The organism is Streptomyces sp. NPDC053750 (assembly GCF_044544295.1).
Classification (GTDB): Bacteria; Actinomycetota; Actinomycetes; order Streptomycetales; family Streptomycetaceae; genus Streptomyces.
On record NZ_JBITXB010000002.1, the window covers coordinates 113,742 to 170,942 of the forward strand.

Sequence of the window (57,201 nt, forward strand, 5' to 3'; positions counted from 1 at the left end):
AACGGCCCGGCGTTCCGTTCGCACACGGTGGCGAAGTCCTCGAACGCCGCGTCGAGGGCGGCGAACTCCGCCGAGTCGGCCGACTTGCGGCTGTCTGCCCCCGTGGGGGGCGTGGGAGCGTCGATCTCGCAGTTCACGGGGGTGCTGTACTGCACGCCGCGCGGGTCCATGGCGACCAGGTCGTACGAGGCTCGCACGGACGGGGAGAAGAGGTCGGCGCCGCCCTGCGCCAGGTAATCGATCGCGGATATCCCGGGGCCGCCGGGATTGAGGAACAGCGAGCCGATCCGTGCGCCGTCGCCGGTGGCCTGCTTCCGTGAGGCCGCCAGGAGCAGGTCGCCCGCATCCGGATGGGCGTAGTCCAACGGCACCGTCACTTCGGTGCACTGGAACGAAGGGTCCGGGCAGGGCCACCACTGGAGCTCCTGCTGGTAGTAGCGCTGCAGTTCCGGCGGGACGGCCGCGTCGGCCGCGGCGTCGTCGGCCCCGGCCGGCTGCGTCGCGGCGGGGGCGGCTCCGGGCCAGGCGGCGTACGGAGCGGTCAGCAGCAGCCCGGAGGCACCCAGCAGCGCCATCCTGCGCCGTAGCCTCCGCCTGCGTATGCGGTCACCGTCGGGTGTGCGGTCGGCGTCTCCTCGTACAGCGGTCATTGCCAAGCCTCCCTCGCGCGCCCAGGCGATCCGGGCCCGCCGGATGGGGCTTCACGACGGCCTCAGCGGGCTCGCCGACCGCGTCCATCCGGTCTGTGATCAGAGCATCACAGACTGTGTTCCAAGGGTGACTCGAGTAGACCGAACGCGTGAACCGCGTCGAATACGTGGTTGGGAAGCCTGATGACGGGAAGCATTGCGCTCCTGACCATGGTCAGGAGCGCAAAGCCGAGTGGAGTCGGGGGACTGGTGGCGTGGTGGACCGCTACTCGGCAGGGTCGGGGCAGTCAGCCCTCTCTGTCAGCAGCGGTGCAGGCGCTGGGCCCCGGGCGCCGTGTCCGGCCGGCCGGGGCCCAGTTTGGTGAACGATGGACGATCAGAAGACGCTGAAGCCGCCGAGGCCGCCGGCGCCGCCGTCACCGAAGATGCTGGTGCCGCCCGCTCCGCCCGCACCGCCGTCCCCGAAGACGGTGTTGCCGCCGTTGCCGCCGCCCCCGCCGTTGCCGAAGACGCTGCTGCCGCCGAGGCCACCCGCACCGCCGTCACCGAAGATGCTGCCGCCACCGGAGCCCCCGGTGCCGCCGTTGCCGAAGACGCTGCTGCCGCCCGCGCCGCCCGTGCCGCCGTTGCCGAAGACACTGCCGCCACCGCCGCCGCCACCGCCCCCGCCGCCGAAGACGCTGCTGCCGCCCGCGCCACCCGCGCCGCCGTTGCCGAAGACACTGCCGCCACCGGCACCGCCGGAACCGCCACCGGTGACGGCGCTGGAGACCGTGGAATGACTGGGAGCCGCCGTCGCGGCGGACGCCGGAAGGGCGACGCCCCCGGTGACCACGGCAGCCGAGGCAAAGACCATCGCGAAACGGAAACCCCGCCGCTTGGGCGTGCCGTCCTTACGGGTACGGGCGCCACGGGTGTGAACGTTGCCAATCATGGAATTTCTCCTTCTGTAAGGGGATTTTTACCGGCCCGGAATCCGGGGCCGTGAGAAAGGGAGAATTCTCTACGAGATTTTCTCTCCCTCGGTGCGTTCTCATTTCCTTTCCGGTGAGGCCGCACTTCCATTAGGCCCGCCCGGCCCAGCAGCGTCATGCTCCGAGGACTCGGGGCTTGACGGAACCGAAAACGCCGGGTAAACGCCCGATAGCCCCTCCCCGGGCAGCCTCGGCCCTGGACCCCCGTCAATTCCCGGGAGAGAGAGGCCGACGGCGTGCCGGGCTCCGTCCAAGATCTAGCATCTGGAAGTTTGTGCAGGTCAGTGGCGCGATCGGGTCGTTCAGGTCAGCCATGGGCCGCGGCTTCGGCACGCGCTCGTCCTGGGCTGTTCAGCCCATGACGCGGCGGGCGGGCCCGGCCTTCCGCCGGGCCCGCCAACCCGGCTCCCCTCGGAGCCGGACCCGTGTCATGCCGTCAGCGCTGCAGTGTCAGCAGTCCCGGACGGTAGGGCAGGAGGCCGTAGTCGCCCCCGGAGTTGGGGTTGCGTCCCTGGTAGAGCAACTGCAGATTGCAGGGATCGACGGTCATGGTCTGATCGGGGCTGGTGCGGATCAGCTCGCCGTGGCTGATGTCGTTGGTCCAGGTGGCGCCACTGTTGGCCTTGCCGGCGAAGGGATTGCTCTCGGTCGCGGCCTGGGGCGTCCACGAGCCGTTCAGACTGGTGGCCGTGAACGAGCGGAAGTACCGGCCCTGCGAGCCGATCGCCTCGACGATCATGAGGTAGCGGTTCTGGCCCTGCAGCTTGTAGACCTGCGGGGCTTCGAAGAGGTTGTTCGTCGTATCGCTCATGATCACTGTCGAGGTGGAGCCGAAGCTGCCCGGGAAGTTCCCGATCGGCATACTGGCCCGGTAGATCTTGCCGTTGTCGCCGGCGAAGAACAGGTACATGTTCGTGCCGTCACCGATGAGTGTCTGGTCGATGGGTCCCGTTCCGGAGCCGGAGATGCTTCCGGAGAAGAGCACCTGCTCGGACGACCAGCCATTCGGGTTGGTGGGGTCGCTCGACGTCCGGTAGGAGAAGGAGGTCCCGCCCCACTGGTAGGCGAGCACCCAGATGTTCTTCGGCGCGAAGTGGAAGAGCGTGGGTGCGACGGTCGAGTTGGACATCGTGTTCTGGCCGGCCGAGGCCATCTCCGACCAGTCGGTGAACGGGCCGAAGCTCATCGACCCCCACCTTGTGCCCGTGTCGTGCGTGGTCGCGTAGACGAGTTGTCTGCCGTTGTAGGGGGCGACAGTGAAATCCTTGAGCGAGACCCACCCCTGCTTGGGCTGCGCCAGCGCACCCGTCGATGTCCAGCGGTAGCTCGACGGGAGATCGCACGAGCCGGGGGTGTCGGCGCCGGCCTTGACGAGCCGCCACTGCTGGTTGGTGCCGCCCCAGTCGTCGTACTGCACGATGTTCGCGTTGTCGGCGGTGGAGGCGCCCTGCACTTCAAGGGCCTTGTTGCTGTGGCGCGAGATGAGCCTCACGTAGCCGTCCGAGCTGTCGGCCAGTCGCCACTGCTGGTTGGTGCCGTTCAGGTCGGACCACTGGACGATCGAGCCGCCGTTCGCGGTGGACCAGTTGTGGACGTCCAGAACCTTGCCCGAGTGACGGGACTTGATGCGGTAGTAGCCGTCTCCGGAATCGACGAACTGCCACTGCTGCTGGGTCTGGTCGTTCCTGGTCCACTGGGTGATGCGGGCGCCGTCGTTGGTCGCCAAATTGTAGACGTCGAGGGCTTTGCCGCTGTTGCGGTTGACCAGCACGTACGAGGCGTTGGGGTCCACGGTCGCGGCCTCGGCGGGCTGGGCACCGAGGAAGGCGGTCACCAGTAGTAAGGGCGCAAGGATGCTGAGTAAGCGTCTTGGGTGGACCGGGGACAGGTGGGGGAACCGCATCAAAGGGCCTCCTTGGGGGCGGGGGTGAGGTGCCGCCGATGAACCGCGGGGCAGCAGCCGCGCCGGGGGCGGGACGATTTCGAAAGTTTCGAAGAGATCCCGGTTATGTGACGCCACAAGCTAGGAAGGCGAGGCCGTGCGGTCAAGGTCTGTCGCTGAACTGTCCGCAAACAGTTCCTCCCTCCGGGCGTGGTGAGCCCTTGTGCCGACCATAAAACCGCAGGTGGTTTGCGATACGGCTCGCTGGTTCAGGGATCCAATCCACCTCGACGCGGCATCAAAAGTTTCGAATCGAAATCGGAAACTTCTAGTCGGGAGGGTTGACGAGTCACCGTCAACCCTCAATCATCCTGTCTGATAACACGACCGCAGTACGAGATTTCGAACCACGCTGGTCCCCGGCAGATTGTGTGCCGCACTGCAGAGCCGCACACAGCTGCACCGGATCCGCGCACTAGAGCACCGGCCACCCCTGTTTGTTCGTCCCGGTGAGGCTTGCACCGACGCATCCCGGCCCTCCGTGCAGTTGGGAGAGGTGTGCGGCGCCGTGTGACGACCTCCCGGCTGAGCCGCGATGGAGCACCCCCCGTGCCTGTGTCGGAAGGCTGCTGCCGCCCGGCGTACGTCACTCGGCGGCCGACCGGGCCCGTTCGTGCCGGTTGAGATCCTCTGGGACTCATGGGCGGTGTCCGGTGATCCCGTCATTCCTACCTTGGAGGCACAGCCATGGGCTCGTATGCCCTACCCAGACCCGTTGGCCGCCGGAAGCTCCGCGTTCTGCTGCTGGCGCTGGTCGCCGGCGTCCTCGGTGTGGTCGCCGGACTGGCCGCGCCGCCGACCGCACACGCCGCAGAGAGCACGCTCGGCGCTGCGGCGGCGCAGAGCGGCCGCTACTTCGGCACCGCCATCGCCGCGAACAGGCTGAGCGACTCGACGTACGCGACGATCGCGGCCCGTGAGTTCAACTCGGTGACGGCCGAGAACGAGATGAAGATCGACGCCACCGAACCGCAGCGGGGCCAGTTCAACTTCACCGCCGCCGACCGCGTCTACAACTGGGCGGTGCAGAACGGCAAGCAGGTGCGCGGTCACACCCTGGCCTGGCACTCCCAGCAGCCCGGATGGATGCAGAGTCTCAGCGGCAGCGCACTGCGCCAGGCGATGATCGACCACATCAACGGCGTGATGGCCCACTACAAGGGCAAGATCGCCCAGTGGGACGTCGTGAACGAGGCCTTCGCCGACGGCAGTTCGGGAGCCCGGCGCGACTCCAACCTGCAGCGCACCGGCAACGACTGGATCGAGGTCGCCTTCCGCACCGCGCGCGCCGCCGACCCGTCCGCCAAGCTCTGCTACAACGACTACAACGTCGAGGACTGGACCTGGGCCAAGACCCAGGCCATGTACGCCATGGTGCGGGACTTCAAGCAGCGCGGCGTGCCGATCGACTGCGTCGGCTTCCAGTCGCACTTCAACAGCGGCAGCCCCTACAACAGCAACTTCCGCACCACTCTGCAGAACTTCGCCGCCCTCGGCGTCGACGTGGCCATCACCGAACTCGACATCCAGGGTGCCCCGGCCTCGACCTACGCCAACGTGGTCAACGACTGCCTGGCCGTCTCGCGCTGCCTCGGCATCACCGTCTGGGGCGTGCGCGACAGCGACTCCTGGCGATCGGAGCACACGCCGCTGCTGTTCAACAATGACGGCAGCAAGAAGCCCGCCTACACCGCCGTCCTCAACGCACTCAACGGCGGCTCCACCACACCGCCCGTGGATGGCCGAACGATCAAGGGCGTCGGTTCGGGCCGTTGCCTGGACGTGCCCGGCACCAGTACCACCGACGGCACCCAGGTCCAGCTGTGGGACTGCCACAGCGGCACCAATCAGCAGTGGACGTACACCGACGCCGGTGAGCTCAGGGTCTACGGCAACAAGTGCCTGGACGCCGCCGGCACCGGCAACGGCGCCAAGGTCCAGATCTACAGCTGCTGGGGCGGCGACAACCAGAAGTGGCGTCTCGACTCCGCCGGATCCATCGTCGGCGTCCAGTCCGGCCTCTGCCTCGACGCCGTCGGGGGTGGCACCGCCAACGGCACCCTGATCCAGCTCTACTCCTGTTCGAACGGCAACAACCAACGCTGGACCCGCGCCTGACGAGGCCTGCCCGAGGACGTGAGACCTCGCTAAGATCGCGTGGGTCACCGCCGTGGCGGCGGCGACCCACGCGATCGGCACGGCCAGGTGGCTCTGAGCCACTACCTGCCTTCGTTCCGGGAGGTCGTCAGATCGCTGGACATGAAGATCTACCGGCACCGGCGTCTGTACTTCTCACGCCCGGAGGTTTCAGAGGACTTCACTCATGTCGACCGGGTCTCCTGATGGCGATCCGTAACCGGGACGGCGCCCTGGCCAAACGACTCCTCGAGTCCCACCTCATCGATGCAGTCATGGGCCTGATCATCGACAAGGAACCGGGCCACACGTTCGACTCTCTCCCGACTGCGGATCGCGGGGTCGGGATCGACGTCGAGCCGCCTGCCGGCCACCAGGCCGACCGGGGTCCGGTCGTGCCGCGCGCTGGGTGACTGCCGGCAGATCGCGGCTGAGGCGTCTCCCCAGGACGCAGCCCGAGTCGGACGTTCTCGCCGGGCGATGATTCCTTCGTCCCGCCACGCGGCGTCGTAGCGTCCCACCTTGCCGACCAGGCGGCCGCCAAGACCCTCCGGCCAAGCCGCTGCCGCACGCCGTGGTGGCGCGGGCGGGTGGAGTGTCGGGCCGGCGGGGCGATCCACGAGTGCGGCTGTATGGCGCCGGGCTCGGCGAAGTTCCCCGTCAGCAGCCAGGTCAGCTTGTTGAGGTAGGACACCGGCGTGCTGTTGGGACCCTTCCGCACGCCCAGGTTCTTGTACGTCGACACGCTGGAGGCGGTGCCGATGACGCGGGTCGTCCGGCGCAGCAGGTCCTCGTCCACGCCGCAGGTCCGCGCGCGGCGGGCGACATCCACCGTCTCCAACTGCTCGACGACGGTTTCGGCGCCGGTGGTGCGGGCGGTGAGGAAGGCGTGGTCGAGAAGGTCTTCCTGGACCAGGACGCCGAGGAGACCGGCCAGGCATCAGGCGTCGGTGCCGGGCCTGACTTGGAGGTGGGTGCCGGCGAGGTCGGCGGTCTCCGTACGGACCGGATTGACGACGATCATCGCGCGGGCGGGTCCCGGTGCGTCGTTCCCGTCCGGGACGGCGAGGCGGCAGGCGGGTCGGTGGCCGTCGTCGGGGTGTGCGCCTGAGCGCAGTTCGGCCGTGCCGTCGGGGCGAACGCCGCGCGATAGGCGGTGGGTGTCGTCCCGAGGGTGCGCCGGAAGTGCAGCCGGAGGTTCGAAGGGCTGCCCAGACCACATCGGTCGGCTATGTGGTCGACGGCGAGTCCGGTGCTCTCCAGGAGCTCCCGGGCACGGTCGAGCCGGGCGGCGAGCAGCCACCGCAGGGGAGTTGTGCCGGTCTCGGCGACGAACCGCCGGGCGAAGGTCCTCGGCGCCATGTGAGCGTGCGCGGCGAGCAGTGGGACCGTCAGCGGCTCGTGCAGACGGGTCAGGGCCCACGTCCGGGTGGGCGCGAGGGTGACGCCGTACGTGTCGGGGGCCAGCGGCCGTTTGATGTACTGCGCCTGCCCGCCGTCGCGGTGGGGAGCGGAGACCAGGGCGCGCGCCACCTTGTTCGCCGTCCGTGCGCCCAGGTCGCGTCGCACCAGGTGCAGGCACAGGTCGATGCCGGCGGCGACGCCCGCCGAGGTCAGCACCTGTCCCTCGTCCACGTAGAGCACGCGCGGGTCCACCGACACCCTCGGATACCGCGCCGCCAGTTCCTCGGAGTACTGCCAGTGGGTGGTGGCCTTGCGGCCGTCCAGGATCCCGGCTGCCGCCAGTGCGAACGCGCCGGTGCAGATGGACACCAGCCGCCGGCCCCGGGCGTGGGCCTCGGCCAGTGCGGCGAGCACGTCCTGCGGGAGCTCCCGCAGGTGCGGTGCGTAACCCGGGACCACCACGGTGTCCGCGCCGCGTACCGCTTCCAGCCCGGCCGTCACCGTCACGGCGAACCCTGCCGCCGTCGGGACCGACCCCGCTGTCCGTCCGCACAGGGTCAGCTCATAGGGGGCCCCGGGCACGGCGATGAAGACCTGGGCCGGGATGCCCAGGTCCAGGGGCAGCACGTCGTCCATGACCAGTACCGCCACTCGGTGCGGTGCGGCGGGGGTGGCAGTTTCCTCTCGCATGAAGGCAAGTCTGCCACTGTCAGCGGCAGTTGGCGCGGACGATCATCGATGTCATGACCGACGAGATGACCACCGGCGTCCCGCCGCTCCCCGACACTCTCCTCTCCCGCCGCGCGCTGGCCCTGGTACGCGAGACGGAGTCCACCGCGACCGCCAACCACAGCGTCCGCAGCGCGCTGTTCGCCCGGCTCCGCGCCGACCACGAAGGCGCGGAGCCGGGCCGTGACTACGATCCGGAGCTGCTGTTCCTGGCCTGCGTCCTGCACGACATCGGCCTGACGCAGGCCGGTGACCGCCACCAGCGGTTCGAGGTGGACGGCGCCGACACGGCCGCGGAGTTCCTCACCGCGCAGGGTCTGCCCACCGCCGACGTCGACGCCGTCTGGGAGGCCGTCGCCCTGCACACGACGCCGGGCATCGCCGAGCGCCGCGGCACCCTGTGCGCCCTGGTGCACCAGGGGACCGGCATGGACTTCGGCTGGAACGCGGACTGTGTCGACGACGCCACCGGGGCCGCGATCCACGCCGCCTATCCGCGGCTGTCCATGGCCACCACCCTCACCGACGAGATCGTCGCCCAGGCACGGCACCGCCCCGAGAAGGCCCCGCTCTTCTCCATCGCGTCCGAACTGCTGCGGGAGAGATCCATACCGCCGCACAGGACCCGGATGGAGACCATGGCCGACGCCGCACGCTGGGGCAACTGAGCATGACCACCTACGGAATCCTGCTGTTCGAATCGGCGCAGGAACTCGACTTCACCGGTCCGTGGGAAGTGTTCACCACCTCCTCCGGACTGCGTGACGGCACGGACGACGTCCTGCTCCTCGCCGAGCACTCCGCACCCGTCCGCTGCTCCCAGGGCATGCGGGTACTGCCGGATCACACACTCGGCGACCATCCGCCGCTGGACGTCGTCCTCGTACCGGGCGGTCATGGCGCCCGGGAGGTCGAGCCGTACAACGAGCGGGTCACCGACTGGCTCACCGACACCGCCGCGCGCGCGACCTGGGTGGCCGGCGTCTGCACCGGCACCTTCCTGCTGCACGCCGCCGGCCCGGCCCGGGGCCGCCGGGTCGCCACGCACTGGCAGTACGAGGAGGCGCTCGAAGGACGCGGCGACGTCACCGTCGTACGGGACGCCCGCTAAGTCATCGACGGCAATCTGCTCACCAGCCAGGGCGTCTCCGCCGGCATCGACAGCACCCTGTGGCTCGTCGGACGCCTGCACGGACGCGAGCACGCCCGCGCCGTGCGCCGCGCCCTCCAGTACGACCCGGCACCGCCGTACCTGGCGGACGAGCCCTTCCCCCACCCGTGACCGACCGAGAACGGAATACCGACCGAGATGAACCGCCGTACCCTCCTGCACGCCACCACCGCACTCGGGGCCGCGACACTGACGGCCGGCGCCGCCACCCGGGCCGACGCGGCGACCTCCGCAGCTCCCGGGCGCGACCGTCCTTTACGCGTACACGTCGTCATGTTCGACGGTGTGGAGGAACTCGACTTCACCGCCCCGTACGAGGTGTTCTCCGCCTCCGGTTACTTCGCCGACCGGGAGGTGGACGTCCGCTACGTCACGCTCGACGGCCCTCGTACCGTCGAAGCCGCCTACGGCACCAGACTGCGCGTCGACCACGGGTGGGCCCCCGAGGAGGCGGAACTCCTCGTCGTCCCCGGCGGCGGGTACGCGCGCCGCGAGGGTCCTGGAGTGTGGGCCGAGATCCGGCGCGGCTCCTTGCCTCGGGCCCTGGCCGCTGCGCCCCGTCCCGGCCTGACCGTCAGTGCGCTGTGCACGGGCGTGATGCTGCTGTCCGCCGCCGGGCTGACCTCGGGACGCCCCTGCACCACCCATCATCGAGCGCGGGCCGACCTGGAGCGGCAGGGAGGCGTGCTGAAGAACGCCCGCGTGGTCGACGACGGCGACCTGGTCACCGCCGGCGGGGTCACCTCCGGACTGGATCTCGCCCTGTGGCTGGTGCGCCGGGAACTCGGCGCGGACGCCGCGGTCGGTCTGGAGGAGATGCTCGAGTACGAGGCCCGAGGCACGGTCTGGACGGCGCGAAGCCGACGGTGAGTGGGGTTTCGGCGGCACCGTTCCGGCCTGTCCGTCACCCTGGGCGGCGTCCGCGACCGCCTGCGGACCTGCCGGGACGTGCTGTCTCCTAACACGGAACACGGAGCCGCCCCCCAACAGGACCGCGAGACACTGCCCCTTGGGCGCGCGGGGGTGTGCTCCGGCTTCCTGCGCCATGCCAAGGCGGCCCGATCACCGACGTGGCCGAGTGGATGGGGCACAAGTCGATCGAGGAGACGTACCGCACCTACCCGCACCTGATGCCGGGGAGCATCACCAAGGCGGCGCCCGTCCTGGACGCCGGCCTGTGGGACGCGGCCCTGACGACCTCTACGGACCGGTGCGCAGCACGCCGTCCGGAACTCTTCGCGGTCGACCGTCCCAGGCGGCGCGGATGGCCATGGGGCAGTACCGGGTGGGCCCTTCAGCTGCGTGGCCCTTCGGGGAGGAACGTCACCTGCGGGGCGCCCGTACGCGGATGGGTGGCGACTTCCGCCGCCACCCCGTAGACCTCGGCCAGGAGCTGCGGGGTGAGGATCTCGGCGGGCGGTCCGGAGGCGGTGACCTCACCGTCGTTCAGGACGTAGAGGCGGTCGCAGTAGTAGGAGGCCAGGTTGAGGTCGTGCAGGGCGAGCAGCACGGTGGCGGGCAGGCGGCGCAGGGTGCCGAGCACGGACAGCTGATGCCGGATGTCGAGGTGGTTGGTGGGTTCGTCGAGGACCAGGAGCGAGGGCTGCTGGGCGAGGGCGCGCGCGATGAGGACGCGCTGGCGCTCGCCGCCGGAGAGCCGGTCGAAGGGGCGGTCGGCCAGGTGGACGGCGTCGACCGCGAGGAGTGCGGAGGCGATGAGTTCGGCGTCCTCGGGGGTGTCGCCGGCGAGGAGCCGTTTGTGCGGGGTGCGGCCCATGGCGACGACCTCACGGACGGCGAGGTCGAAGTCGGCCGACGAGTCCTGGACCACCGCCGCCACGGTGCGGGCCAGTTGTCGCACCGGCAGCGCCCAGGCGTCGCCGCCGTCGACCCGGACCTGGCCGGTGTCGGGGCGCAGGACCCGGTAGACGGTGCGCAGGAGGCTGGACTTTCCGCTGCCGTTGGGACCGACGAGCCCGATGGTCTCGCCCGGGCGGGCGGTCAGGGAGACGTCGCGCACCAGGTGGCGGGCTCCGGCGGTGAGCGTGACGCCGTCGACGCTCAGTTCGGTCGCGGTCATGCCACTCCTCGGTCGGTGCCGCGTCGGGCGTCCCGGCGCATCAGCCACAGGAAGAACGGCCCGCCGCACAGGGCCGTGAGCACGCCGACGGGTATCTCCATCGGTGCGGCGACCGTCCGTGCGGCGATGTCGGCCCAGATGAGGAAGACCGCTCCGCCGAGTGCCGCCGTCGGCAGGACCCGGCGGTGGTCGCCGCCGACGAACAGGCGCACGATGTGGGGCATCATCAGGCCGACGAAGCCGATCGGTCCGGCCCCCGCGACCAGCACGCCCGTGACGAGGGAGAGCAGCACGAACAGCCGGGCACGGAACCGGGCCACGTCCAGCCCCATCGTGGTCGCCGCCTCCTCGCCGGCCAGCAGCAGGTTCAGGTTTCGGGCCTGCGCCATGAGGACGCCGACGCCGAGCAGCAGGGCCGTGCCCGGCAGCCACAGCGTGCCCCAGTTGACGCCGCCGAGGCCGCCCAGGGTCCAGGCGAGGACCGCGCGGGCCTCGTTGCCCCGGTCGGTGGTGAGCAGCAGCAGATCGAGGACCGCGGTGAGCACCGCCGCGACCGCCACCCCGGACAGCACCAGCCGCGCCGAGGTGATGCGTCCGCCGGTGCGGGCGGTGGCGTACACGAGCAGAAGCGAGCCCAGGGCGCCCACGAAGGCGGCCACCGACAGGGAGACCGGCCCGAAGAGGGTGACCCCGAACACGATCACCGAGACCGCGCCGAGGGACGCCCCCGAGGAGACACCCAGCAGATACGGCTCGGCGAGCGGGTTGCGCACCAGGGCCTGCAGCGCGGTGCCGATCACCGCCAGGCCGGCGCCGGTGACCGCACCGAGCAGCACCCGCGGCGCCCGCACGTCCACCACGATGGTCTCCCGCGCCCGCGACCAGTCCGGCTCCTGCCAGTCGGCACCCAGCGCGTGCGTCACGATGCCCCACACCTGGCCGGGCGGCACCTGGACAGAGCCGATTGCGAGGCCCGCCGTGGCGGAGACCATGAGCAAGGCGGTGAGTACGAGCAGTGTGACGGCCAGCTTTGTACGGCTCACCCCTGACTCGTCGGCCTTCCGCCGTCGAACCGTCCGCTCGGCGGACGTGTCGGTGGCGGCCTGGGTCACCGGAAGCTCTCGGGGTGCAGTCCGCGGGCCAGGTCGTCGACCGCGTAGGCCGAGCGGATGCCGACCAGGGTGGCGGTCAGCGGCAGGACGACGAACCGTTTGTTCCTGACGGCGGGTACGTCGGCGAGCGCGGGCTGGGAGAGCAGGAACTTCTTCTTCTGTTCGACGCTTCCGGCGCCCGCGTAGTCGTAGATGGCGATGACTTCCGGCTTGCGCTCGACGACCTGTTCCCAGGAGACGTCGCCGAAGACGTCGTCGAGGTCGGCGAAGACGTTCTCGCCGCCGGCCAGCCGGATGAGCTCGGTGCCCAGGCTCTTGCCGCCCGCGGTGAAGGCGCTCTTGTCGCCGCTGTCGTAGACGAAGACGGGCACCTGGGGCTCGCCCTTGACGGCGGTGGTGGCCTTGTCGACGCGCGCCTTGAGGTCGGTGACCAATTCGTCCGCCCGGTCGGGCACGCCGAAGATCTTGCCGATGGTGCGGATCTCGTCGTAGGTGTCCTTCATCGTCACCCGCCTCTCGCCGCAGTACTCGCGGTTGAGGTAGGTGTCGATGCCGGCGTCGGCGAACGCCTTCCGGGAGCGGCCCTCGTTCTCGGCGAAGGCGCTGCCGTAGCCGCCGTAGACGAAGTCGGGTTCGGCGTCCAGGATCTTCTCGAACGACGGTTCCTTCTTCGCCAGTTCGGGGATCGCCTCGTAGTCCTTCTTCAGCTCGGGCAGGACGGCGGAGTCGGGGAAGGCCGTGCCGACCATGCGGTCCTTCAGGCCGAGGGCGAGCATGAGTTCCGCCGGGTGCTGGTGGATGGTGATCACCCGCGACGGCGGCCTGTCGTACGTCGTCCTCACGCCGCAGTTGTCGATGGTGACCGGGAAGCCCACGGGCACGGCCGCGGTGGCCTTCGCGTCGCCGTTGCTCTCGTCGGACGAGCCGCAGCCGGTGGTCAGCAGCAGGGATGAAAGAGCCATGGCAGCGGCCGTGGCGCGAAGGAACCCGCGCGTGTGGGCAGGGGTGAACAAGGGGGACACGTGAAGCCTCCTGGAGTCCGCGCTCCTCGGATCGGGCCCGCGACGGACCAGTGTCCTGACTCCCGGATCGGCGTTCCCTCCGCCTTCCCGCGCGGTGCGCAGTGGCATGTCGGAGGGGCGCTCCTCGGTCACAGTGGCGGGACCGTGCCGGATTCGCACCGGCTTCCTGTCTCCCGTCGCGGCGATGACCACGTGATCCTACGTTCCCCCGAGGCGACGGCAAAAGGGCGTGCGGACCCGGCCGCACGCCCCGCGCCCCCTCACGCTTCGCGGACCGCCCGGAGGACGAGCCGCTCGGCACTCTCGTCGTAGGGGCGCCCGTCGAACCCGCCGAAGACCTCCACGCGGCCGAACCCCACCTCCTCGGCCATCCGCCGCAGCTCCACCGCGCTGTACACGAACCACGTCAAGGTGGCCCGCGTCACCCGCTCGCCCCGGACCAGCACCCACTCGCTGCGCAGCCGCGCCCACTCGTCCAGCACGGTGTCGGTCTGCACCATCACGTCGTCGCCCCGCCGCACCACCTTGGGCGGGGTGACCCTGCGGGCCAGGAGCTCCTTCCCGGCGAGGTCCAGGACGAGCGTGCCGCCGGGCGCCAGACAGGTATGCATGGTGCGCAGCACGCGCGCGTTGTCGGCGGGATCCTCGAAGTACCCGAAGGAGGTGAACATGTTGAGGACGACGTCGAAACCGCCCGGTGCCTCGTACTCGCGTGCGTCGGCCCGCACGTACGTCACCTCGACACCGGCGTCGGCCGACCGCTTGTGTGCCCGGTCCAGCATGGCCGGGCTCAGGTCCACTCCGGTCACGCGGTAGCCGCGGCGGGCGAGCGGCACGGTGAACACCCCCGGCCCGCAGCACAGGTCCAGCACGCGCGCCCCCTGCGGGAAGGCCAGCAGGGGAGAGGTGTCCAGCAGCTCCTCGGCCTGCTCGTAGCGCTGCTCGGAGAAGAGGAAGTCATGGAACTCGGTCCAGAAGTCATCGTCCTGGAATCCGCCCGTCCGTGTCATCGCGCGTCAGTGCTCCTTCATGGTCGCCGTCGGGGACAGGGGGCCGCGCCGTGCGACGGCGCAGCGTGAGCAGCAGAGGGGGAAGCAACAGACACTGGGCGGCTGCCAGCAGCCAGAACCAGCCGGTGTGCCCGGCCCGTTCACCGAGGCCGTACAACTGCCCGCCCAGCACGCCGCTCGCGCAGGCGCCCAGGCCCGCGGCCAGCCGCTGCTGGCCGAAGACCACGGCGTCGGAGCGAGGACTGCGGCGCAGCGCCTCCAGGTCGTTCTTGAGGAACAGCACGATGTCGCCCAGGGTGATCAGCGCTCCGCCCGCCAGCAGTGCCGTCCGGGTACCGGCCGCCAGCACGGCCAGGCCCGCCGCCAGGCCCGTGAAGCCGACCGCGAGGGCGAGGGCGTACGGCATGCGCCGGATCAGGTCGGAGGCGAGCGGCTGTACGACGATGACCAGCGTGAAGCAGAGCAGCAGCACCACGCTGTAGAACGCGCTGGAGGCGCGCTCGACGGCGTACACCGCCAGGAAGTGCTGGAAGTGGAAGTAGAGGTAGAACGCCAGGGCGTTGGCGACGAAGGGCAGGAGTGCCACGCTGGCCAGGAGACCCGAGGGGACCGTTTCCCTTGATCCGGTGGGGTCTTCCCCTTCTGTCCCGGGCAGCCGCGCATGTCCCACCGTGACCGCGAGGAACAGCGCCGTGACGGCCGCGAACAGCCAGCCGGGCGACGACAGGACGAACGGCCCGGCGATCAACGGGCCCACGGCCATGCCCGCGTTGAGTGCCGCGTTGCCCGCCGACAGGTACGCCGGGCGACGCTCGTCGTCGACCCCGTGCACCAGGTACGCCTTGTTCGCGGGCAGGTAGAGCGCGGCACCGCAGCACGTCAGGACCAGCGCCCAGATCGCGAGGGGTGGCCAGCGCAGGGCCAGCAGGAGCCCGGCGAAACCGGCGGTGCGTACGACGAGTGCCCACAGCATCGTGCGGCGCAGCCCGATCCGGTCCGCGAGGGCTCCGCCGACGATGCCGCCGGAGAACTGCACGAGCGATGCCACGGCCAGGACGACACCGACCGTGCCGAGCCCCATCCCGAGCCGTTCGTGCAGGAACACCGACATGAAGGGCAGGACCATGAAGCTGCCGAGCGGAATGAGGAACGAGCTGAGCAGGAGGAACCGCAGTGGGCCGGTGAGCGGGAACAGCGAGGCCCGCAGACCCGCTCCCCGGGCGGCGCGCTCACCCACCGGGCGCCTCCCGGCCGGCCTGGCCGAGGAACGGTTCGGTGAGTACGCACAGGGCGCCCGCGGCGGCCACCGCGCGGTGGGTGGCGAGTTCCGCGGTCTCCGCCTCGGCGTACACGATGCCCGCGTAGCCGCGGCTGTCGCCCAGGTGCTCGATGAGGTCGCCGGCCTGCTTGACCGGGTACCAGGCGGGCGTTCCCGGCATGCCGGTGAGGCGGTCGAGGCCGGCGACGCCGGTGAACACGCCGGGGGCGGCCGGGTATCCGAGAACGAAGGCGACGGCCGGACCGCCGGGCAGGTCCGCGTCCATCAGACCGGGACGGTGGCCGAGCGCGGCCTCGATCATCGCCTCGTACACGTTGACGCCGAGCGCCCGGCACATGCCCTCCCCGACCAGCGCGCCTCCGATCCGGGGATTGACCTCCACCAACTCCGGGCCGTCGGCGGTCAGCACGAACTCCACATGTGCGAACCGGTCGGTGTACCCGATGGCGGCAAGCACCTGATCGAGCCAACGCTCCAACGATGTCCGCTGCGGGCCCGGGAAGGCGACGGGAAAGGCGGTGATCTCCTCCCGGAAGCGCGGCTCCGGTGACATGAGCCGACTGGAGACACCCAGCAGCCTGGTGCGGCCGTCCCAGGTGAGCGTCTCGGCGCTGTACACCGGGCCGCTGAAATACGGCTCGGCGAACAACCGCCCCTTCAGGTCCCGACCGGACGCCTCTGCCAGCGCCGCGTCGAGTTCGCCCTCGTCACGGACCAGCCACACGTTCTGACTCCCGGTGCCCGCCGTGTCCTTGAGAACGAGCGGCAGTCCCGCCTCCTTGAGCAGCAGCCCGCGTGCCTCACGGTCCGGCTCGGCGACTTCGACGGCCCTTCCGCGGGTGAGGCCCGCGTCGTGCAGCCGGTTGCGTACGGCGGCCTTGTCCCGGGTCAGTCGCAGGACGGCTGGATTGAGACCGGGAAGGCCGAGGCGTTCGGCGAGGGCGGCGCCGGCCAGGGTCCAGGTGTCGGTGGAACTGATCAGGCCGCGCAGCCCCGGGACGCGCCGGAGCAGATCGGCGGTTCGTTCCACATCGAAGGTGTCGGTCACGACGACGTCGAGGGCGCCGGCGGGCAGCCGGTCCAGCTCGTAGGCGTAGTAGGCGGGGTCCCGGGTGAGGAGCAGCAGGCGCTCGCCGAGCCGGTCCGCGGCGTGGACCAGATGGCCGAGGCCGAAGGTCAGTGACTCCAGGCAGGCCACGGTCATGCCGCCCGCTCCTTCCAGTGAGCCGGGCAGGGAGTGCGCTGCCACGTCATCCTCGACCAGGGCATGGTCATCTCCTCCGGAGCGCGGATCTCGAGGGGTTTCAGCGCGGCCGGGCCCAGGGCCTCGGCGTGCCGGGCGAACACGCGCTCCACGTAGCGGTGTCCGGTGTCGGCCCCTATCACCAGGTGCAGTCGGTCGGGATGGCGGCGGGCCTCGTACGTCGCCGTCAGATAACCGGCACCGGTGGACAGCCCGGCGAACACCGCGTGCTCGCGCAGCAGGGCGACCGCACCGGCCATGGCGTGGGTGAAGTCCAGCCAGTGCACGGTGTCGTAGATGTGGTGGCGGACGTTGTCGAAGACGATCGACGAGCCGATGCCGGCGATGATCGCCTCGGGATCGTGGTGGTCCTGGCTGCCGAAGGTGACGCTGCCGAAGGGCTGGACGCCGACCAGACGCACCGAGGGGTCCGTGACGCGCAGGCGTTCCACGATGCCGCCGGTCGAGGCTCCGGAGCCCACCCCGCCGACGACGGTCAGTGGTGCGGCCGGGAACTCCGCCGCGATCCGGTCGGCGACCTCTTGGTAGCCGAGGTAGTGGACGTCGTCGTGGTACTGGCGCATCCAGTGGTGATCGGGACGCTCGGCGAGTATCTCGCGCACCCGTCGCACCCGGAGTTCCTGGTCGAGCTTGAGGTTCCGTGACGGTCTGACCTGCTCCACCGTGGTTCCGAGGATCTCCAGTTGGGCGAGGGTGGTGGCGTCGACGGTGGTGGACGCGACGATGTGGCACCGCATGCCGTACCGGTGGCAGGCCAGTGCGAGGGCGTAGGCGTAGATGCCGCTGGAGCTGTCGATCAGGGTCTGGCCCGGACGGACGGTGCCCCGTTCCAGCAGATGGCGGACGGCGGCCAGGGCCGAGTAGATCTTCATCGACTCGAACCGCAGCAGGACCAGGCCGTCGGTGAGCCGGACGAGGTCCGGGACTTTCAGGGCGTCGGCGATGTGGGGGTGGATCACCCGTAGCCTCCTTGGGCGAAGGTGCACTGGTGGCCGAGCGAGTGGAAGAACGCGGAGAGTTCGGACTTGACCTCGGCCCGTGGGCGTGAGGTGAAGAGATAGCCGGCCAGGCAGCCGGTGTGGGCGACGAAGACGCCGTCGGCGCCGAACCGCTCACGATGGGCTTGCAGGCTGCCGAAGGTCGCCTTGGGCAGTACCTCCTGGGACAACGCGGCGCTGGTCGTTGCGGCACGGGCGACGGCGGCCGGGTCACCCGAGTCGAAGCCCTTCAGCAGATCGGTCAGACACCGCTGGTACTCCTCGCCGCGGCGCCGGTAGTGGTCCAGCAGCAGGGGAGTGACGGCGGCGGTGTCCACCGTGCCGGCTTCCGTGACGTAGGCGGTGTGGAAGCCGATGTCCTGGCCCAGCCGCCGCACCACCCGGTGCCGGCCGCTGAGGTACAGGGCGAACTCGTCGAGGAAGACGCTGTCGGCGCGCTCGATGTCCGCCAGGACGCCGAGGACCACGTCCGTGTCGTACGGGAGGGAGAAGACGCGGAACAGGCAGCGCAGCGTCGCCACGATGTCCGCGGTGGAACTGGCCATCCCCACGCCCACCGGCAGTTCGGAGTGGGTGTGCCAGTCGCCCGGGGGCAGGGCGAGGCCGTAGTGGTCCAGGAAGAGCCGGGCCGCTGTTGCCGACTTCTCACCCAGTGCCAGCGGACGCGGTGGTCCGGCCGTCGTCCTCGGTGTGAAGTACACCCAGGAGTGACGGTCCACGGGAAAGGACACCACCGCGATCTCAGGATCGGTGCCTGCTCGCAGCGGTCCCTGGTACAGCTCGCCCAGGGTGCCGTGGCAGACACCGGACACCGTGCCGACAGCCACGTCCGGTTCCTGGAGGACGCCCGCGACGGGTCCGAGGCTCGTTTGTCCCGGTCCGTCGGACGACACGTCGACCCGGGGTCGGTACGGCCGACGCGAACCGGCTGGGTCCCGCACGCCATCCTCCTCCGTACCGGGCCTTGCACACCGACAGGGAAGGAGGCGCGGCCACACGCACGACGTACGACCACCCATACCGCCGACCCAGTCCACGAGGTCACGTGCACAGCCCGCGCGGGACGCGGGCGCAGTGGCAGGTCTTCGGACTCGCGGGCACGTCCGCCGAAAGGGCGGACACCTACCGGCCGTCTCTTCCCCGGCCCTGACGCGGGCCCAGTGACATCGACGGCTTTCGTTCCCACTCACCGCTGCGGGACAGTCCCGGACTCGCACCGGGTTCCCTCTTGCGTCGCACCACCGGGCGTCCGGGCGGACGGGAGGCGCGAACCGACTGCGTGTATCAGCGTAGAGGCGCTCGTATTCCTGCGACAGTGGGGCTTCGGCGGTTGTCTTGAATGTGGAGGGAAGGCGGAAACCAGGTGTGCCACGCTCAGTTCTCGTGGCGGCTCTGGCCGGATAACGCCTCTGGGGATCGCCGTCCCCTCGGCCAGACTTGTTGTCTCACGCCACATGCGCACCGCTGCTGCGATGGCCCGTGCCCGGGAGGCCCCTGATGACGTCAGACGTGAGGCCGGACGAGGACGGGGCAGTAGTCCCGCCCGGACGACGACGGCTTCCCGGTGACCGCGTGGCGCTGCGCGGCGACCTGCGGTCCGCCCTGCCCGACGCCACCGCGGCGGTGGTGGTCACAGTGCTCGTGTTCGCCCTCCTGTGGGCGCGCATGGACTCGGGCGCTTCGGACACCGTCGCGGTCATGCCGTTCATGGACGATCCCGGCACCTACTGGATGTACTTGCTCAGCCAGGCGTTCGGCTGGTCGGGGCTGCTGTGGGCGTGGGGCACGGTCATGCTCGGTCTGCTGCTGTCGGGGCCGCGCCCCGCCCGGCTGCCGGTCTCGCGGCAGGTGCTGGAGCGCTGGCACCGCACCACGAGCCTGACGACCATGGCACTGATGTTCGCCCACGCGCTGATGTTCGCGGCGGAACTCGTGCGCTACGAGACGAAGGTGGACTGGGCGGAGAGGTTGTGGGTGGCCTTCGCCGACAGCTTCGTGCCCGGTTGGTACGACTCCGGCACCGGCCGGATCGCCATCCCGCTCGGCCAGGGTGCCCTGTACCTGGCGATTCCGCTGGGGCTGTTGTTCTACGTCCGGCACCGCATCGGAGCGAACACCTGGCGCCGGCTGCACCGTTTCGTGATCGTCGTGTACGTGCTGAGCGTGTGGCACACGCTGCTGTACGGGACCAACGTCTGGTACGGGGAGTGGCCGCGCACCGTCCTGTGGCTGCTGCAGCTGCCGGTCGCGCTGCTGCTGTTGCTGCGTCTGTTGAGACCTGCCCGGCGAGCGGAAAGGCTGGGTTCACCCGGCGGGGGCGCGGCCCGTCCGGGTTGGTGGCTGAGGGTGGGGGGACGGGTCGCGGTCGGGGCCGTCGTCGTCGGGCTGGTCGTCGTGGTGGTGTCCGGCCGTGACGGCGGACGGGACCGTCCGACCCATCCGCCCGCGACGGCCCCCCACGCCCAGGAGACGGAGTGACGGCTCGGTCCGAGTAGGCGGGACGGTGTCCTGGAATGGGATGATGGCCGATGACAGGGCGACGGCGGAACGAGGAAGCCGGTGTGAATCCGGCGCGGTCCCGCCACTGTGATCGGCGAGCGAGTCCCGACAGGCCACTGCCCGGCAACGGGTGGGAAGGCCGGGACGAGCATCGACCCGAGAGCCAGGAGACTCACGCGGTCGCCTCCTCGACGGACCACCGGGGCGGATCTCCCCGGAGAGAGGGACGGCACCGCATGCCCGCAACGCCGACCGGACGAACGACGGACGACAAGGGGCCCGCGACGGCCACCGAACCCGTGCCGTGCCGCGTCGTCGTGTGCCGCGACTGCTGCTGCGGCAGCCCCAAGGTGACCGGCGTCGACCACGCGGCCCAGACCGAACGCCTGCGTGCCGCGGCACCGGTACGCGTCTCCGCCTGCCTCGACGTCTGCGAACACGCCAACGTCATCGTCGTCCAGCCCTCCGCCGAAGGCCGCGCCGCAGGCGCCCGGCCCGTCTGGCTCGGGCTGGTCAACGACCCGGACGCGACCGAGGACATCGTCGCGTGGACCCGCGCAGGCGGTCCTGGAGTGGCGCCCCGGCCGGACATCCTCGACCTGTACGCCATCACGCCGCCGCGACGGCGTACGGGCTCCTGAGCGTGTGGCCGGAGAGCCGGAAGGAGGACAGGACCGTGCACGACGCCCGTGCCTCGGCCGCGTCCGTTGCCGCCGCACTGCACGACGTGGCGGGACTCGGCGGCTTCTTCGCCCTGCACATCGGCGGACGGGACGACTGCTGGCATCCGGTCGCCCGCTCCTACGCGGCGGGTTTCACCGATCTCGCCGAAGCCGTCGCACGCCGCCACCACACTGCGGAGCCGCGCGTCGGCGTCTCCATCGCCCACCTCGGGCACGCCGCCCGCCTCTGGTCACCGGCCCTGGCTTGCGTCGTCCTGCACGGGATCGTCCCCGACCTGGAAGGGCTGGAGAGGGCCGACGACGGGCCGGCCCTCCGGGTGCCCCGGCCGGCCGGCTGGTACGCCGGCCGGTTCGACGACGGCCCCGCCCGCGCCCTGTACCAGCAGGTGACCCGTCACCTGTCGGCACTGTCCGGCGGACTGCGCGTCAAGGTCGCCCCGCGTCTTTTGGACGGCAACTCGGCGTCGGCGCTCGCCGGGGCGGCCCACGCCCTGCTGGCACTCCGTCCAGCGGTGCGCGGGCCGCTCACCGACCTCACGACCGCGCTGCTGGACACCGGACGCCTGGTCGGCACCGGAGTGCTCACCGGCCCCGATCTCGCGTTCCGTCGCCGCAGTTGCTGCCTCTACTACCGTGCGCCGGAGGGCTCGAAGTGCGGCGACTGCGGGCTGACGTGAGGTGCGCTCCCACGATCACCGCCGCGTCACGCGTCCGGGACAGCCCGGCAGGGTGACGGCCCTGGGTCAGGAGCGGGAGAGCAGGCGGGGCACCGAGGCGAGAGCGTCCGGGAGCCGGTCGCTCGGGACCCCGCCGCCCTGAGCCAGCTCGGGGGAGCCGCCGCCCCTGCCGTCGAGCAGCCGCTTCACCAGGGCCGAGGCGTCCCGCCCCGTGCTCCGGGCCGCGCCGTTCACCGCGGCCACCAGCGTCGCCCGCTCGCCGGCCGGTGAGCCGACGACCACCACACCCGGTCGGGCGGCGGGCAGCCGGTCCCGTACCGCGATGGCGAGGGCCCGGGCGTCGCCCTCCGTGGTGGCAGTGACCACCAGGGTGCCGACGACATCGGTGGCGTCGGCCGCGAGGTCGCCTGCGCGGGCCCGGTCGGCCTGCTCACGGAGGCGTCGGTTCTCACGGTCGGCGGACTTGAGCCGCTCGAGCAGCCCGGCGATGCGGTCGGGGAGTTCGGCGCGCGGGGCCTGGAGCTGCTCGGCGATACGGCTCACCAGGTCACGTTCGCGGGCCAGGTAGCCGAAGCCCTCGGCGCCGACCGCGGCCTCCAGGCGGCGCATCCCCGCGCCGACCGACGACTCGGAGGTGAGGGCGACGATGCCGATCTGTGAGGCGTGTGCGACGTGGGTGCCGCCGCACAGTTCCCGGGACCAGGCGCCGCCGATCTCCACGACGCGGACCTTCTCGCCGTAGGTCTCGTCGAACAGGGCCAGCGCCCCCAGCTCCTTGGCCTCCGGCAGCGTCATCCAGCGCACACCGACCGGCAGGTCGCGGCGCAGAGCCTGGTTCGCGGCCTCCTCGATCTCGCCGCGGACGGTGGAGGAGAGGGCGCCCCGCCAGGGGAAGTCCAGGCGGAGGTGGCCGGGGCGGTTGTACGAGCCGGACTGCAGGGCGTTCGGGCCGAGGACCTGGCGCAGGGCGGCGTGCAGGACGTGGGTACCGGAGTGGGCCTGGCGGGCGCCGAGCCGCCACTCCGGGTCGACGGCCGCGTGCACCTGGTCCCCGGTGGCCAGTTCACCGGACAGGACCCGGACCTGGTGCACGACGAGGCCCGGCAGTGGCCGCTGTACGTCGAGCACCTCCGCTTCGACCGACGGGCCGGAGAGGCGGCCGGCGTCGCTGTCCTGTCCGCCGGACTCGGCGTAGAACGGGGTGCGGTCCAGGACGACGGTGGCGATGTCGCCCTCGCGGGCCACGGGCGCTGGGCCCGTGGCGCCCAGAATCGCCAGGATCCGGGAGTCGGTGGTCAGGGTGTCCCAGACGCGCCAGTCGGTCGGGCCGTGCTCGTCCAGCACCGGGCGCAGGACGGTGAGGTCCGTACCGCCGGCCTTGCGGGCGCGGGCGTCGGCCCTGGCGCGTTCGCGCTGCTCGCGCATGAGCGCGGTGAAGCCCTCGCGGTCGACCGCCACGCCCTGCTCGGCCGCCATCTCCAGGGTGAGATCGATAGGGAAGCCGTAGGTGTCGTGCAGGAGGAACGCCTGTGCCCCGGGCAGTGCCCGGCCGCCTTCCGCCTTGACCCTGGCCACCGCCGTGTCCAGTACGGTCGTGCCCTGCCGCAGGGTGGCGCGGAAGGCGTCCTCCTCGCTCGCGGCCCGGTCGGCGATCCGGTCGTACGCCTCGGCCACCTCGGGGTAGCTGGGCGCCATGCAGTCCCGCGCGACCGACAGCAGGTCCACGAGCACCGGATCGGCGTAGCCCAGTTGACGCATCGAGCGGACCGCGCGGCGCAGGATGCGGCGCAGGACGTAACTGCGGCCCTCGTTGCCCAGACTGGTGCCGTCCGCGAGCAGCATCAGGGCGGTGCGGACATGGTCGGCGACCACGCGCAGCCGCACGTCGGCCTCCGCGTCCGCGCCGTAGCGCACCTTGGCCAGGGCGGCGGCCCGGTCCAGGACCGGGCGGGTCTCGTCGGTCTCGTAGAGGTTGTCGACGCCCTGGAGGAGGGTGGCCATGCGTTCCAGGCCCATGCCGGTGTCGATGTTGCGGCGGGGCAGCTCGCCCAGGATCGGGTAGCCGGACTTGCCGGGCCCCTCACCGCGTTCGTACTGCATGAACACCAGGTTCCAGAACTCCATGTAGCGGTCCTCGTCGACCGCCGGGCCGCCTGACCGGCCGAGGGCCGGGCCGCGGTCGTAGTACAGCTCGGAGCACGGACCGCAGGGACCCGGTACGCCCATGGACCAGAAGTTGTCCTCGTCACCGCGGGCCACGATCCGCTCGTCGGGCAGGTCGGCGATGCGCCGCCACAGAGCCCGGGACTCGTCGTCGCTGTGGTGGACGGTCACCCAGATGCGGTCGGGATCGAGGCCGTAGCCGCCGCCCGTCACCGGCGCGGTCGACAGCTCCCAGGCGTAGGCGATGGCTTCCTCCTTGAAGTAGTCGCCGAGGGAGAAATTGCCGTTCATCTGGAAGAAGGAGCCGTGCCGGGTGGTGCGGCCCACCTCCTCGATGTCCAGGGTGCGCACGCACTTCTGCACGCTGGTCGCCCGCGGCCAGGGCGCCGGCACCTCGCCCGTCAGGTAGGGCTTGAAAGGGACCATCCCCGCGTTGACGAAGAGCAGGGTCGGGTCGGGGGTGGGCAGCGGGGCGCTGGGGACGACGGTGTGGCCGCGTTCGGCGAAGAAGTCGAGGAAGCGGCGGCGGATCTCGGTGGTACGCAAGTCGGTGCTCCGGGGCTCACAGGGGAAGCGGGGCGAGGGAACGGGCGGGGTGGCGCGGGCCGAGGAAGACGGCGATGCCCCTGCCATCGGGGGACGGGTGGGTGACCTGTGTCCAGTCCTGGCGGCGGTAGAAGGCCACGGCCCGCGCGTTCCGGACGGAGGTCAACAGCCAGGCCCGGCCGTCGGGCGCCCCGGCTGTCACCGCATGCAGGAGGTCTCCGGCGAGGCCGGTGCCACGGGCGGCTGGGCGGACGGCCAGTTCGTCGACCTCCAGTGCTCCGCACAGCCAGTCCGCGGTGCGCTCAGGGCCGAGGCCGGCGGCGGCCTGGGGGTAGCAGCGGTCGGTGGGGAAAAGCGCCGGGGTGGTCCAGGCGGTGGCAAAACCGATCACGTTTCCGTCGCGCACGGCGGTCGCGGCCGTGAAGCCGGGACGTTCCACGTTCGCCGGCAGCAGGCCCGCGAACTCTGCCGCCCGTTCCTCGTCCTCGTTCCAGGGCGGGACGCAGAACGCGTCGGCGTAGACCGAGCGCAGCGCGTCGGTGTGCGCGAGCAGATCTGTGCCGGTGTGAACGCGGATGCCGGTGGCCATCAGGCGGCCACCGCCCGCCCGGCGGCGGCCGGGTGCAGGGCGGCGTACTCCAGTGGCGCCGACGGGTCGACGGACACGTCCAGCGGGGCGGGTTCGGCTCCGGCGCGTACGAGGAGGTCGCCGACGGCGGCGATCATCGCGCCGTTGTCGGTGCACAGCCGCAGCGGCGGTACCCGCAGCTCGATGCCCGCCGCCCGGCAGCGCTCCTCGGCCAGCGAGCGCACCCGTGAGTTGGCGGCGACGCCGCCGACGACCACCAGAGTGTCCACACCGTGCTCGGTGCAGGCGGCGACCGCCTTTCGGGTCAGTACGTCGGCGACGGCCTCCTGGAGCGAGGCGGCCCCGTCGGCCACCGGCAGCTCCCGCCCCGCGTGGCCCTCGGCCCAGCGGGCGGCGGCGGTCTTCAGCCCCGAGAAGGAGAAGTCGTACGAGCCGGGTAGCGGGCGCAGGAAGGGGACAGCGCGAGGATCCCCCGCTCGCGCTGTCCGGTCGATGGCCGGGCCGCCGGGATACGGCAGCCCGAAGACCCGCGCGACCTTGTCGAAGCACTCCCCGGCGGCGTCGTCCAGCGTGTCCCCGAGGTGCGTGATCCGGTCCCGGGCGAGGTCGCGGACGAGAAGGAGGGAGGTGTGGCCGCCGGAGACGATCAGCACCATGCACGGGTTCGGCAGCGGGCCGTGCTCCAGCGTGTCGGCGGCGACGTGCCCGGCCAGGTGGTGCACCCCGTACAGCGGGACACCGAGCGAGTAGGCGATGCCCTTGGCGCCCGCGAGGCCCACCTGCAATGCCCCAGAGAGGCCGGGGCCGGTGGTCACGGCGACCGCGCCGATGTCGGACAGTCGCAGCCCGGCCTCGTCCAGCGCCCGCCGGACGACCGGGCGCAGCGCGTGGAGGTGGGCACGGGAGGCGATCTCGGGCACCACCCCGCCGTAGCGGGCGTGCTCGTCCATGCTCGATGCCACCGCGTGCCCCAGCAGGCGTCCGGCACGGGCCAGGCCCGCGCCCGTCTCGTCGCAGGACGACTCGATGCCCAGCACCACCGCAGATCCCATCGCCCGACCGATCCTCTCCTGCACTACATAAGTTGTTGCAAACAGTGTGCAATAAGTTCGCCGTAGATGTGCACCAGAACGGTTTTGTGCAGGTCACCGACCCGTGGAGTACCTGCCCGACACCGGGGCGCCGGGCCGGAACGTCGCCCGATGCGCACCGATCCGCAGGGGCGATGGTTGCGGTGTTCGGTCCTTCCGGCTGGGCCGCACTGCTGGCGGACGGCGTGCGCCAGAAGTTGCTGGGCGTGGAGGGTGCGGGGTGCGCGGGAGAAGCCCGACCCGGCGACCCTGGCCGCACCTCGTCGGGCATAGGGAGGCGGAGGGCGTCCTGAGCGGTGGGCGAAGGCGGAGGGCGGTCAGTTGCCGCAGATCGCGCACAGCCCGTAGAACGACAGCGACCCCGACGTGCCCGGGTGCAGCCCGGTCAGTTGCTCGATTCTGACGACTGCGTCGGCCAGAGGGTCACAGGGCAGATCCGCGACGTGGCCGCACCGTCGACACACGACGTGGTGGTGAGGCTCGTCCGACACGCCGTATCGCGTCGGCCCCGGGCCCGGCACTGCGTGGAGCACACCAACAGCCGTGAGAGCCTCCAGCGAGCGATACACCGTGGTGGAGTGATGCCCCGAGCCCGTTCGAGCCAGCTGGTCGCAAATCTGTGTGGGGGTGAGATGGCGGCCCGAGGAGCGCAGCAGGGCAAGCAGGCGCAGGCGTCCGGCCGTACAGCGCAGCCCGTGCCGCCGCAGCAACGCGCGCGGATCCTGCGGTGGAGCCGTCTCATCAGGCACCGCACGGCTGTCCCCGCCCACACCTCAGCCTCTCGCCGACCGGAACCTTCCGACAGGTTATTGCTCATGTGTCGCAACAGCAAAAGGTAGGCAACAGTTGGCATGTTCAGGCGACACAGGTCCTAGGACCAGCGCCTGATCAACAATCGTCACTGCTGCTGTTAGCGTGCAGTTGCGCATCAGTGGCAATAACGTCGGAGGATGTTGGACATGGCGGTGTACACGCTCCCGGAGCTCCCGTACGACTACTCGGAGCTCGAGCCGGTCATCAATCCGCAGATCATCGAGCTGCACCACGACAAGCACCACGCGGCGTACGTGAAGGGCGCCAACGACACGCTGGAGCAGCTCGCCGAGGCGCGGGACAAGGAGCAGTGGGGTTCGATCAACGGGCTGGAGAAGAACCTGGCCTTCCACCTCTCCGGTCACATCCTGCACTCGATCTACTGGCACAACATGACCGGCGACGGCGGTGGCGAGCCCCTGGCCGCCGACGGTGTCGGTGACCTCGCCGACGCGATCGCCGAGTCGTTCGGCTCCTTCGCCGGTTTCAAGGCGCAGCTCACCAAGGCCGCGGCGACGACGCAGGGTTCCGGCTGGGGCGTGCTCGCCTACGAGCCGCTGAGCGGGCGACTGATCGTCGAGCAGGTCTACGACCACCAGGGCAACGTGGGCCAGGGCTCGGTGCCGATCCTGGTCTTCGATGCCTGGGAGCACGCGTTCTACCTGCAGTACAAGAACCAGAAGGTGGACTTCATCGACGCCATGTGGGCCGTCGTCAACTGGCAGGACGTGGCCAAGCGCTACGAGGCCGCCAAGGCCCGCACCGACGTGCTCCTGCTGAAGCCCTGACGCCGCCCGACCCCCGAGTCGTCCTGCCTCGTGATCGTCTTCTCACCCTTCACGGCGGCAGGCGGAATGAGGGAAGCCCCCGCGAGGACATGACTCGCGGGGGCTTCCTGTTGGCCGTCCCGTCCCGTCTCGTCCGCACCCACCGCCGGTCGCGGGCGGTGGGAGCATCCCTTCGCCGGCCCCGGTCGGGGAAAGTGACGAGGAAGGCACACGGCCAGTCAAACCGCCCTAGAATGCGAGGTGTTCGCGCTGGGGGAAGCCGGTGGGAGTCCGGCACTGACCTGCAACCGTGAGCGGCCCGGGGCCGTGAGTCGGAACACCCGGCGCGTGCCACGTGTACCGCTTCCCACTGTCACGGTCTGCAGCGCGAAGCCGAGGATCCCGAACCCGAGTCGGCGCGAGATTCCCGCGCACCGGTCCCGCGGTCGGTTCCTCCGGTGACGAGCCGTGGGCCCGTCATCCCAGGAAGGCCCAGCCTTGCAGCGCGTATCCGCACGACGCGGCACGGTCGCCACCGTCGCCCTCGGTCTCGCCCTCGCCACGGCCCCCGCCACCGCCTCCGCCCAGGACGCCCCGAACACGAACGCGCCGGTCAGGGTCACCCTGACCGTTCAGGGCCCGGACGGCCTGCTGTTCAAGGGGAAGATCAGGACCAAGGGACACGACGTGACCACCGCGACCGGTGGCACCCACAGATGCGACGGAACCAACGGCGGCGCCCATCCCTCCGCCGTCCCCACTCCGACGGCGGCCCTCGACGACGCGGCCCGCAAGAGGCACTTCACCTGGGACGGCACCTGGTACGCCTCGTTCGACGACTACTCGGTCGACACGATCAAGAACGTCAGCGGCGACGGGGTGGCGTACTGGAACATCTCCGTCAACGGCACGTCCACCCCGGTCGGCGGCTGCCAGTTCAAGCTGAACGCGGGCGACAAGGTGGCGTTCACCTGGACGGCGTTCTGACCGTTCCGCCTCACAGGCGGCGGGCCTCGGCCGGCGTGACCGGCTCACCGACCCGTACGCCGTGCAGGACGTGAGCCAGCACCTCGGCTCCACGCACCACCCGGGGTCCTGGACGGTTGAAGTAGGACGGGCCGTCCAGGACCCACACGCGGTCGGACCGCACAGCCGGCAGGTCCTGCCAGCCGGGCAAACCGGTGAGCAACTCCCGCTCACGCAAGGTGCGTTCCGGCGGGAAGCCGCAGGGCAGTACGAGCACCACGTCCGGGCGGGCGGAGCGTACCGCCTCCCACGTCATCGGTTTGGTGTGCTCCCCGGGCACGGCGAGGAGCGGCTCGCCGCCGGCCACCACGACCTGCTCGGGCACCCAGTGTCCGGCGGGCCACAAGGGATCCAGCCACTCGATCGCCACCACCCGGGGACGGTCACGGCCCGCGACCGAGGAGCGGACCCTGTCGAGGCGGCCGGAAAGCCGGGCCCGGCGCCGCTCGGCGCGGTCCCGCACGCCGAGCAGCGTTCCGACCGTGACCAGGCAGTCCAGCACGTCGTCCAGCGTGCGCGGCTCCAGGCTCAGCACGCGGGTGTCGGAGTCCAGGAGGCGCACCGTCGTGCTGACCCGCTCGTACGAGACGGCGCACACGTCGCACAGGTCCTGGGTGAGCACGACCTCGGGACGCAGCGCCGAGAGCGCCTCGGTGTCCAGGGTGTAGAGCGAGGACCCGGAGTGCGCCGATCCGCCGACGGCGTCGGAGATCTCCCGGCTGGTGAGCCGGTCCTGGTTCAGGTCGGCGCCGGTGACCACGGGGACGGAGGCGACCTCCCCGGGTGGCCAGTCGCATTCGTGGGTGCGGCCGACGAGCTGTGCGGACAGGCCGAGCTCGGCGACGATGTCGGTCGCGGCAGGCAGCAGGGAGACGATGCGCATGCCGCGACCCTACGACTCCGACAGCGGCGTCAGACGCCCCAGCGCACGGCGATCGTGTCGCCCACCCCGACGGTCGTGCCGCGAGTGGCGGTGGTGAAGGACGAGCCGTCGACGCTGACCTTCCAGGTGTTCGAACCGCTGTTGGCCTTGCCGTTGAGGGAGGTGACGGCACCCGTGCCGGAGGCCGGCGCCACCGAGGTCACACAGCCGGACGGGCTTGCGGCGGTGACGGCGGCGTCGAGGACCGCACCGAGGGTGGTCGTCGAAGCGGTCGGGGTGAGGGAGACCGAGCAGACCTTCAGGTTTCCCGCCCCGTCGTCCACCGTCAGCGCGAGCTTCGCCGCCGTACCGGCGGTGAAGGTGCCCTGGCTCACCCACTGCGGCGCACCCGGGGTGGCCGGCACGGGCGGTGCCGCCGTGAACCCGGCGCCGGCCACCGCGCGCAGCCCGTCGATGGAGGCGTACGCCGACGGGCTCGTGTCGCTCGGCAGGTACTTGAACCCGCCGCCCGGGTTGAACTGCTGCGCGATCAGGAAGTCCACCGGCGTCTTGCCCATGGAGGTGAGGAAGTCGCCGGTCTGCGGGTTGATGCCGCAGGCGTTCAGACCGGACACCGCCCACCCGTTCGAGTTGGTGTTGACGCCGAACATGGCGTTGAACGCACCACTGTTCGCCACCAGCTTGCTCTTGAGGAACGCCTTGGCCTGCACGATGTCGGTGTCGGTGTTCGGCACGCCCGACACGCACAGGGCGGCCATCGCCGCGCCGGTCATGTCGATGTCCGAGGTCTTCGCCAGTTCGGTCGCGTTGCCCTCGGCCTTGCTGAAGTTCCAGCCGCCGTCGTTGTGCTGGTTGGCCCGTATCCGGGTGACCATCGCCTCGCGCAGCTTCTGCGGGACACGGACCTGGCCCGACTGGGTCTTGGCACCGTTGAGGGCGAGGGCGGCGAAGACGGTGCCGTTGAAGTTGGCGGACGGGCCGAAGTAACCGGGCTCGGCGGTCTGCCAGTAGCGGTAGATGTCGGCTATCAGGTTGCGGGAGGCGGAGACCCGGGCGGGGTCGATGCCCGCGGCGTACGCGTTGAGGGTGGCGCGCTCGTAGTCGGTGACGACGGGGGAGGCGGAGGGCCAGCCGCTGGTGGCCAGCAGGTTGCGGTAGACCGTTCTCGCGTTCTTGCTCACGTCACCGCCGGGCGTGACGTCCACCGCGGCGGTGCCGGCCGCGGCGAAGGCGCTGAACGCCCATTCGTTGGACAGCCCCGACCCGGCGTACGAACCGTCCGCCGCCTGGAGCGTCTTGAGGTACGCGACGCCGTTGGTCTTCGACGTGGCGATCTGGGCGGGTGTCGCGGTCGCCGAGGCCGGCAGGGCGGTCAGGGCGAAGGCGCCGGCCGCGGCCACCGCGGTCAGGGCGGAGCGGCGCAGGGACGGGGACACGGTACGGGGCATGAACTGCTCCTGGGATGGGGGACCGGACCGGCCCCGCACTGTCGCCGTCGGCAGTGAGCGTGGACGGGAACAGCGGGTGCGGTCGCGGTCCGAGACGCGTGGACCAGCTTCCAAGGTGCTGTGCCGCCTGGGCATTCGGGCTCGGAACGGCCCCCTGCCGTCCCACACCGCTGCGCGTCAGCCCCGGACTCCCACCGGGTTCCCCCACTCGGCAGACCGGGACGGTACCCGACGCGCATCGAGGCCACCAGAGGTGCCCCGCGCCGACCCGTGTGCCGCCCCGGGGCCGCCTTGACGCCTTCGGTGAACCGTGCTCAAATCCGGTCGATACGCCTTGAGTTCCAGGGGAAGCCGGTCGAAGTCCGGCGCTGACCCGCAACCGTGGGCCCGGCAGGTGCCGGGCGAGCCGGAATGCCTGGAGCGTTCATCAGCAACAGACGCCGTCGCGGACTACGGCGTGGTGCGACCGGCTTCGGTACGTGGGTTACGTCCCGTCCCGGAGCCCTCACCCACGTCACCGTCCGCGCCGGGCAGGCAACGAGGGGGTCGCGGTGGGGAGCGAGCAGCGAAGAGACGGGCGGGTGGGAGCGAGACCCGGCCCGGTGACGGCACTGGTGACCGCCTTCCTGGTGCTGACGGCCGCCTGCGTGACCTTCCTCACCACGTCGTCGGCCTCCGCGGACCCGATCGGGGAGTGCACGGCCACCAAGGGCGCGGTCGTCGCGGTCGACTTCGGACCGTTCGGCGGTGACGTCGTGCGCGGCTGCGACCCGACGCCGACCACCGGCTACGAGCTGCTGCACGACGGCGGTTTCGGCACCACGGGCACCGGCCACGACGGCCCGGCCTTCATCTGCCGCATCGGTCACGGCTCGTTCGACGGCGGCACCCAGTACCCGACCCCGGACCGGGACGACTGCGTCCTCACCCCGCCCGCGACCGCGTACTGGTCCTACTGGGTCGCCTCTCCCGGCGACGACGACTGGTCCTACAGCCAGTACGGCGCCATGAGCCGCAATCTCAAGGACGGCGACGTCGACGCCTGGGTGTACGGCGGCACGGACGTGGGCGGCAGCACCGGCAGGCCCGACTTCAGCCCGGACGACGTCCGCGCCGGCGACACCGGCGGCACCCCCGACCCCGGAACGCCGACGGGAGCGCCGGGCGAGGTCGACGCGGAAGCCGCGGCGGCCTGGCTGAAGGGCCGTCTCACCGACGGCGAACGTGTCATCGACGAGGGCAGCGACGTTCCGAACTACCTCCTCACGACGGAGACGGCCTACGCCCTCGCCGCCACCGAGGGCAAGAGCGCTGATCTCGACAAGGTGACGGCCTTCCTCGCCGCCCACGCCGGCGACTACGCCTACCCCAACGGCACCGACGAGGCCCCCGACGCCACCGCCGCCGCCCGGCTGGCGCTGCTGGCCGAGAGCACCGAGGCGGACCCGCGCGCCGTCGGCGGCCACGACCTCGTCGCCGACCTGGCGGCCAACGTGTGCGCCGCCGGGCCCGAGTCCGGCGAACCGACCCCCGGCTGCACCGCGAAGGGCGACTTCCGCAACGCCGGCTACACCGAGGGACAGGCCCTGTCCGTCCTCGCGCTGCTGCGCGCCGGAACGGCACCCGCGGCCGAGACGGTGGACCGGCTGACCCAGATGCAGTGCCGTGACGGCGGAGTGACCAGCGTCCTCATCCGCTCCGGCGAGAACTGCGACGGCGACCCGGCCACCACCGGCCTCGTCGCGCTGACCCTGGACGAAGCGGGCGGTCACGCCGAGGCCGTCGAGAAGGCCCGGACCTACCTGGCCCGGACCCAGCGCGACGACGGCGCCTTCCCCGGCTACACCGGCGCCACCGCCGGCAGCGTCTACGCCACCGCCTACGCCGCCCAGGCCCTGCAGGTCCTGGGGGACATCGAACGCGCGGACGCCGCACTCGGCTGGCTGTCCCGTCAGCAGCTCGACGGGGGAGGCTTCGGCTTCGAGGAGGACGCCACCGACCCGGCGCCCTACCCCACGTCGGTCGCCGTTCTCGCCGGCGCGCGCACCAGCCTCGCCACCCTGACCACGAAGAAGTCCGAGCCGACCGGCCCGCCGACCTCCGAGCCGCCCACCACGTCCCAGCCTCCGACCACGCAACCCGGCACCCCGCCGCCGGGAGAGGGACCCGACCTGAAGAAGGGCGTCGCCTACCTCACCGGCGCCGACCGGCTGAAGCAGGGCCACTACCACCTCTTCGACCCGAACTCCCCCGAAGCCGACTTCGGCCTCACCATCGACACCGCCTACGCGCTCGCCGCCACCGGCCTCGACAACAACAAGCTCCGCGGCATCGTCGACTTCATCGACGGCGGCGGCGAGGACGGTGCGGGAAAGAGCATCCGCGACTACACCGGTGCCGGCACCACCTACGCGCAGGGCGGCGCCATCGGCAAGACCGCGCTCCTCGCCCAGGCCGTCGGACGCGACGCCCGCGACTTCGCCGGTCTGGACCTCATCGACGCTCTCGACAAGAGCGTCTGCACCAAGAGCAGCCTGCCCAAGAGAGGGTGTGCCGCCAAGGGCAACTACAACTACGCCGAGTCCGTGTTCAAGCAGTCCCTCGGAATCATGGCGCAGCTGCGCGCGGGCGAGGACGAGGCAGCCGAGGAGCCGGTCGCCTACCTGGCGAGCCTCCAGCACGAGAGCGGGGCCTGGCCCAGCCTGATCCCGTCGACCGGTGACTCCGACGTCGACTCCACCGCCATCGCCGCCATGGCCCTGGACATGGTCGGCGGCGCCGAGGCCGAGCGAGCCGTCGACCGGGCACTGGCCTGGCTGGCCTCACGGCAGCTGCCCGGCGGTGGCTTCCCGGGCACGGTCGGCATCTCGGTCAACTCCACCGCCCTCGCGGTGCAGGGACTGTCCCTCGACGCCTCCCGGTACGCCGACGAGATCACCGGAGCACGCAAGTTCCTCGCCGCCCAGCAGAATCCCGACGGCGGCTTCAACGCCTCGGCCGACGGGCAGCGCGGCTCCGACCTGCGCGCGTCCGCCCAGGCGGTGAGCGGCGCCACCGGCATCTCCTTCGGCGAGCTGGAGCGCAGCCTGGCCGGTACCTCACCGCAGCCCACCCCGGACCCGAGCGACGGCGTCCCGGACATCGTCACGCCGGGCGACACCTCGGGCGGGTACGGCGCTTCCGGCGGCGGGGGCGGTGGCGGGGGCGCGCTCGCCTCCACCGGCGTCCAGGTCGGACTCCTGGCCGCGATCGCCGCGCTGATGGTGCTGGCCGGGTGGCGCGTCGCGGTCGTGGCCCGGCGCAAGGCCATGGCGGAGGGCGGGCGATGATCGGCTCGCGCCTCGCCGGGACGGCGGCCCGGGCGACGGCGGCCCTGGCCGTGGCTGCCGCCGCGCTCGGTGTCACCGCACCCTCGGCCGCCGCCGACCCCCAGCCCATGGGCCGGTGCACGACCACGTCCGGCGTCGTCCTCGCCGTCGACTTCAGCGACTGGGGCGGCCCGCTGTTCCGTTCCTGCGGAACGACGCCCACCACCGGCTACGAACTCCTCAACCAGGGCGGCTGGCGCACCACGGGCACCGGCCACGACGGGCCGGCGTTCATCTGCCGCATCGGCTACAGCGGGTACCAGAACGGCAAGCAGTTCCCGACTCCGGCCGAGGAAGACTGCGTGCTCACCCCTCCGGCGTCCGCGTACTGGTCGTACTGGCACGCGGACCGGGGCGAGAACACCTGGGAGTACAGCCAGCTCGGCGCCATGCTCTACAAGCCCAAACCGGGCAGCGTGGACCTCTGGGTCTTCGGCGGCACCGACATCGGGGGAACCAAGGGTCGCCCCACCGTCACCCCGGACCAACTGCGCGCCCACAACACCGAGCCGATCGGCGACACGGGCAAGCCGCCCTCCGACGAGAAGGCACCCGAGCTTCCCCCGGACGTCGACACCGGCCCCGCACCGCAGCGGCGCAGCCCCGAGCGCCCCGCACCCACCGCGTCGAAGAAACCGGCTTCCGAGAAGTCCGAGACGAAGAAGGCCGAGCCGAGCAAGAGCGCAAGCGCCACGCCCTCTCCCACGCCCAGCGCCACAGCGACCTCTTCGGCCGTAGCTGCACCGGGCCCGAGCACCAAGGTGGTGGACGCGGCTCCGGCCGCGGACGCCCCGCACGACTCCGGCTCCATCCTGCCCGTGGTCACGGGTGCCTCACTCGTCGTCCTGATCGGCGGCGCCGCCGTCTACGCGGCCCGCCGACGCCGACGCACCGAGTGAGCGGCGTGGCCCGTACGACTGTTCAGGCCCCTGCCGTCCCGTCCGGCGCGTCGCCGGACCGGGGTGGCAGGCGGCTGCCGCGCATCCTGCACCCGATGGCGTGGTGGGTCTGGGCGCTGGCCCTCGCCACCGCCGTCAGCCGCACCAACAACCCACTCCTGCTCTTCCTTGTCCTTGCCGTCCTCGCCTACGTCGTCACCGCCCGGCGCACGGAGGCGCCATGGGCCCGCGGCTTCAAGTACTACCTGTACCTGGCCCTGACCGTCGTGGCGATCCGGGTCGTCTTCCGCGCCGTCTTCGCCACCGGCATCACCCCCCACGACCACTTCCTCTTCTCCCTTCCGCACATCCCCACCCCCGACTGGTACGCGGGCATCCAGATCGGCGGGCCGGTCTCGCTGGAAGCACTGCTGTCGGCGGCGACCGACGGACTGCGCCTGGCGTGCATGCTGTGCTGCATCGGCGCCGCCAACACCCTCGCCAACCCCAAGCGGGCCCTGCGCGTCCTGCCGGGCGCGCTGTACGAGCTGGGCGTCGCCGTCACCGTCGCGATCAGCGTGGCCCCGCAGCTGGTGCAGAGCGTGCAGCGCGTCGTGCGGGCCCGGAAGCTGCGCGCCGGCAACACCAAGGGCATGCGGGCCCTGCGCGGCATCGTCATCCCGGTGCTGGAGGACGCCCTGGAACGCTCGCTGCGCCTCGCCGCCGCCATGGACTCGCGCGGCTACGGCCGTTCCGGACGCGCCACCCCTCGCTCCCGCCGGATGACAGGCGCCTTGATGCTGCTCGGCATGTGCGGCCTGTGCGCCGGCGCCTACGGCCTGCTGGACGCCACCGCGCCCGCCTTCCTGGGCCTGCCCGCCATGGGGTGCGGCGCGCTGCTGTGCGTGGCGGGCCTGCGCCTGGGCGGGCGGCGCGTGACCCGCACCACCTACCGCCCCGACCCCTGGCGCCTGCCCGAGTGGGCCGTCGCCTGCAGCGGCGTCCTGTCGGCGGTCCTGCTCTTCACCAACCTCGGCTACGACCCCGCCCAGCTCAACCCCACTTTCTACCCTCTCACCTGGCCCGACCTGCCCCTCGTACCGACCGCCGCGATCCTGCTCGCCGGCACGGCCGGATTCCTCGCGCCCCCGCCCACTCCCGTCCGGAGAGCCGCCGCCCCGTGATCACCTTCGACCAGGTCACCATCCAGTACGACGACACACCCGAGCCGGCCCTGCGGGACGTCGACCTCACGGTGGACGAGGGCGAACTCTGCCTCGTCGTCGGACACACGGGCGTCGGCAAGTCGACGCTCCTGGGCGCGGTCAACGGGCTCGTCCCGCACTTCACCGGCGGAACCCTCTACGGCCGTGTCACGGTCGACGGCCGGGACACGGCCCACCACCCGCCCCGCGAACTGGCCGACGTCGTCGGAGTGGTGGGCCAGGACCCGATCGACGGCTTCGTCACCGACACCGTGGAGGAGGAGCTCGCCTACTCCATGGAACAGTTGGCGATAGCTCCCGGGACCATGCGCAAACGGGTCGAGGAGACCCTCGACCTGCTCGGCCTGGCCGACCTGCGCCACCGTGCGCTGCACGAACTCTCCGGCGGCCAGCAGCAGCGCGTCGCCATCGGCTCGGTCCTCACCGCCCACCCGCGAGTCCTGGTCCTGGACGAACCGACCTCCGCCCTCGACCCGACGGCTGCCGAGGAGGTCCTCGCCGCGGTCACCCGTCTCGTCCACGACCTCGGCGTCACCGTCCTGATGGCCGAGCACCGTCTGGAGCGCGTCGTCCAGTACGCCGACCGCGTCCTCCACCTCCCCGGTGACGGCCGCGCCCGCATCGGTCCCGCCGCCGAGATCCTGCGCACGTCGGCCATCGCGCCACCGATCGTCGAACTGGGCCGGGCGGCCGACTGGTCACCCCTGCCCCTGTCGATCCGCGACGCCCGCCGTGCGGCCGCCCCCCTGCGCGCCGAACTGGCTGCCCGCACCCCGGACCCCGTCCGCCCGGCCCCGGCCGGCGAGCGGCGCCGGCTCCTGACGGCGCGCGGCATCACCGTCACCTACGGCGGCGTCCCCGCCGTACGGGAGGTCGACCTCGACCTGTACGCGGGCGAGGTGACCGCCCTCATGGGCCGCAACGGCTCCGGCAAGTCCTCCCTCCTGTGGGCCCTGCAGGGGTCGGGCCCGCGCCGCGCCGGGACGGTGAAGCTGGCCGACGGCCCCGATCCGCGCGACGTTCCCGCCACCCGGTCCCGCCAACTCGTCGGACTGGTCCCGCAGACCCCCTCCGACCTGCTCTACCTGGAGAGCGTCAAGCAGGAACTCGACCAGGCGGACACCGAGTCGGGCACCACGACGAAGGCCCGCACCGTCCTGGACCGGCTCGCCCCGGGCATCGACGACGCCACCCACCCCCGCGACCTGTCGGAGGGACAGAAGCTGGCTCTCGTCCTGGCCATCCAGCTGTCCGCGGCGCCCGAGGTCGTCCTCCTGGACGAGCCGACCCGCGGCCTGGACTACCGGGCGAAGACCGCATTGATCGGTGTCGTGAACGCCCTCGCGGCGGAGGGCAGGACGGTGGTGATCTCCACTCACGACGTCGAGTTCGCCGCCCGCGCCGCCGACCGCGTCGTCGTCATGGCCGAGGGGGACGTCGTCGACGACGGCCCGACCACCGACGTCATCGTCTCCTCGCCCGTGTTCGCGCCCCAGACGGCGAAGATCCTCGCCCCGCTGCCCTATCTGACCGTCGACCAGGTGAAGGCGGCCCGACCATGACGACCACCGCCGCCATCCGACTGACCCCACGCGTCGGCGTCGTCATGACCTTGGCGGCGTTCCTCGGTGTCGTCGCCTTCTTCTGGCCGTTCCTGGTCGCCCCCGGGAAGTTCGGCTCGAACTACGTGCCCCCGCTCATCTTCGGCGTGCTCCTGGTCCTCGTCCTGTGCGTGATCCTCTCGGAGATCGCCGAGGGCGGTATCGACTCCAAGGCCCTCGCCATGCTGGGGGTCCTGTCCGCCGTGAACGCGGCCCTGCGTCCGCTGGGCGCCGGAACCGCGGGCATCGAGACCGTCTTCTTCGTCCTGGTCCTGGCCGGCCGGGTCTACGGCCCCGGCTTCGGCTTCACCCTGGGCTGCACCTCCCTGTTCGCCTCGGCCCTCATCACCGGCGGGGTCGGGCCCTGGATGCCGTACCAGATGTTCGGCTGCGCCTTCGTCGGGATGCTCGCCGGTTTCCTTCCCCGGGCCTCGGGCCGCCGCGAGGTGCTGATGCTGGCCGTCTACGGGTCGCTGTCCGGCTATCTCTTCGGCTTCCTCCTCAACCTCTCCTTCTGGCCGTTCTCCCTGGACCCGAACAGCTCCATCGCCTACCTGCCCGGCCTGCCCTTCACCGAGCAGTGGCAGCGCTACATCGCCTTCGACATCGCCACGTCCCTCGGCTGGGACACCGGCCGGGCGGTCACCAATCTCGTGTGCATCCTGCTGGCGGGGCCGGCGGTGCTGACCACCTTCCGGCGAGCCGCGCGCAAGGCCCGCTTCCGCGCTCCCGTGCGCTTCGCCGAACCCCGGACGGCTGATTCCGAACCCCGCTGACCAGCGGTGTCCGTGGCACACGCTCCCGGTACTGGATTTACTAGGACGTCCAACTATATAGTCGCGAGCACAAGGCCCGCGGTGCAGGGAAGCCGGTGTGATTCCGGCACGGTCCCGCCACTGTGACCGGGGAGCACGCCGTCGAGCAGGACGCCACTGACGAGCAGGATGTCGGGAAGGCGGACGGCGTGCGCTGATCTGGGAGTCAGGATACCGGCCGCGGGATGTTCCGTGTTTTCCACGAGGATGGAGCTGACACGCATGGCACCGGTGTGTACCCACGACCCTGGTGAGCCCGCCGTCTGACGGGACTCCGGCCATACGCGATCTCGCGCCCCGGCATCCGTACGCCACTTGCGTGCGCGTGCGCGGACCGGCGTGCGCCATCCCCGGATCCCTCCTGACGAGAGCAGGCAGTCATGGTCCGCGAGCACGAACGCGCCTCCGTGCGCGAGTTGACCCACTTCGTCGGCGGCAAGCGCACCCCGGGCACCTCGGGGTCCTTCGGCGAGGTGTACGACCCCAACACCGGCGAGGTGCAGGCCCTGGTGCCCCTCGCGAACCGCGCCGAGACCGAGGCGGTCATCGCCGACGCGGTCCACGCGCAACGCGAGTGGGGCGAATGGAACCCGCAGCGCCGCGCCCGGGTCATGATGTGCTTCCTCCAGCTCGTCGAGCGGGAGAAGGACGCGCTGGCCCGGCTGCTGTCCGCCGAGCACGGCAAGACGATCGCCGACGCGCACGGCGACATCCAACGCGGGGTGGAGGTCGTCGAGTTCGCGGCGGGCATCCCGCACCTCCTCAAGGGCGAGTTCACCGACAACGCGGGCACCGGCATCGATGTCCACTCCCTGCGCGCCCCGCTCGGCGTGGTCGCCGGGGTCACCCCCTTCAACTTCCCGGCGATGATCCCCCTGTGGAAGGCGGCCCCCGCGCTGGCCTGCGGCAACGCCTTCATCCTCAAGCCGTCCGAACGGGACCCGTCCGTTCCGCTGCGGCTCGCCGAGCTGTTCCTGGAGGCGGGACTGCCGCCCGGCGTCCTCAACGTCGTCAACGGCGCCCGGGAGACCGTCGACACCCTCCTCGACGATCCCCGCGTGGCCGCCCTCGGCTTCGTCGGCTCCACCCCGGTCGCCGCGCACGTCTACGCCACCGCCGCCGCCCGCGGCAAGCGCGCCCAGTGCTTCGGCGGCGCCAAGAACCACATGATCGTGATGCCGGACGCCGATCTCGACCAGGCCGTGGATGCGCTGATCGGCGCCGGGTACGGCTCGGCGGGGGAGCGGTGCATGGCGATCTCCGTCGCCGTCCCGGTGGGGGAGGAGACCGCCGACGCCCTCGTGGCCCGGCTCAAGGAGCGCATCGCCGCGCTGCGGATCGGCCGCAGCGACGACCCCGAGGCCGACTTCGGCCCCCTGGTCGGCCGGGACGCCGTGGACCGGGTCCGCTCCTACGTCGACCTCGGGGTCGAGGAGGGCGCGGACCTCGTCGTGGACGGGCGGGACTTCGTCCTGGAAGGGCACGAGAACGGCTTCTTCGCCGGCGCCTCCCTCTTCGACCGGGTGACGCCCGCCATGCGCGTCTACCAGGAGGAGATCTTCGGCCCCGTGCTGTGTGTCGTACGTGCCGCCGACTACGAGGAGGCGCTGCGCCTGCCCAGCGAGCACACCTTCGGCAACGGCGTGGCGATCTTCACCCGGGACGGCGACACCGCACGCGACTTCACCCGGCGCGTGAACACCGGCATGGTCGGCGTCAACGTGCCCATCCCGGTGCCGGTCGCCTACCACACCTTCGGCGGCTGGAAGCGCTCCGGCTTCGGCGACCTCAACCAGCACGGCCCGGACGCGATCCGCTTTTACACGCGGACGAAGACGGTCACCTCCCGCTGGCCCGCCGGCCTGCGGGAGGGCGCGAGCTTCACGATCCCCACGATGGGCTGAGCGGCCATGAACAGCACCCTGCTCACCGAGGACCAGCAGGCCCTCGTCGAGACCACCCTGGACTTCGCCCAGGACCACCTCGCCCCGCACGCCCTGGACTGGGACCGTGACAAGCACTTCCCGGTGGACGTACTGCGTAAGGCGGCCGGGCTCGGCCTCGGCGGCGTCTACGTCCGCGAGGAGTCCGGCGGCAGCGGCCTCACCCGCTCCGACGGCGTCCTCGTCTTCGAGACCCTCGCCTCCGGCTGCCCGTCCCTCGCGGGCTACCTCTCCATCCATAACATGGTCGCCTGGATGATCGACCGCTACGGCGACGACGCCCAGCGCGAACGGTGGCTGCCGCGCCTGTGCGCCATGGAGGATCTCGCCAGCTACTGCCTGACCGAGCCGGGCGCCGGCTCCGACGCGGCGGCCCTCACCAGCAGGGCCGTACGGGACGGCGACGGCTGGGTACTCACCGGCGTGAAGCAGTTCATCTCCGGGGCCGGGACCTCCCAGCTGTACGTCGTCATGGCCCGCACCGGCACCGAAGGCGCCGACGGCGTGTCCGCGTTCGTCGTCGACAAGGACGACGCCGGCCTCTCCTTCGGACCGAACGAACGGAAGATGGGCTGGAACGCACAGCCCACCCGCCAGGTCGTCCTGGACGGCGTCCGCCTGCCCGCCGACCGGCTCCTCGGCCGCGAGGGCGAGGGCTTCCGCATCGCCATGAGCGGCCTCAACGGCGGCCGTCTCGGCATCGCCGCCTGCTCCCTGGGCGGCGCCCGCAGCGCGCTCGACCGCAGCCTGGCCCACCTCGCCGACCGCGAGGCGTTCGGGCAGCGGCTCCTGGACGCCCAGGCCCTGCGTTTCCGCCTGGCCGACATGGCGACCGAGCTCACCGCCGCACGCGCCCTGGTCCAGCAGGCAGCCCAGGCACTCGACCGGGGCGATCCGCAGGCGCCGTACCTGTGCGCGATGGCCAAGCGGTTCGCCACCGACACCGGCTACTCCGTCGCCGACCGCGCACTCCAACTGCACGGCGGATACGGCTACCTCAGCGAGTACGGCATCGAGAAGATTGTCCGTGACCTGCGCGTCCACCAGATCCTGGAAGGAACGAACGAGATCATGCGCGTCATCGTGGCCCGCGGCCTGACGGAGGCGTTCCGGTGAGCGACGTCCTGTTCCGCACGAGCGGCCGGGCCGCCCACATCGCTCTCAACCGCCCTCGGGCTCTGAACTCCCTCACCCACGACATGGTGCTCCGGATCGACGCGAAGCTCACGGAGTGGGAGCAGGATCCGGCCGTCGAGACCGTCGTCATCACCGGAGAGGGGGAGCGCGGCCTGTGCGCCGGCGGTGACATCCGCGCCATCCACGACGACGCCCGCGACGGGGACGGCAGCGCCTCGGCCGCCTTCTGGCGCGACGAGTACCGCCTCAATGCCCGCATCGCGCGTTACCCGAAGCCGTACGTCGCCGTCATGGACGGCATCGTCATGGGCGGCGGGGTCGGCGTGTCCGCGCACGGCAGCGTCCGGATCGTCACCGAACGGTCGAGGATCGCCATGCCGGAAACCGGTATCGGCTTCGTCCCCGACGTCGGCGGAACCCATCTGCTCGCCCTCGCACCGGGAGAGCTGGGCACGTATCTCGCGCTGACGGGCGGACAGATCGGAGCGGCCGACGCTCTGCTGTGCGGACTCGCCGACCAGTACATGCCCTCCGCCTCGCTCCGGTCCTTCGCCGACGACCTCGCCGAACTGCCGGTGCGCGAGGCCCTCCGGCGTCACGTTCAGGATCCGCCGCCGGGGGAACTCGCCGGCCACAGGAGCTGGATCGACGCCTGCTTCTCCGCCGACACCGTCGAGGAGATCGTCCAGCGGCTCCTCGCGCAGGGCGGCCCGGCCGCCAAGAAGACCGCCGAGACCCTCCTCCTCAAGTCCCCGACCGCGCTCAAGGTCACCCTGGCCGCCGTGCGCCGCGCCCGACGGCTCGGACCGCTGGAGCGCGTCCTCGACCAGGAGTACCGCGTCTCCCTGGCCTGTCTGCACGCCCCGGACCTGGTCGAGGGCGTCCGCGCCCAGGTCATCGACAAGGACCGGAACCCCCACTGGTCGCCCGCGACCCTCGTCGAGGTCACCGACGTGGACGTCGAGCGCTTCTTCGCGCCCCTCGGCGAGCGGGAACTCGGCCTAGCCGACGCAGCCGACACCACCGAGGAGGTGGCCTGGTGAGCCGGACCGTCGCATTCGTCGGACTCGGACACATGGGCGGCCCGATGGCCGCCAACCTGACGAAGGCCGGCCACCGGGTGCTCGGCCACGACCTGGTCCCCGCGGCCGTCGAGGCCGCCGCCCAGGCCGGTGTGGAGCCCGTCCCGTCCGCGGCCGAGGCCGTCGCCGCCGCCGACGTGGTCGTCAGCATGTTGCCCGCCGGACGCCACGTCCTGGGCCTCTACGACGACATCCTCACTGCGGCCCGCCCCGGCACCCTCTTCGTCGACTGCTCCACCATCGATGTCGTCGACGCGCGCACGGCCCATGATCGGGCCATCGCCGCCGGTATGCGGGCGCTGGACGCGCCCGTGTCCGGCGGTGTGGTCGGGGCGGAGGCCGCCACCCTGACCTTCATGGCCGGTGGTGGAGAGGGCGAGTTCGCCGAGGCGCGCCCTCTGCTGGAGGCCATGGGGAAGAAGGCCGTGCACTGCGGTGGCCCGGGCGCCGGCCAGGCCGCCAAGATCTGCAACAACATGATCCTCGGCGTCTCCATGATCGCCGTCAGCGAGGCGTTCGTCCTCGGCGAGAGCCTCGGCCTGTCCCATCAGGCGCTGTACGACGTGGCCTCCACCGCGTCCGGCCAGTGCTGGGCACTCAGCGTCAACTGCCCCGTCCCCGGCCCGGTGCCGACCAGCCCCGCCAACCGCGACTACCGGCCGGGCTTCGCCGCCTCCCTGATGGCCAAGGACCTGGGCCTGGCCGCCAACGCCGTCCGCGAGGGCGGCGTGCACGCGGAACTCGGCCTGCGCGCGGCCGAACTGTACGCGACATACGCCGAACGGGTCGGCGACGCGGAGGACTTCTCCGGCGTCGTACGCACCATCAGGGACCGGAGCGGAGAGACAGCCACATGACCACCGACTACGAGACGATCCTGGTCGAGCGCAAGGGACGCACCGCCCTCCTCACGCTCAACCGGCCGAAGGCCCTCAACGCCCTGAATCTCCAGGTGATGAACGAGGTCGTGGCCGCGACCGAGAGACTCGACCGGGACCCGGACTGCGGCTGCATCGTCGTCACCGGCTCGGCGAAGGCGTTCGCGGCCGGCGCCGACATCAAGGAAATGCAGCCGCAGGGGTACATGGACATGTACCTCACCGACTGGTTCGCCGCCTGGGACCGGCTGGGACAGTTGCGGACGCCGACCGTCGCGGCCGTGTCCGGGTACGCGCTCGGCGGTGGCTGCGAGCTGGCCATGCTGTGCGACATCCTGCTCGCCGCCGACACCGCCGTCTTCGGCCAGCCCGAGATCAAACTCGGGGTGATCCCGGGCATCGGCGGCTCCCAGCGGCTGACCCGCGCCGTGGGCAAGGCCAAGGCCATGGAACTGTGCCTCACGGGCCGCACCATGGACGCCGCCGAGGCGGAGCGGGCGGGGCTGGTATCCCGCGTCGTGCCGGCCGGTGAACTGCTCGGGGAGGCGATGGCGGTCGCCGAGACGGTGGCCGGCATGTCGCTGCCGGTCACCATGATGGCGAAGGAGGCCGTCGGCCGTGCCTTCGAGACGACGCTCACCGAGGGCGTCCGGTTCGAGCGGCGCCTCTTCCACGCGGTGTTCGCCACCGCCGACCAGAAGGAAGGCATGGCCGCCTTCGCCGACAAGCGGCCGCCCGTCTTCCGCCACCGCTGACCGATGCGGAACGCGACGGGCTCCGGAACCGATCCGGGGCCCGTCGCGTTCGACGGTATGACTACTGGAACGGGGAACGGAGGACGTGATGCCCAGACGTCCACAGCCGTCACGCATCACCGTGGGAGGAGTGGAAGCGGTCGCTCTCCCGGTTGCGGAGTACGAGCAACTCCTGGCGAGCCGAAGGCAGATGGGCGGTCAGAGCGCCCGCATCCGGAGCCTGAGCGAGAAGCTGCGAAGAACCGAGCAGCTTCTCGATGACCTGGAAGGACTGGTCGCGGCACCCGAGCCCGTCCGCGGAACCCTTCTGGGCGCCGGGGACTGCTCGGAGGCCGGACGGGCAGACGTCCCCGAGCACGGGACGGAGGCCGCGAAGGACGAGGCCGCCGCCCTGCGCCGAGCCGTCGCCGAGCTGTTGCGCCGCCACCGAGGTACGTCTTCCTGAGGGCTCGGCGCCCTCACGGCACCGCTGCCTGAGGTCTCGGCATGCGCACGGCACCGCTGCATGAGGGCCCCGGCGCCCTCACGGCGCCGTGCTCTCCACCGGATACGGCACGTAGGTCCGCCGGTCCGGATCGACGGCCAGCCGCCCGCCCGCCGGTGGCCGGGCCCGTTGCGCGCAGTCGCGGCGTTCGCAGATCCGGCAGCCGAGACCGATCGGGGTGGCGGCGCGCGGGTCGTCGAGAGCGATGCCCTCGGAGTAGACGAGGCGGTGGGCGTGGCGCAGCTCGCAGCCGAGCGCGACGGCGAACTCGGCGCGCGGTGCGTGATGGCCGAACCCGCCCCGGATGATGGTGCGGGCGACCCAGAAGTACCGCTTGCCGTCGGGCATCTCCGCGACCTGGGTGAGGATTCTGCCGGGCGAGGAGAACGCCTCGTACACGGTCCACAGCGGGCAGGTGCCGCCGAGCCGGGAGAAGTGGAAGTCGGTCGCGGACTGCCGCTTGGAGATGTTGCCGGCCCGGTCGACGCGAAGGAAGGAGAAGGGCACCCCTCGCCGTCCGGTGCGCTGAAGGGTGCTCAGGCGGTGGCAGACCGTCTCGAAGCCGACGCCGAAGCGGGCGGACAGCAGCTCGATGTCGTAGCGCACCTCTTCCGCCACCGTGAGGAAGGCGCCGTACGGCATGAGCAGCGCGCCGGCGAAGTAGTTCGCCAGCCCGATCCGGGCCAGCGCCGCCGACTCCGGCGAGGTCAGCCCCGTGGCACCCGTGACGAGCTGATCGAGGAGTGGCCCGTGCTCCAGCAGGGCGAGCTGCGTGGCGAGCTGGAAGGCGCGCTGGCCGTCGCTCAGCCAGGGGGAGAGGAACAGCAGCCCGGTCTCGCGGGCGAAGCGCCGCGCGTCACCGGCCCGCCCCGGTGCGGCCTGGACGACGCGGACCTGGTGGCGCTCGGCCAGCAGTGCCGTCAGCGGGTCCGCCGCCTTGCCCGGACGCAGGCCGAGTCTCTCGGCGGTCCGCTCGGCCTCGGTGTCGAGGGGCTCGAAGTGGTTGTGGTGGGCGTAGAAGAAGTCCCGCACCTCGTCGTGCGGCTCGGCGAGAGGCAGCAGCGCCTCCGTCGTCCCCGGAGCACCGAGGGCGGCGGCCTGCTCGACCGTGTCACGGTAGCGGCGGTGCAGGGCCACCAGGGCCCGTGCCACCTCGGGGTGGTCGCGCGCGGCCTCGGCGATCTCCTCGGGCGCGAGCGGCGGCACCCCGCACGCCTCGTCGGCCACCGCGGCCCGCAGGTCCGTGGCGAGCCGGTCCTCGTCGGCGTCGGAGAAGAACTCCGCGTCGACCCCGAAGACCTCCGCGATCCGCAGCAGCACGGAGGCGGTGAGCGGGCGCGTGCCCTGCTCGATCTGGTTGGCGTAACTGGTGGAAATGGCGAGGGCACGGGCCATGTCGACCTGGTTCATGCCGTGCTCACGGCGCAGCCGGCGCAGCTTCGCATGGGCGTAGACCTTACGGTCGGCCGCTTCTCGAGGCACGGCGCACATCCTTGTCGCAAGCCGGGAAAGGGGACGTTTCGAGAGCATTCCGGGAGCCCCTGCCTGCGAAGATAGCATTCGCCGTCTTCGCAGGATTCGCAGATTCGCAGCTCCGGGATGTACGGATTCCGCAGACTGGAAAGGTGGCACGGCCACCTCGCAGCGGGCACCGTCGATCACACCAGCACCGGCCTGACCGTCCGCACCCCACGAGGAGTCCCGTGATCGAGCACCACGTCCGTGTCCACCCCAGCGCCGACCGGCTGCCACGCGAGGAGCAGCTCGCCTGGAAGCTGGCCGCCGTGGCCACCGGCACCGACGACCTGGACACCGACAGCGCGGCCATGGCGGTCAACCGGGTGATCGACAACGCCTCCGTGGCCGTCGCGTCCCTGCTGCGCCGCCCGGTCGCCGTCGCCCGCGCCCAGGCCACCGCCCACCGCGCCACCGCCCCCGGTGCCTCCGTCTTCGGCAGCCGCGCCCGCGTCTCCCCGGAGTGGGCCGCCTGGGCGAACGGCACCGCGGTCCGCGAGCTGGACTTCCACGACACCTACCTGGCCGCCGACTACTCCCACCCCGGCGACAACATCCCGCCCCTGCTCGCCGTGGCCCAGCACACCGGCCGCCCCGGCGCCGACCTGCTGCGCGGAGTCATCGCCGCGTACGAGCTCCACGTCGCCCTGGTCAAGGGCATCTGCCTGCACGAACACCGCATCGACCACGTGGCCCACCTCAGCGCCGCCACCGCGGGCGGCCTGGGAGCGATGCTGCGGCTGCCGACCGAGACGGTCTACCAGGCCATCCAGCAGGCCGTGCACACCACCACCGCCACCCGGCAGTCCCGCAAGGGCGAGATCTCCAGCTGGAAGGCGTACGCCCCCGCCTTCGCCGGCAAGGCCGCCATCGAGGCCGTCGACCGCGCGATGCGGGGCGAGACGTCCCCCTCGCCGATCTACGAGGGCGAGGACGGGGTCCTCGCCTGGATGCTGAACGGTCCGGAGTCGGACTACACAGTCCTCCTGCCCGAGCCCGGGGAGGCGCGTCGCGCCATCCTCGACACCTACACCAAGGAGCACTCCGCCGAGTACCAGGCGCAGGCGATCATCGACCTCGCCCGGCGGCTGCGGGAGAAGGCCGGACCGCTGCGGAACGTGCGCTCGATCGTCCTGCGCACCAGCCACCACACCCACCACGTGATCGGCTCGGGTGCGAACGATCCGCAGAAGTACGACCCATCGGCCAGCCGGGAGACGCTCGACCACTCGGTGCCGTACATCTTCGCCGTCGCGCTGGAGGACGGGACCTGGCACCACGAGCGTTCCTACGCCCCCGAGCGCGCGCGGCGCCCGGAGACCGTCGAACTGTGGCGGAAAATCACGACGGTCGAGGACCCGGAGTGGACCCGCCGCTACCACGACCCCGACCCGGACCGCCGCGCCTTCGGCGGACGCGCCGTGATCACCCTCGACGACGGCTCGGTGATCGAGGACGAACTCGCCGTCGCCGACGCCCACCCGGCCGGCGCCCGTCCCTTCGACCGCACCGGCTACGTCGGCAAGTTCCGCACGCTCGCCGAGGGCGTCGTCACCGAGTCCGCGCAGAAGGCGTTCCTGGACACCGCCGCCCGCCTCGCGGAGCTGTCGGCGGCCGATCTGGACGGCCTCTTCCCGGCCGTCGACACCGACGCCGTCGCCGCGTACGACGCGAGCCTGCCGAAGGGACTGTTCTGATGGCGCTGCACACCCGGACCACACCCGCCGAGCGCCGCCGGACCTTCCGCGAGCAACTGGCCTCGGGCCGGCTGCTGCGCATGCCGGGCGCCATCAATCCGCTGTCCGCCCGCCTGATCCAGGAGACCGGCTTCGACGCCGTCTACCTGTCCGGCGCGGTGCTGGCCGCCGACCTCGGTCTGCCCGACATCGGCCTGACCACCTCCACCGAGATCGCGGCCCGTGCCCAGCAGACGACCCGCGTCACCGACCTGCCCGTCCTCATCGACGCCGACACCGGCTTCGGTGAACCCATGAACGCGGCCCGCACCGTCCAGCTCCTGGAGGACGCCGGCCTGGCCGGGCTGCACCTGGAGGACCAGGTCAACCCCAAGCGCTGCGGCCACCTGGACGGCAAGACGATCACGCCCCGGGAGGAGATGGTCCGCCGGATCCGGGGCGCCGTCGACGCCCGCCGGGACCCGGACTTCCTGCTGATGGCCCGCACCGACGCCCGCTCGGTCGAGGGCCTGGACGCCGCGATCGACCGGGCCAGGGCGTACGTCGACGCCGGCGCGGACGCGATCTTCCCCGAAGCCCTCGCCGACGTCTCCGAGTACGAGGCGTTCCGCAAGGCCGTCGACGTTCCGCTGCTCGCCAACCTCACCGAGTTCGGCAAGACGCCTCTCCTCGACACGGCCACCCTGAAGAACCTCGGCTACAACATCGCCCTGTACCCCGTCACCCTGCTGCGCCTCGCGATGGGGGCGGTCGAGGACGGGCTGCGCACCATCGCCGCAGAGGGCACCCAGGAGTCCCTGCTGCCGCGCATGCAGACCCGCTCCCGTCTGTACGAACTCCTCGGCTACGAGGAGTACTCGGCCTTCGACTCGGCCGTCTTTGACTTCACCCTCCCGCCCGGCAACTGACCCGGCACCTGACCCACGAAGGCAGGCACCCCATGACCACCACCGCGCCCGGGATCCACCGCGGTCTCGCCGGTGTCGTCGTCGACACCACCGAGATCTCCACCGTCATCCAGGACACCAACTCCCTCACCTACCGCGGCTATCCCGTCCAGGACCTCGCGGCCCGCCGCTCCTTCGAGGAGGTCGCCCACCTGCTCTGGTACGGCGAACTCCCCGACGAGGAGCAGCTCCGCGACTTCCAGGCCCGTGAACGCGCCCTGCGCCCCCTGGACCGCACCACACTGGAACTGCTCACCCGGCTGCCCGAGACGTGCCACCCCATGGACGTCCTGCGCACCGCCGTCAGCTTCTTCGGCGCCGAGGACCCCACCGAGGACGACGGCAGCCTCGCCGCCAACCGCGCCAAGTCCCTCACCCTGCTCGCGAAGCTGCCCACGGTCGTGGCCGCCGACCAGCGCCGCCGCCGTGGCCTCGCCCCGATCCCGCCCGACCCGTCCCTCGGGTACGCCGAGAACTTCTTCCACATGTGCTTCGGCAGCGTGCCCGACCCGGACGTGGTCCGCTGCTTCGAAATCTCCCTGACGCTGTACGCCGAACACAGCTTCAACGCCTCGACGTTCACCGCCCGCGTCGTCACCTCCACCCTCTCCGACCTCTACAGCGCGGTCACCGCCGCGATCGGCGCCCTCAAGGGACCGCTGCACGGCGGCGCCAACGAGGCCGTGATGCACATGCTGCTGGAGATCGGCGATCCGCAGCGGGCCGAGACGTGGTTGGACGAGGCACTGGCGACCAAGCGGAAGATCATGGGGTTCGGCCACCGTGTCTACAAGCACGGCGACTCCCGCGTCCCGATCATGCAGGACGCCCTGGACCGGCTGGTGGCGCGGGCCGCCGACCCCGAGGTGACCCGGCTCGCCACCCTCCACGCCGCCCTGCGCCACGCCATGGTCAACCGCAAGGGCATCCACCCGAACCTGGACTACCCGGCCGGCCTCGCCTACCACCTCATGGGCTTCGACATCCCGGTCTTCACGCCGATCTTCGTGATGAGCCGCATCACCGGCTGGACGGCGCACATCACCGAGCAGCTCGCCCACAACGCGCTGATCCGCCCGCTGGCCTCGTACGACGGCCCGGGCCAGCGGGCGGTGCCGGGCGCGGCGTGAGCACCCGTCAGACGGAGGCCGCACAGCTGTCGTCCGAGGCGGCCGGCACCTCCTCGGTGTCCGCCCCCGGACGCAGCACCTGAGCGGCGTCCAGAAGCGTCTCGACCACCTCGTCCAGGTCGAGACGCCTCTCGACGGAGTGCAGCTGCGGCAGGCCGGCGCGGGTGCTGACCCGCGGAGGTGCGAGCAGGCTGCAGCAGTCCTCGTCGGGCAGGACCGAGATCCCGGCGGTGCCGCCGTTGAAGTGAACGAAGTCGCAGGCCAGTCCGCGTCTCATGGCGCGGTGTGCGGCCACCGGTGAGTCGTAGCCGCCGGACAGCAGAACCAGCGCCCGGCCGCTGGAGCCGACGGGCAGCCCGGTCAGGCCCGGGAGGCGTGCGCGGGACACGTACGTCTCCTTGCGGTCGATCTCCACCGCCAGTACGACATCGGGCCGGGCCAGGTTCACACGCAGGCCGGGAACCCGGGCCAGGACCCTGGCCCCGACGTGCGCGTCCACCTGGGACGAGGTCAGCGGGAACTGCTTGTCCCGCCGTCTGGTCCGCACGGAGAACGTGGCCCTGTGCGGGACGTCGGCCAGCGCGTCCACGGCCGCCGCCGTGATGGCCTCCAGCTCGCTGGGCACCCGCACGGCCGGCTCCACCGAGTTGAAGCCGATCACCCTGCGCGCCCGCTCCAGCAGAGCCTCCTGGGGCACCTGGCCGCCCAGTACGGTCACGTTCTGCGCGGTCTTGATCCACGTCGAACCGCCGATTCCGCGCAGTGCGAGCCGCAGGTTGTCGTGCAGCCGCTCGGTGAAGAGGTGGCGGTTGCGGCCCTTGAGGAAGATCTCGCCGTGCTTGAGCAGCACACACGAGCCCTGACGGTCGGGCGCGCCACGGGGAGCGGGCACACTGGGTGTGTCGGACACGGCAACCTCTCAGAAGTCCCAGTCGTCGTCGGCGGTGTCCTCCGCCTTGCCCATGACGTACGAGGAGCCGGACCCGGAGAAGAAGTCGTGGTTCTCGTCCGCGCCGGGCGAGAGCGCCGCGAGGATCTCCGGGTTCACCTCGGTCTCCTCCGCGTCGAAGCGGGCCGGGTAACCGAGGTTCATCAGGGCCTTGTTGGCGTTGTACCGGACGAAGACCGCCACGTCGTCCATGAGCCCGAGCGGCTCGTACAGCTCGCCGGAGTACTGGAGCTCCAGCTGGTACAGCTTCTCCAGCAGGTCGTACGTGAACGTCCGCATCTCCTCCTGCCCGGCGGCGTCGAGCTTCTCGAGACCGCGCTGGTACTTGTAGCCGGAGTAGTAGCCGTGCACGGCCTTGTCGCGCAGGATCAGCCGGATCATGTCGGCGGTGTTGGTGAGCAGGGCGTGGGTGGAGAAGTGCAGCGGGAGGTAGAAGCCCGCGTACAGCAGCAGCGAGGACAGGAGGGTGGAGGCGACCTTCCGCTTCAGCGGGTCGTCGCCGTAGTAGTACTCCAGGACCGTCTTGCAGCGCTGCTGGAGGACGTCGTTGTCCACGGCCCAGCGGTAGGCGTCGTCGATCTCCGGGGTCGTGGAGAGCGTCGAGAAGACCGAGGAGTAGCTGCGGGCGTGCACGGCCTGCATGAAGGCGATGTTGGTGTAGACGGCCTCCTCGTGCTCGGTGCGGGCGTCCTGGATCTGGACGATCTCGCCGACCGTGGCCTGCACGGTGTCGAGCATGGTCAGGCCGGTGAACACCCGCATCGTGAGCGTGCGCTCCTCGGCGGTGAGCTTCTGCTGCCAGTCCTTGAGGTCGTTGGACAGCGGGACCTTCTCGGGCAGCCAGAAGTTGGCGGTGAGCCGGTTCCAGACCTCCAGGTCCTTCTCGTCGGTGACGCGGTTCCAGTTGACCGGCCGGAGCCGGGCGGCCGGGTCGTGGCGGTAGGAGGGCGGCGTGACCGACAGCTCGGTCGGTGCAGGGGGAGTCGTGGTCATGGTGCGTGCTTCCAGAAGGTGGGGGAGGGCGGGGTCACAGGGTGCAGGACAGGCAGTTCTCGATCTCGGTGCCTTCGAGGGCCTCCTGGCGCAGCCGGATGTAGTAGAGGGTCTTGATGCCCTTGCGCCAGGCGTGGATCTGCGCTTTGTTCAGGTCGCGGGTGGTGGCGGTGTCCCGGAAGAAGAGGGTGCAGCTCAGGCCCTGGTCGACGTGCTGGGTGGCCGCCGCGTAGGTGTCGATGATCTTCTCGTAGCCGATCTCGTACGCGTCCTGGAAGTACTCCAGGTTGTCGTTGTCCATGTGCGGCGCCGGGTAGTAGACGCGGCCGAGCTTGCCCTCCTTGCGGATCTCCACCTTGGAGGCGATCGGGTGGATGGAGGCGGTCGAGTCGTTGATGTAGCTGATGGAGCCGGTGGGCGGTACGGCCTGGAGGTACTGGTTGTAGATGCCGTGCTCCCGCACGGACTCCTTCAGCTCGCGCCAGTCGGCCTGCGTGGGCAGGGCGATCCCCGCATCGGCGAACAGCTTCCGTACCCGCTCGGTGGCCGGCTCCCAGACCCGCTCGGTGTACTTGTCGAAGTACGAGCCGTCCGCGTACGCCGTGTTCTCGAAGCCGTCGAAGGCGGTGCCGCGCTCGATCGCGATCCGGTTCGACGCGCGCAGGGCGTGGAAGGCGACCGCGTAGAAGTACATGTCGGTGAAGTCGACGCCCTCCTCGCTGCCGTAGTGGATGCGCTGCGAGGCGAGGTAGCCGTGCAGGTTCATCTGGCCGAGGCCGATGGAGTGGGACAGGTCGTTGCCGTGCGCGACGGAGGGCACGGCGTCGATGTTCGACTGGTCGGAGACGGAGGTGAGTCCGCGCACCGCCGTCTCGACCGTCGCGCCGAGGTCGGGGGAGGCCATCGCGGCGGCGATGTTCAGTGAGCCGAGGTTGCAGGAGATGTCCCGGCCGACCGTCTCGTAGCCGAGCGAGACGTCGTAGGTGCTGGGGGTGTTGACCTGGAGGATCTCCGAGCACAGGTTGGACATGTTGATCCAGCCCGGGATCGGGTTGGCCCGGTTCACCGTGTCCTCGAACAGCAGGTACGGGTAGCCGGACTCGAACTGCAGCTCCGCGACGGTCTTGAAGAACTCGCGGGCACTGAGCGTGGTCTTGCGGATGCGCGGGTTGGCGACCATCTCGTCGTAGTGCTCGCTCACCGACAGGTCGGCCAGCGGCCTGCCGTACTCGCGCTCCACGTCGTAGGGCGAGAACAGGTGCATGTCCTCGCTGCGCTTGGCGAGCTCGAAGGTGATGTCCGGGACGACCACGCCCAGCGACAGGGTCTTGATGCGGATCTTCTCGTCCGCGTTCTCCCGCTTGGTGTCCAGGAACCGCATGATGTCCGGGTGGTGGGCGTGCAGGTACACCGCGCCCGCTCCCTGCCGCGCGCCGAGCTGGTTGGCGTAGGAGAAGGAGTCCTCGAGGAGCTTCATCACCGGGACGACACCGGAGGACTGGTTCTCGATCTTCTTGATCGGCGCCCCCTGCTCGCGCAGGTTCGTCAGCAGGAGCGCCACGCCGCCGCCGCGTTTGGAGAGCTGGAGCGCGGAGTTGATGCCGCGTCCGATGGACTCCAGGTTGTCCTCGACGCGCAGCAGGAAGCAGGAGACCAGTTCGCCGCGCTGGGCCTTGCCGGCGTTGAGGAAGGTCGGGGTGGCCGGCTGGAATCGGCCGGTCATCATCTCGTCGACGAGCCGCGAGGCGAGGGTTTCGTCGCCGGCACCCAGGAACAGGGCGGTGGCGACGACTCGGTCCTCGTAGCGCTCCAGGTATCGGGAACCGTCGAAGGTCTTGAGCGTGTACGACGTGTAGTACTTGAACGCCCCGAGGAAGGTGCGGAAGCGGTGCTCGTGCGCGTACGCCTGCCGGTAGAGGTCCTCCAGGAACTCCCAGCGGTAGCGCCGGATCGGGGCTTCCTCGTAGTAGTCGTTCGCGATCAGGTAGTCGATCTTCTCCTTGAGTGACCCGAACTCCACGGTGTTCGGGTTCACGTGCTGGAGGAAGTACTGCCGTACGGCTTCGCGGTCCTGGCCGAACTGGATGTTGCCGTCGCAGTCGTACATGTTCAGCATGGCGTTCAGCGCGTGGTAGTCCTTGCGCGTGCCGACCGACTCGCGCTGCGCCGCGGGGGCCGTGACCGCCGTGGTGAGGGTGCTCATGCCGCCTGCCGCTCCGTCGTCCGCCTGGTTGACGAGTGTCGTGTCCAAAATTCCTGCAGCCCTTCCCTCACGGCGCGGACGTCGCGGTCCGTGCCCAGCAGTTCGAATCGGTACAGCTCCGGGACCCGGCACTTCGCCGAGATCACCCGGCCGGCCAGGCAGTAGTCGGCGCCGAAGTTGGTGTTGCCGGAGGCGATGACTCCGCGCAGCAGCAGCCGGTTGGCCTCGACGTTGAGAAAGCGGATCACCTGCTTGGGCACCGCGCCCGCGCGTTCACCACCGCCGTAGGTCGGCGTGATCAGCACATACGGATCGGTCACCTGTGGCATGCCCTCGCGACGCGGGTGCAGGGGGATGCGCGTGGCCGGCAGGGCCAGCTTCTCCACGAAGCGCCTGGTGTTCTCCGAGACGCTGGAGAAATACACGAGACCGCTCATCGGCCGCCGTCTCCTCTCGTTCGTTCCCGTCCGTGCCCGAGGACCGGGAGGGGAGGAGCGGCGCGGGACGTGCGGCGGGACACCGGGTGGCGGAGTAAACCTATGCGCCTCGCCCGGGGCCGTGCGTCTGCCACCTGGCCCTCCCTCGGGGCCTCGGAGCGCGCACACCGCTGTCCGGCGTGCGCACCGGTGGCAGGTCTTCGGACTCGCGGGCGTGTCTCGTGCGTACGAGACCCCTACTGGCCGTCGCTTCCCGGGCCCGGCATCCGGACCCAGTGCCTGTGACGGCGGTCGTTCCCACTCACCGCTGCGGGGCAGTCCCGGTCTTTCACCGGGTTCCCTCTTGCGACGCCGAACACAGCAGTGCCCGGCGAACCACCAGCACCGCCAACACTACATCTAGAACCGGGTGGGTGTGCACACCCCAGATGTTGTGTCGTGATGAGGAATTAGGTATACCTAAGTTCGAGTACGGTCGGACGAGTGCCGACCTTTCGGAGCCCGCCCTGACCCGACGACGCCGCGTACGTGCCGGGCCCGTCGGCGCATCTCCGCGATCAGGGGCGACGAGGTCTCGCGTGACCCGTCCGTGTCTGCGGTGTCGAGTGCCTCGGCCACGGTGTCCAGGAACTCGCTCAGGTCGGTCAGGGTGTCGCGCAGCATGCGCAGCTTGGCGGTCTGGCTGCCGAGCTGTCTGCGCATGGCCAGCAGGCTTTCGAACTGCTTCTCGGGCACGGCGATCATGGGTTTGCCGTCCACGACGACCTGCCGCGGTTTGCCGGGCACTGAGGGTCCGCCTTCCTGCCTTGGTTGTGGCGGTGCTCTCGGAAGGGCCGGGGCGCCTGTGGCGTCCCGGCCCACTGCCTTCTCCGGTCAGGAGGCGGGCAGTTCGCTCCGGACGGTGCGGGCGGCGGCGACCAGGTTCTCCAGCGAGGCCCGGGTCTCGGGCCAGGCGCGGGTCTTCAAGCCGCAGTCGGGGTTGACCCACAGCCGCTCGGCCGGGATCGCCTTGAGGCCGGTGCGCAGCAGGTCAGCGGCCTCGTCGGCGCTCGGGACGCGCGGGGAGTGGATGTCGTAGACACCGGGTCCGGCCTCGCGAGGGTAGCCGTGGGCGGCGAGTTCCCGGGCTACCTGCATGTGGGAGCGGGCGGCCTCCAGGCTGATGACGTCGGCGTCGAGGTCGTCGATCGCCTGCACGATGTCGCCGAACTCGGCGTAGCACATGTGGGTGTGGATCTGGGTGTCCGGACGCACCCCGCTCGTGCTGAGCCGGAACGCCTCGGTCGCCCACGCCAGATAGGCATCCCGGTCGGCCGCCCGTAGCGGCAGGGTCTCGCGCAGCGCGGGCTCGTCCACCTGGATGACCGAGGTGCCGGCCGCCTCCAGGTCGTTCACCTCGTCGCGCAGAGCCAGGGCGACCTGGCGGGCGGTGTCGCCGAGGGGCTGGTCGTCCCGGACGAAGGACCAGGCCAGCATGGTGACCGGTCCGGTGAGCATGCCCTTGACGGGCCGGTCGCTGAGCGACTGGGCGTACGCGGTCCAGCGGACGGTCATCGGCTCGGGGCGGGAGATGTCGCCGGCCAGGATCGGCGGGCGGACGTACCGGGTGCCGTAGGACTGGACCCAGCCGTGCTGGGTGGCCAGGTAACCGGTGAGCTGTTCGGCGAAGTACTGGACCATGTCGTTGCGTTCGGGCTCGCCGTGCACCAGGACGTCGATGCCGGTCTTCTCCTGGAAGGAGATGACTTCCTGGATCTCTGCCTTGATGCGCTCCTCGTACCCGGCGGTGTCGATGCGCCCGGCACGCAGGTCGGCGCGGGCGGTGCGCAGTTCGCCGGTCTGCGGGAAGGAGCCGATGGTGGTCGTGGGCAGCAGGGGCAGCCTGAGGTGGGCGCGCTGGGCGGCGGTCCGTTCGGCGTATGGCTGGGAGCGGCGGGCGTCGGCGTCCGTCACGGCCGCGGCGCGGGCCCGCACCGAGGGGTTGCGGGTGATCGGCGAGCTCGCGCGGGAGGCGAGGTCGGCGCGGTTGGCGGAGAGTTCGCCGGTGATGGCGTCGGTGCCCTGGGCGAGGCCCTTGGCGAGGGTGACGACCTCGGCGGTCTTCTGCTGGGCGAAGGCCAGCCAGCGCAGGATCTGCGGGTCGACGTCCTTCTCCGCGGACGCGTCCAGGGGGACGTGCAGGAGGGAGCAGGAGGCGGCGACGTCGA

48 protein-coding genes, 2 pseudogenes and 8 riboswitches (2 of these 58 running past the window's edge) are annotated in these 57,201 nt (G+C 71.1%); of the genes and pseudogenes, 24 read left to right on the forward strand and 26 right to left on the reverse strand.

Annotated elements, in window-relative coordinates; genetic code table 11:
- From ACIGO6_RS05920 to ACIGO6_RS05930, 3 genes are all read right to left on the reverse strand, one after another.
- Positions 1–650, reverse strand: the start of a protein-coding gene (locus ACIGO6_RS05920; protein ID WP_399871911.1) for an alpha/beta hydrolase. It extends 937 nt beyond the left edge of the window; 650 of the gene's 1,587 nt are visible here — the first part of the coding sequence; its start codon is at positions 648–650; the stop codon falls past the left edge of the window.
- 376 nt (positions 651–1,026) lie between these two features.
- Entirely contained in the window at positions 1,027–1,584 is a 558-nt protein-coding gene (locus ACIGO6_RS05925) for a hypothetical protein (protein WP_399871914.1), read from the reverse strand.
- 476 nt (positions 1,585–2,060) lie between these two features.
- A complete protein-coding gene (locus ACIGO6_RS05930; protein ID WP_399871917.1) occupies positions 2,061–3,527 on the reverse strand; it encodes a non-reducing end alpha-L-arabinofuranosidase family hydrolase in 1,467 nt (488 codons plus the stop codon).
- A gap of 726 nt (positions 3,528–4,253) precedes the next feature.
- Here ACIGO6_RS05930 and ACIGO6_RS05935 point away from each other — a divergent pair.
- Positions 4,254–5,684: an endo-1,4-beta-xylanase gene (locus ACIGO6_RS05935; protein WP_399871920.1), complete on the forward strand. Its 1,431-nt coding sequence runs from the start codon at positions 4,254–4,256 to the stop codon at positions 5,682–5,684.
- A gap of 224 nt (positions 5,685–5,908) precedes the next feature.
- Positions 5,909–6,115 (forward strand): hypothetical protein, encoded by a 207-nt coding sequence (locus tag ACIGO6_RS05940; protein ID WP_399871923.1) that lies wholly within the window; start codon positions 5,909–5,911, stop codon positions 6,113–6,115.
- Positions 6,116–6,722: 607 nt separating this feature from the next.
- Here ACIGO6_RS05940 and ACIGO6_RS05945 read toward each other — a convergent pair.
- Complete coding sequence (locus tag ACIGO6_RS05945; protein WP_399871925.1) at positions 6,723–7,796, reverse strand: GlxA family transcriptional regulator; 1,074 nt, start codon at positions 7,794–7,796, stop codon at positions 6,723–6,725.
- A gap of 53 nt (positions 7,797–7,849) precedes the next feature.
- On the opposite strand from ACIGO6_RS05945, the gene ACIGO6_RS05950 reads away from it, so the two are divergent.
- The 4 genes and pseudogenes from ACIGO6_RS05950 to ACIGO6_RS05965 form a co-directional block, all read left to right on the forward strand.
- Positions 7,850–8,503, forward strand: a complete 654-nt coding sequence (locus ACIGO6_RS05950) for an HD domain-containing protein (protein ID WP_399871928.1) — start codon at positions 7,850–7,852, stop codon at positions 8,501–8,503.
- A 2-nt stretch (positions 8,504–8,505) separates the two neighbouring features.
- Positions 8,506–9,117 (forward strand): annotated as a pseudogene (locus tag ACIGO6_RS05955) (DJ-1/PfpI family protein).
- Between the two features lie 27 nt (positions 9,118–9,144).
- Entirely contained in the window at positions 9,145–9,876 is a 732-nt protein-coding gene (locus ACIGO6_RS05960; protein WP_399871931.1) for a DJ-1/PfpI family protein, read from the forward strand.
- A gap of 182 nt (positions 9,877–10,058) precedes the next feature.
- A pseudogene (locus tag ACIGO6_RS05965) lies at positions 10,059–10,196 on the forward strand (integrase); the annotation flags it as partial.
- A gap of 104 nt (positions 10,197–10,300) precedes the next feature.
- Here the strand turns inward: ACIGO6_RS05965 and ACIGO6_RS05970 are convergent.
- From ACIGO6_RS05970 to ACIGO6_RS06005, 8 genes are all read right to left on the reverse strand, one after another.
- Positions 10,301–11,086 (reverse strand): ABC transporter ATP-binding protein, encoded by a 786-nt coding sequence (locus ACIGO6_RS05970; protein ID WP_399871934.1) that lies wholly within the window; start codon positions 11,084–11,086, stop codon positions 10,301–10,303.
- Positions 11,083–12,198 (reverse strand): FecCD family ABC transporter permease, encoded by a 1,116-nt coding sequence (locus ACIGO6_RS05975; RefSeq protein ID WP_399871936.1) that lies wholly within the window; start codon positions 12,196–12,198, stop codon positions 11,083–11,085. Before ACIGO6_RS05975 ends, ACIGO6_RS05970 begins: the two co-directional genes overlap by 4 nt.
- Positions 12,195–13,160 carry an ABC transporter substrate-binding protein gene (locus ACIGO6_RS05980; protein ID WP_399871938.1) on the reverse strand — a complete coding sequence of 322 codons (966 nt, stop codon included), beginning with the start codon at positions 13,158–13,160 and terminating at the stop codon, positions 12,195–12,197. Before ACIGO6_RS05980 ends, ACIGO6_RS05975 begins: the two co-directional genes overlap by 4 nt.
- A gap of 108 nt (positions 13,161–13,268) precedes the next feature.
- Positions 13,269–13,390, reverse strand: a riboswitch (cobalamin riboswitch).
- Positions 13,391–13,480: 90 nt separating this feature from the next.
- Positions 13,481–14,230: a class I SAM-dependent methyltransferase gene (locus ACIGO6_RS05985; RefSeq protein WP_399871941.1), complete on the reverse strand. Its 750-nt coding sequence runs from the start codon at positions 14,228–14,230 to the stop codon at positions 13,481–13,483.
- Entirely contained in the window at positions 14,199–15,467 is a 1,269-nt protein-coding gene (locus tag ACIGO6_RS05990) for an MFS transporter (protein ID WP_399871943.1), read from the reverse strand. Before ACIGO6_RS05990 ends, ACIGO6_RS05985 begins: the two co-directional genes overlap by 32 nt.
- Positions 15,460–16,713: an ATP-grasp domain-containing protein gene (locus tag ACIGO6_RS05995; protein ID WP_399873570.1), complete on the reverse strand. Its 1,254-nt coding sequence runs from the start codon at positions 16,711–16,713 to the stop codon at positions 15,460–15,462. Before ACIGO6_RS05995 ends, ACIGO6_RS05990 begins: the two co-directional genes overlap by 8 nt.
- Positions 16,710–17,732: a cysteine synthase family protein gene (locus ACIGO6_RS06000; protein WP_399871945.1), complete on the reverse strand. Its 1,023-nt coding sequence runs from the start codon at positions 17,730–17,732 to the stop codon at positions 16,710–16,712. The genes ACIGO6_RS05995 and ACIGO6_RS06000 overlap by 4 nt, the downstream gene beginning before the upstream one ends.
- The gene (locus ACIGO6_RS06005; protein WP_399871947.1) at positions 17,729–18,598 is read right to left on the reverse strand and encodes a hypothetical protein; all 870 of its coding nucleotides are present in this window, start codon (positions 18,596–18,598) and stop codon (positions 17,729–17,731) included. Before ACIGO6_RS06005 ends, ACIGO6_RS06000 begins: the two co-directional genes overlap by 4 nt.
- A gap of 248 nt (positions 18,599–18,846) precedes the next feature.
- A riboswitch (cobalamin riboswitch) is annotated at positions 18,847–19,012 on the reverse strand.
- Positions 19,013–19,268: 256 nt separating this feature from the next.
- On the opposite strand from ACIGO6_RS06005, the gene ACIGO6_RS06010 reads away from it, so the two are divergent.
- The 3 genes from ACIGO6_RS06010 (at position 19,269) to ACIGO6_RS06020 (ending at position 21,630) form a co-directional block, all read left to right on the forward strand.
- Entirely contained in the window at positions 19,269–20,249 is a 981-nt protein-coding gene (locus ACIGO6_RS06010; RefSeq protein WP_399871950.1) for a ferric reductase-like transmembrane domain-containing protein, read from the forward strand.
- Positions 20,250–20,317: 68 nt separating this feature from the next.
- A riboswitch (cobalamin riboswitch) is annotated at positions 20,318–20,444 on the forward strand.
- A gap of 62 nt (positions 20,445–20,506) precedes the next feature.
- Complete coding sequence (locus ACIGO6_RS06015) at positions 20,507–20,911, forward strand: (2Fe-2S) ferredoxin domain-containing protein (protein ID WP_399871951.1); 405 nt, start codon at positions 20,507–20,509, stop codon at positions 20,909–20,911.
- A gap of 35 nt (positions 20,912–20,946) precedes the next feature.
- Positions 20,947–21,630 carry a (2Fe-2S)-binding protein gene (locus ACIGO6_RS06020; protein WP_399871953.1) on the forward strand — a complete coding sequence of 228 codons (684 nt, stop codon included), beginning with the start codon at positions 20,947–20,949 and terminating at the stop codon, positions 21,628–21,630.
- A gap of 66 nt (positions 21,631–21,696) precedes the next feature.
- Here ACIGO6_RS06020 and alaS read toward each other — a convergent pair whose 3' ends face one another.
- The 4 genes from alaS to ACIGO6_RS06040 all read right to left on the reverse strand — a co-directional run bounded on the left by alaS (position 21,697) and on the right by ACIGO6_RS06040 (position 26,768).
- A complete protein-coding gene (gene alaS / locus ACIGO6_RS06025; protein WP_399871956.1) occupies positions 21,697–24,339 on the reverse strand; it encodes an alanine--tRNA ligase in 2,643 nt (880 codons plus the stop codon).
- A 16-nt stretch (positions 24,340–24,355) separates the two neighbouring features.
- The gene (locus tag ACIGO6_RS06030) at positions 24,356–24,928 is read right to left on the reverse strand and encodes a GNAT family N-acetyltransferase (protein ID WP_399871958.1); all 573 of its coding nucleotides are present in this window, start codon (positions 24,926–24,928) and stop codon (positions 24,356–24,358) included.
- Positions 24,928–25,980, reverse strand: a complete 1,053-nt coding sequence (tsaD, locus tag ACIGO6_RS06035) for a tRNA (adenosine(37)-N6)-threonylcarbamoyltransferase complex transferase subunit TsaD (RefSeq protein ID WP_399871959.1) — start codon at positions 25,978–25,980, stop codon at positions 24,928–24,930. The genes ACIGO6_RS06030 and tsaD overlap by 1 nt, the downstream gene beginning before the upstream one ends.
- Positions 25,981–26,336: 356 nt before the next feature.
- Positions 26,337–26,768, reverse strand: a complete 432-nt coding sequence (locus ACIGO6_RS06040) for a Fur family transcriptional regulator (protein WP_399871962.1) — start codon at positions 26,766–26,768, stop codon at positions 26,337–26,339.
- A 210-nt stretch (positions 26,769–26,978) separates the two neighbouring features.
- Between ACIGO6_RS06040 and ACIGO6_RS06045 the strand changes: the two genes are divergently transcribed.
- Positions 26,979–27,620 (forward strand): superoxide dismutase, encoded by a 642-nt coding sequence (locus ACIGO6_RS06045; RefSeq protein WP_399871965.1) that lies wholly within the window; start codon positions 26,979–26,981, stop codon positions 27,618–27,620.
- 230 nt (positions 27,621–27,850) lie between these two features.
- Positions 27,851–27,963, forward strand: a riboswitch (cobalamin riboswitch).
- Between the two features lie 134 nt (positions 27,964–28,097).
- Positions 28,098–28,586, forward strand: a complete 489-nt coding sequence (locus ACIGO6_RS06050; RefSeq protein WP_399871967.1) for a DUF4430 domain-containing protein — start codon at positions 28,098–28,100, stop codon at positions 28,584–28,586.
- A 10-nt stretch (positions 28,587–28,596) separates the two neighbouring features.
- Here ACIGO6_RS06050 and ACIGO6_RS06055 read toward each other — a convergent pair whose 3' ends face one another.
- Positions 28,597–29,508, reverse strand: a complete 912-nt coding sequence (locus ACIGO6_RS06055) for a cobalamin-binding protein (protein ID WP_399871969.1) — start codon at positions 29,506–29,508, stop codon at positions 28,597–28,599.
- Positions 29,509–29,537: 29 nt separating this feature from the next.
- Positions 29,538–30,956: a hypothetical protein gene (locus tag ACIGO6_RS06060; protein ID WP_399871971.1), complete on the reverse strand. Its 1,419-nt coding sequence runs from the start codon at positions 30,954–30,956 to the stop codon at positions 29,538–29,540.
- Between the two features lie 129 nt (positions 30,957–31,085).
- A riboswitch (cobalamin riboswitch) is annotated at positions 31,086–31,161 on the reverse strand.
- Positions 31,162–31,299: 138 nt separating this feature from the next.
- A riboswitch (cobalamin riboswitch) is annotated at positions 31,300–31,373 on the forward strand.
- Between the two features lie 185 nt (positions 31,374–31,558).
- Between ACIGO6_RS06060 and ACIGO6_RS06065 the strand changes: the two genes are divergently transcribed.
- The 10 genes from ACIGO6_RS06065 to ACIGO6_RS06110 all read left to right on the forward strand — a co-directional run bounded on the left by ACIGO6_RS06065 (position 31,559) and on the right by ACIGO6_RS06110 (position 44,639).
- The gene (locus tag ACIGO6_RS06065; protein ID WP_399871973.1) at positions 31,559–34,285 is read left to right on the forward strand and encodes a prenyltransferase/squalene oxidase repeat-containing protein; all 2,727 of its coding nucleotides are present in this window, start codon (positions 31,559–31,561) and stop codon (positions 34,283–34,285) included.
- Positions 34,282–35,223, forward strand: a complete 942-nt coding sequence (locus tag ACIGO6_RS06070; protein ID WP_399871976.1) for a hypothetical protein — start codon at positions 34,282–34,284, stop codon at positions 35,221–35,223. Before ACIGO6_RS06065 ends, ACIGO6_RS06070 begins: the two co-directional genes overlap by 4 nt.
- Entirely contained in the window at positions 35,220–36,386 is a 1,167-nt protein-coding gene (locus ACIGO6_RS06075) for an energy-coupling factor transporter transmembrane component T (protein WP_399871979.1), read from the forward strand. Before ACIGO6_RS06070 ends, ACIGO6_RS06075 begins: the two co-directional genes overlap by 4 nt.
- Complete coding sequence (locus ACIGO6_RS06080; RefSeq protein ID WP_399871982.1) at positions 36,383–37,990, forward strand: ABC transporter ATP-binding protein; 1,608 nt, start codon at positions 36,383–36,385, stop codon at positions 37,988–37,990. The genes ACIGO6_RS06075 and ACIGO6_RS06080 overlap by 4 nt, the downstream gene beginning before the upstream one ends.
- The gene (locus ACIGO6_RS06085) at positions 37,987–38,805 is read left to right on the forward strand and encodes an ECF transporter S component (RefSeq protein WP_399871984.1); all 819 of its coding nucleotides are present in this window, start codon (positions 37,987–37,989) and stop codon (positions 38,803–38,805) included. The genes ACIGO6_RS06080 and ACIGO6_RS06085 overlap by 4 nt, the downstream gene beginning before the upstream one ends.
- A 55-nt stretch (positions 38,806–38,860) precedes the next feature.
- Positions 38,861–39,042, forward strand: a riboswitch (cobalamin riboswitch).
- A gap of 182 nt (positions 39,043–39,224) precedes the next feature.
- The gene (locus ACIGO6_RS06090; RefSeq protein ID WP_399871987.1) at positions 39,225–40,748 is read left to right on the forward strand and encodes a CoA-acylating methylmalonate-semialdehyde dehydrogenase; all 1,524 of its coding nucleotides are present in this window, start codon (positions 39,225–39,227) and stop codon (positions 40,746–40,748) included.
- 6 nt (positions 40,749–40,754) lie between these two features.
- Complete coding sequence (locus ACIGO6_RS06095) at positions 40,755–41,903, forward strand: acyl-CoA dehydrogenase family protein (RefSeq protein WP_399871989.1); 1,149 nt, start codon at positions 40,755–40,757, stop codon at positions 41,901–41,903.
- On the forward strand, positions 41,900–42,967 hold the full coding sequence (locus ACIGO6_RS06100; RefSeq protein WP_399871992.1) for an enoyl-CoA hydratase/isomerase family protein: 1,068 nt from the start codon (positions 41,900–41,902) through the stop codon (positions 42,965–42,967). The genes ACIGO6_RS06095 and ACIGO6_RS06100 overlap by 4 nt, the downstream gene beginning before the upstream one ends.
- Entirely contained in the window at positions 42,964–43,863 is a 900-nt protein-coding gene (mmsB, locus tag ACIGO6_RS06105; RefSeq protein ID WP_399871995.1) for a 3-hydroxyisobutyrate dehydrogenase, read from the forward strand. Before ACIGO6_RS06100 ends, mmsB begins: the two co-directional genes overlap by 4 nt.
- Entirely contained in the window at positions 43,860–44,639 is a 780-nt protein-coding gene (locus tag ACIGO6_RS06110) for an enoyl-CoA hydratase (RefSeq protein ID WP_399871997.1), read from the forward strand. The genes mmsB and ACIGO6_RS06110 overlap by 4 nt, the downstream gene beginning before the upstream one ends.
- Positions 44,640–44,748: 109 nt before the next feature.
- Here the strand turns inward: ACIGO6_RS06110 and ACIGO6_RS06115 are convergent, their stop codons facing one another.
- Together ACIGO6_RS06115 and ACIGO6_RS06120 are read right to left on the reverse strand one after the other, a co-directional pair.
- A complete protein-coding gene (locus tag ACIGO6_RS06115) occupies positions 44,749–45,066 on the reverse strand; it encodes a hypothetical protein (protein WP_399872000.1) in 318 nt (105 codons plus the stop codon).
- 96 nt (positions 45,067–45,162) lie between these two features.
- Entirely contained in the window at positions 45,163–46,605 is a 1,443-nt protein-coding gene (locus ACIGO6_RS06120) for a short-chain fatty acyl-CoA regulator family protein (protein ID WP_399872002.1), read from the reverse strand.
- A gap of 221 nt (positions 46,606–46,826) precedes the next feature.
- Here ACIGO6_RS06120 and ACIGO6_RS06125 point away from each other — a divergent pair, with 221 nt between their 5' ends.
- The 3 genes from ACIGO6_RS06125 to ACIGO6_RS06135 are packed head-to-tail and all read left to right on the forward strand — an operon-like array spanning position 46,827 to position 50,412.
- Complete coding sequence (locus ACIGO6_RS06125; RefSeq protein WP_399872004.1) at positions 46,827–48,335, forward strand: MmgE/PrpD family protein; 1,509 nt, start codon at positions 46,827–46,829, stop codon at positions 48,333–48,335.
- Entirely contained in the window at positions 48,335–49,243 is a 909-nt protein-coding gene (gene prpB, locus ACIGO6_RS06130) for a methylisocitrate lyase (protein WP_399872007.1), read from the forward strand. The genes ACIGO6_RS06125 and prpB overlap by 1 nt, the downstream gene beginning before the upstream one ends.
- A gap of 32 nt (positions 49,244–49,275) precedes the next feature.
- Positions 49,276–50,412, forward strand: a complete 1,137-nt coding sequence (locus ACIGO6_RS06135; RefSeq protein ID WP_399872010.1) for a bifunctional 2-methylcitrate synthase/citrate synthase — start codon at positions 49,276–49,278, stop codon at positions 50,410–50,412.
- A 7-nt stretch (positions 50,413–50,419) separates the two neighbouring features.
- On the opposite strand, the gene ACIGO6_RS06140 is transcribed toward ACIGO6_RS06135, so the two are convergent.
- The 6 genes from ACIGO6_RS06140 to metE all read right to left on the reverse strand — a co-directional run.
- Positions 50,420–51,304 (reverse strand): THUMP domain-containing protein, encoded by an 885-nt coding sequence (locus ACIGO6_RS06140; protein ID WP_399872013.1) that lies wholly within the window; start codon positions 51,302–51,304, stop codon positions 50,420–50,422.
- 27 nt (positions 51,305–51,331) lie between these two features.
- The gene (gene nrdF, locus ACIGO6_RS06145; RefSeq protein ID WP_078889100.1) at positions 51,332–52,354 is read right to left on the reverse strand and encodes a class 1b ribonucleoside-diphosphate reductase subunit beta; all 1,023 of its coding nucleotides are present in this window, start codon (positions 52,352–52,354) and stop codon (positions 51,332–51,334) included.
- Positions 52,355–52,388: 34 nt separating this feature from the next.
- Positions 52,389–54,557, reverse strand: coding sequence for a class 1b ribonucleoside-diphosphate reductase subunit alpha (gene nrdE / locus ACIGO6_RS06150; RefSeq protein ID WP_399872016.1), 2,169 nt, complete (start codon positions 54,555–54,557; stop codon positions 52,389–52,391).
- Entirely contained in the window at positions 54,554–54,994 is a 441-nt protein-coding gene (gene nrdI, locus ACIGO6_RS06155; protein ID WP_399872018.1) for a class Ib ribonucleoside-diphosphate reductase assembly flavoprotein NrdI, read from the reverse strand. The genes nrdE and nrdI overlap by 4 nt, the downstream gene beginning before the upstream one ends.
- A 173-nt stretch (positions 54,995–55,167) precedes the next feature.
- Positions 55,168–55,389: riboswitch (cobalamin riboswitch) on the reverse strand.
- A 64-nt stretch (positions 55,390–55,453) separates the two neighbouring features.
- Complete coding sequence (locus ACIGO6_RS06160) at positions 55,454–55,780, reverse strand: hypothetical protein (protein ID WP_399872020.1); 327 nt, start codon at positions 55,778–55,780, stop codon at positions 55,454–55,456.
- A gap of 87 nt (positions 55,781–55,867) precedes the next feature.
- A protein-coding gene (gene metE / locus ACIGO6_RS06165; protein ID WP_399872023.1) for a 5-methyltetrahydropteroyltriglutamate--homocysteine S-methyltransferase crosses the window boundary here: on the reverse strand, positions 55,868–57,201 show its 3' portion. 985 nt of this gene lie beyond the right edge of the window; only the last 1,334 of its 2,319 coding nucleotides appear in the window; its start codon lies beyond the right edge, outside the window — the gene reads right to left on this strand; its stop codon occupies positions 55,868–55,870.

Excerpts from the sequence above, each read along its gene's own strand:
- ACIGO6_RS05970 (WP_399871934.1), bottom strand. The coding sequence starts at position 11,086 with ATGACCGCGACCGAACTGAGCGTCGACGGCGTCACGCTCACCGCCGGA.
- ACIGO6_RS05995 (WP_399873570.1), bottom strand. The coding sequence starts at position 16,713 with ATGACCGTGGCCTGCCTGGAGTCACTGACCTTCGGCCTCGGCCATCTG.
- ACIGO6_RS06070 (WP_399871976.1), top strand. The coding sequence starts at position 34,282 with ATGATCGGCTCGCGCCTCGCCGGGACGGCGGCCCGGGCGACGGCGGCC.
- ACIGO6_RS06095 (WP_399871989.1), top strand. The coding sequence starts at position 40,755 with ATGAACAGCACCCTGCTCACCGAGGACCAGCAGGCCCTCGTCGAGACC.
- nrdI (WP_399872018.1), bottom strand. The coding sequence starts at position 54,994 with ATGAGCGGTCTCGTGTATTTCTCCAGCGTCTCGGAGAACACCAGGCGC.
- ACIGO6_RS06055 (WP_399871969.1), bottom strand. The coding sequence starts at position 29,508 with ATGCGCATCGTCTCCCTGCTGCCTGCCGCGACCGACATCGTCGCCGAG.
- tsaD (WP_399871959.1), bottom strand. The coding sequence starts at position 25,980 with ATGGGATCTGCGGTGGTGCTGGGCATCGAGTCGTCCTGCGACGAGACG.
- ACIGO6_RS06010 (WP_399871950.1), top strand. The coding sequence starts at position 19,269 with ATGACGTCAGACGTGAGGCCGGACGAGGACGGGGCAGTAGTCCCGCCC.
- ACIGO6_RS05980 (WP_399871938.1), bottom strand. The coding sequence starts at position 13,160 with ATGGCTCTTTCATCCCTGCTGCTGACCACCGGCTGCGGCTCGTCCGAC.
- ACIGO6_RS05930 (WP_399871917.1), bottom strand. The coding sequence starts at position 3,527 with ATGCGGTTCCCCCACCTGTCCCCGGTCCACCCAAGACGCTTACTCAGC.
- ACIGO6_RS06060 (WP_399871971.1), bottom strand. The coding sequence starts at position 30,956 with ATGCCCCGTACCGTGTCCCCGTCCCTGCGCCGCTCCGCCCTGACCGCG.
- ACIGO6_RS05985 (WP_399871941.1), bottom strand. The coding sequence starts at position 14,230 with ATGACACGGACGGGCGGATTCCAGGACGATGACTTCTGGACCGAGTTC.
- ACIGO6_RS06135 (WP_399872010.1), top strand. The coding sequence starts at position 49,276 with ATGACCACCACCGCGCCCGGGATCCACCGCGGTCTCGCCGGTGTCGTC.
- ACIGO6_RS05940 (WP_399871923.1), top strand. The coding sequence starts at position 5,909 with ATGGCGATCCGTAACCGGGACGGCGCCCTGGCCAAACGACTCCTCGAG.
- ACIGO6_RS05950 (WP_399871928.1), top strand. The coding sequence starts at position 7,850 with ATGACCGACGAGATGACCACCGGCGTCCCGCCGCTCCCCGACACTCTC.
- ACIGO6_RS06110 (WP_399871997.1), top strand. The coding sequence starts at position 43,860 with ATGACCACCGACTACGAGACGATCCTGGTCGAGCGCAAGGGACGCACC.
- ACIGO6_RS06045 (WP_399871965.1), top strand. The coding sequence starts at position 26,979 with ATGGCGGTGTACACGCTCCCGGAGCTCCCGTACGACTACTCGGAGCTC.
- ACIGO6_RS06085 (WP_399871984.1), top strand. The coding sequence starts at position 37,987 with ATGACGACCACCGCCGCCATCCGACTGACCCCACGCGTCGGCGTCGTC.
- nrdE (WP_399872016.1), bottom strand. The coding sequence starts at position 54,557 with ATGAGCACCCTCACCACGGCGGTCACGGCCCCCGCGGCGCAGCGCGAG.
- ACIGO6_RS05935 (WP_399871920.1), top strand. The coding sequence starts at position 4,254 with ATGGGCTCGTATGCCCTACCCAGACCCGTTGGCCGCCGGAAGCTCCGC.
- ACIGO6_RS06090 (WP_399871987.1), top strand. The coding sequence starts at position 39,225 with ATGGTCCGCGAGCACGAACGCGCCTCCGTGCGCGAGTTGACCCACTTC.
- ACIGO6_RS05960 (WP_399871931.1), top strand. The coding sequence starts at position 9,145 with ATGAACCGCCGTACCCTCCTGCACGCCACCACCGCACTCGGGGCCGCG.
- ACIGO6_RS05945 (WP_399871925.1), bottom strand. The coding sequence starts at position 7,796 with ATGCGAGAGGAAACTGCCACCCCCGCCGCACCGCACCGAGTGGCGGTA.
- ACIGO6_RS06030 (WP_399871958.1), bottom strand. The coding sequence starts at position 24,928 with ATGGCCACCGGCATCCGCGTTCACACCGGCACAGATCTGCTCGCGCAC.
- nrdF (WP_078889100.1), bottom strand. The coding sequence starts at position 52,354 with ATGACCACGACTCCCCCTGCACCGACCGAGCTGTCGGTCACGCCGCCC.
- ACIGO6_RS06015 (WP_399871951.1), top strand. The coding sequence starts at position 20,507 with ATGCCCGCAACGCCGACCGGACGAACGACGGACGACAAGGGGCCCGCG.
- prpB (WP_399872007.1), top strand. The coding sequence starts at position 48,335 with ATGGCGCTGCACACCCGGACCACACCCGCCGAGCGCCGCCGGACCTTC.
- ACIGO6_RS05925 (WP_399871914.1), bottom strand. The coding sequence starts at position 1,584 with ATGATTGGCAACGTTCACACCCGTGGCGCCCGTACCCGTAAGGACGGC.